We start from the raw sequence: 51,601 nt of genomic DNA, 5'->3' as shown, positions 1-51,601 counted from the left end.
ATGAAGTAAAATTATGAATAGTATTTCTGAAGAACAACAAGATAAATTACTTGATCAAGTTAATATGATTTATAAGAGTGCAACGACACCTTATTTGCAAAGTTTAATGCAAAAAAGCAATGCTATCCGTGAACAATTCGAACCAAGTTATTTAGAGGCATTAGGCGGGGGACGAGATGAACCCTTTGAAGAAGGGAAAAAACAAAAAGGTATACAAGGTGTTGAACGCATCTATAAGGATAGAATAGTTCTTACGCCGCATTTTAACTGTGCCAGTTACTGTCGTTATTGTTTTAAGAAAAAAAGAACGCTACAAGGAATAGGAACTCACATGACTGACTCAGATATAGAGTCCGCCATTGATCTTATTAAATCAGATAACGACTTAACAACAGCCCTTATTACTGGTGGTGATCCAATGGCCTCACCTAGAAGGCTATTTAAACTGTTAAATAAATTGGTAGATATTCCCCATGTTACAAAAATAAGAGTTGGTACCAGACATATACTATTTAACCCTAGTAAAGTAACCGATTCTCTCGTCAGTCAAATTTCCGAATATAACTATACAGATCCGTTTAATCTAGCCAACTCAAAAAGTGTTAGCCTAGGTGTGAGCCTTAACCATGCCGACGAGTTAGCGCCAGAGGTTGTTCAGGCAATTCAGAAATTTGTTCGAAAGGGGGTTCAGGTTAGAGGTCAAACTGTACTTTTAAAAAATATTAATGATACACCCCAAAGTTTATTAAGTCTTATTGATAAGATGATGTTATCTGGTGTTTCTCCATATTACTTATTTCACAATATGGATGTTTCCGGTAACAGTCATATGAGAACAAGTGTGAAAAAAGGGCTTGATATTCTTCAGGATCTAGCTGAGTATTCTGGTACATATAACATGACATATGTTTATGTCACACCTGTTGGGAAACATAGAATCAGCCCTGGAAGTAATCTTGATTATGTAACAGTTGATGGTAAGCGCTACATAAAGGCTATATCTCCTTATAAGGCTAAAGATTTCTTGTGTTATTCAGGGAAGAATGAGTTACCTGATATGCATTATGAAGATAATAACGGTTATATCGTTTCTCATTATCTAGACTCAGAGGATTGATTTTCATATGGAAAAGTGTTTTGTTCTAATTGAAAACAATTCACCTATGACATCGCTGTCATTAGCTGAATATATTACCATTTTTGATTATCAGTGCGTTTTGGTGCTAGATGAAAGATTTGATATTCCAGATAAATCTTATCCATTTGTCATAAAAAGGATTTCAAATTTCAATGAAAAAAAATTGAAAAATATAGCTTGTGAGATAAAAGAAAAATATAGGATTGTAGGAATAACTTCTGCGTTTGGATTCTTCTATGAAGGAGGGTTGTTACCTGCAACAGTATCAGACATTGCAAAAGACTTAGGGTTGAAACATACTCCGTCAAGTGCTCTGATTCAAAGTAGTAATAAGTTTTTAATGCGTAGCTGCCTAAAAAAAAATAATGTATATACTACTCGGTTTTCTCTGGCAGATTCACTTGATTCTCTGATTTCATCCTGCAAGCATGTAAAATTTCCAGTCTTACTAAAGCCTGTTGTTGGTTTGGGTTCTAGTTTTATCTATAAGTGTAATAATTTACTTGAAGCAAAAACGGCTTTCGAGCATTATTTAAATAATGTCGAAAATGGTTATTATTCAGATTTGTTTAAAGCACACTCTTTTCAAGGCGTGAACTTCAATCCAAAAAAACAACTGCTCGTAGAAGAATTTCTTGATGGCCCAGAGTTATCAGTAGAGCTTCTATGCACAGACTCAGAAATAATACCTCTTCTTGTGCATGATAAGCTTGATGTTGAAGAAGGAGCGTATTGTAGTTTTGAAAACCTCCTAATTACCCCGCCAGTAAGATTGAATGAGGAACTTGTTAAAGAAACAGAACAATATGCTATTGATATAGCCAAAGTGCTAGGGTTAAAAAATTGCTTTTGCCATGTAGAACTCCGTATTCACAACGGTAAACCCGCTGTGATGGAGATTAACCATCGTATTGGAGGGATGAGAGTTGAAGATACACTGAAAAGTCGTCTTGGAATTGAGCACAATGATATTTTGATAAAATTACTTTCTGGGCAATCCATTGCTCCCCTTGAGAAAAAGGATGAATGTAGAGATTATTTAGGGATGTGTGCAGTATATACCAGAAAAAGCGGTACTCTTAAAAATGTTAAAGGGTTAAAAGACGCAAAGAATATAAAAGGTATAAAAAATATTTCTCAACATGTACCTACTGGTTATAAAGTGGGAGGCGACTTTGAAGAAACATTTGTTGTTACAGCTTGGTTTAAAGCTGACTCAGAGGAAAAAATAAGGGAAATAGATCAAAGAATAAAAGAACTAATCACATTCGAGGTTGAATCGGCATGACTACTTTTCCAAGAAATGCCCTGCTAGCTATTGCGGCAAGAGGGGCAAGTGACTTTGGTGGTTTTGTAGCCATGGTTGCTTTCAGCAGCTATATCTATATTTCTACAAATAATCCTGTTAATGTCGGTATTTTTCTTACTTGTCGTGTTCTAGGCGGTATATTAGGAAGTTTTTTTGCCAATTTGATTTTTACTTGGATAAAAAGCTCTTCTGCCTTATTTTTTTTGAATTTACTACGCTTTATTGCTGTTAGTGGCTTAATATGGTTACCACCCTCTACTCACGTTTATACTTTGCCCATTATAGGGCTTTTGACAGGTGTTTGTAATACTGTTTTTACCGCTGGCGTGAATAGCCAGCTACCAGAGTGGGTGGATGAAACTATATTGGTTCATGTCAATGGATACATGAGTGTTATTTCAGGTATAGCTATTGTTACTGGCAGTCTTATTGCGGGTCTTATTATCAGTTTTTTAGGCTTTCATGCTGTCTTTGGAACGGCCTGTATGAGTTATCTATTATCTGGAATGTTAATTGTAGGTATAAAGTCTAATAATGAAAATATTGTTCTGAAAAAATCGTCACCCGGAAGCATTAGGAAAGACATCACGAAACTAATGCGGGTTTTAAAGATTACCCCTGTCCTGAGCTTAATGTTAATTACGACCCTGGTTGATACTTTAGGAAGTGCCAGCCACAATGTTGGATTCCCTATACTTTCCAAAATTATTGAGCCAGAAAATGCGGCCGCCACTATGGGTTATATTCTTGCCGTATGGGCGTTAGGGCAAATTACTGGTGCCAGGATTATTGTATCTATCTTAAAGAAAAAAACAGAAGATTATATGGAGAAAGCATACTTTTTCGGTGTGATATGTATGTCATTTGGCTTTATTTTTGCTTTTTGGCAGTCATCACTGGTATTTTCTCTAATTTTTTTCATCATAGCGGGCCTTGGAGATGGTATTGCAGAGGTATCCTTTGTGACACGAGCGCAACGTACGGAAAAATCTGTACGTTTATTACTATTCAGCACCATAAGCTTTATGCAGCAAAGTGGGTTTGGTATAGGAATGCTGATTAGCTCGTTTGTATTCTCTTTACTACCACCAGGTTATGTTGTATCTATTTTTCATGGTGTTCCTTTAATTATGATTGGGTATTTCATTTTAAGGAAAGTACTGTTAATCAAAACTAAACCCAAATTCATTTGAAAGTTTTGGTTTCAAGTGAGTTCGCTGCGTCGTATATGGTTCGCCCTCTTTTTGCAAGAGCTTGTTATGTGCAACTGGAGCACTATCGACCAGCCAAGGCTTTATTGAGGCTTGGCTTGGATATGCTCCGCAGGGTTCTGAAAAATAGATGCTCAAATAATGACCCTATTGATTTTTAGCGACTGTTTAATGTTTTGTCTTGAACATAGGACAGCTTCCCGGATTAGCAACTCAACAAATAACTTGAAAAAGTTTGTAATACACGACTAATGTATTTAGATTTATGGCGAATCAAATAAAAATTTCGTTTCAGCGACAAATCATCAACCTTTATTGTTGCCAGGCTCCCACTTTCAATTTCCCGACAAACACTCAACCGTGAAATACAAGCCAAACCATACCCGTCTGCCGTTGCCTGCTTAATTGCTTCTGTACGGTTTAGTTCCATCTTTATCTTTGGTGCCCCTATTTTAGCGACAATCATTTCTTTAAAAACTTCCCGGGTACCAGAACCCGACTCTCGTAAAAGCCAGGGTTCATCAGCAAGCTCAGCAAGCGCTATACAGGATTTATTGGCCAGACGATGTAACGGGCTGCATATAATGACCAACTCATCATCACACCAGGTTGTCACGTCAATATCAGGATGAAGGCAGATGCCTTCCACCAGCGCCATATCAATATCAAAATCCAGAATACGCTGCACGATATGGCGACTATTCCCCACCATCAAGTCAATCCTGATGCCCGGATATTCTTCGGTAAAATTACCAATAATGCGGGGCATGATATTGTTGCCAATGGTAGAGCTTGAGTCAATTTTCAACACGCCTTTCTGATAAAAGTTATCCCGGTTAAACTGCTGTTCAATTTCTACCGCTCTGTCTAGCAGCTCACAGGCCTTTGGCAACAAGGCCCTACCCGCATCATTCAAACTAAGGCTCGCCCCTTGATGCCTGTCGAATAGCGGCCCGAGGTGTTTTTCCAGCTCACCCAACGCCATACTGGCTGCTGGCTGTGAAATAAACAATACTTCCGCAGCTGCTGTCACTCGTCCGCACTGAGCAACTGCTTTAAAGATTTCCAGCTGACGCAAGGTAATATGCATACTAATCTCCGTTTAGCAAAATAGCTGGAAGTACTGCTATTTTGTGGGCGTTCATTAACACTACTTCGGACAGTTTTCAGGCAGATTAACCATGAGGGAAAGCAGCGAAAATAGAGATATGTAAGGTCTCTGCTCTGCAGATACCTCCATTAAACTTGAAGATGCCAGTTTATTATCAATAACAACTCTTGAAAATACAGAGCTGTAGCTGATCTGTACTTAACATCTTTTGTGTCGTTTAATTATACTTTTTTTTTATAGATATCATAGTAAAAACGGCTATGGACGTCATTTCCAATGTCAAGCTATCAGACATCTGGTGAATGTGAGTGAAAGAATGAAATTGACCTAAAAAATAAGACGATAGTATAAGCGCTGATCAATAATAAATTGGATAGAGCCATTAAGAGCCAAAAACGCAAGCAATACAGTTCAAACCTCAACTCGAAGGTAGCTCTTACAGCTATCAAAGCTGATCAAACAACCCTGAGGTTACCGCACATTTTGACATCCATCTGGCCAGGAGCCTGTCAGACTTATGCTTTCGAGCATATGTCCGACAGGCTTCCAGGGTTGTTTGATTATGGGGGCCCACTTCAGACCCTTTAGCTGGTTAATTTGTGGTCTTTTTTCGCCATTTTGACAGTAAGCCTTTACACTATTAGCTCGTACTATCCCCAACAGGCATCATGATGGAAACAGCATTTTGGTTAGATAGATGGGAAAACCAGCAAATTGGTTTTCATCAAAACACGGTAAATGAACACTTAAAACAACATTGGCAATCGATATCCCCTGGCACAGACAATGTGCTTATCCCTTTATGTGGTAAGTCATTGGATATACTGTGGCTGGCAGAACAATCACTTGCTGTTACTGGCATCGAATTGTCAGCCTTAGCCGTCGATGATTTTTTTGCCCAATCCCAATGTGAGTATACCGTTCAAACACTGCCAGAATACAGGTTGTATCAGAGCCAGCGCATTCGCATTATTCAAGGGGATTACTTTACGCTGCCCCCAGAGCTAACAGGTAAGATTAGCAGCTTTTACGACCGGGCCGCACTGATCGCCATGCCAGAGAGCATGCGGGTTTCTTATGTGGAAAAACTGGCAAGCCTGTTACCTTCTTACGCGCAAGGCTTACTGATTACGATAGAATACCCACAGCATGAATTTTCTAACCCTCCTCCTTTTTCTATCAACACTCATCAGGTCGAATCCCTGCTTTCGCCTTATTTTTCGGTAGAGCGCCTGAGTCGTGAAGATACACTCAAAAATAACAAAAAGTTCGCAGGTAAGGTTTCCTGGCTTTATGAGAGTGTTTATAAGTTAATAAGAAAATAAATTCACAGTTCTGTTTTAGCGCAATATCGGGGGCAGTTTTTATATCCTGGAAGCGCAAAACCCTCTCTTAGTCGCCAACTCATAGGTAGATTAATAGGGTTCTCAAGATAATCGCTGGTAACCACCTGGTACTGACTCAACCAGCCCATGCAATTCAAGATCTGTTAATAATACGGAAAGATCGCTACTGGAAAGGGAACATAGTGCACCGAGCTGATCCACCGTTATAACATCATAGCCCATTGCAGCCAGTATCCTCTGTTGGACAGGGTCATTACATTGGTCGGGGACTACTGATTGTTTTTCTCCCCCCAAAAGCAGCTGCTGAATCTCAGGTCTAAGCTCAACCAATATATCATCAGCACTTTCTACCAACACGGCTCCCTCACGGATTAACCGATGACAACCCTTTGCCATCGGGTTCAATACCGAGCCTGGCATGGCAAAAACCTCACGCCCCTGTTCAGCCGCCAACCGGGCGGATATGAGCGAGCCACTTTCAAGGGCTGCTTCAACCACCAGCACTCCTAACGACAAGCCTGAAATAATGCGGTTACGTCGCGGAAAATTAGACGCCTGTGGACTAGTACCTAACGGGTACTCACTGACAACAGCACCTTGGGGCAAAATAGATTCATAAAGTTTCTGGTGGGAGCGAGGGTAAACTTTATCTACGCCTGTCCCAAGTACCGCAATAGTATTCCCGTAACATGACAATGCGCCCTGATGGGCAGCACCATCTATTCCCATGGCCATACCGCTGGTAATCACAAAGCCGCTGCGAGCCAGCTTTTCTGCTATCTCCATTGCCATGCGCCGACCCTGGGGCGTGGGACGTCGACTGCCCACCATAGCGACCTGAGGCTCTGACAGATGTAGTGGGTTGCCAATGACATAGAGGACAGCTGGCGGGTCTGGCAACTCCTTCAACCGTACTGGATAAGCGTCAGATGTCGGACACAAGACATGATGCGCGTCACTGGCATCCAACCAACCTCTGATAATCGCCAACCGCTTATTAATCGCCTGATTTTTTTGCTGTGAGGCTATAGCCCGAGCAACTTTTTCAGGCACGCCTTGTGCCAGTGCTTTCACCGATGCAGACAGCACTTGTTCAGGTAACTCAAAATGAGACAATAACCGTTGTAAGCGAATAGATCCCAAACCGGGGATCATGGATAAACGAATCCACGGCTCAAGTCTTTCCCACGAACAGGTTAGCTCAAACGGTTTATTTACTGTTGATTGCATACAAAGTCTTTCTATTGTTATTGATCAGGGATTAGTGAGGAAGTCTCCTATCTGCACGTCTTCCATGGCGGACATAACAATACCATAGCTGACTTTTTCAAAAGGGCGATAAATCATCACCATGCCTAACTCCCTGCTTGGTATTCGGTGCTTTTCCCGTGTTGCTGTGTCCTCCACAACCTTTGATTCATAAATACTGAGCACATCCCCGGGCCGCATCTTGTCCCTTTCACCAAGGCTGATGATGACCGTGTCATATTTTCCGGCTTTTTTACCGCCAGATACCACCGCCAGCACCTTTCCATCCACCGATGTATAAGGAGACTTTGGGAAAAACGTGGTAACAGGTGTGAAGGTGTCTTTATCCATCACCCGATCCCCTTTCTTTACAGCCATTTGGGCACCAGTGATCTTGAGCACGCCTACGCCACGCTCCATTTTCTTTATGTCTGCCTCAGCAACCTTATACCCCATCACCCCTAATAACTCTTTGGTAAACGGCTCTCGAATCTCTTGTCCTGGTCGCACAATTTCATACCGCCCCCTGGTGACGTCAAGCCCTTTACTGTATGCCAGATCTCCCGTACTACCGGCAATGCGGTCATTAGGAAAAGCAAAAATATAAGGCGCCCTGCTTAACTCTTCCTCTAACAAAAAAACCCGGTCTGTGCGCAAGAACTTATTGATCAGGCTGATGGAAATGGCAGGAATTGCTTTTTCAATGGGCGTTGTTCGGATCTTTGGACTCAATTTAAAGGTTCTGCCTACATCCCCCCGTCTGGATACCGTTAGCTTTGGCTGACCATCAATATACACCAGGCTGATAATGTCGCCCGGAAAAATCAGGTGTGGGTTACGAATATGGGGATTGGACATCCATAGTTCTTGCCAACGCCAGGGGCTGCGAAGAAAGTATTCAGCCACCTTCCACAGTGTATCGCCTTTTTTTACGGTATAGCTGCCATCAACCCCCCCGCGAAGGGGGCTTTCATTAGCGCTAACAAAAAAAGTTAATAATAACAATGAAGTGGCGATAACAGTGCGGCGCATGAGTGTTCACGTCCCCTTGAAAGTCTTCCACTAATTTCTCGACCATCATGGCTGTTTCTGTACAATACGGCCTATAATATTTAGGTAAAATTAAGAGTTTAATACCACCGATGGCTATCCTGGACATCCTTGAATACCCCGACCCTCGTTTGCGCACCGTTGCTAAACCCGTCAAAACCGTTGATGACGACATTCGCCAGATTGTCGATAATATGCTCGAAACCATGTACACAGCCAAAGGTGTTGGCTTGGCAGCGACGCAGGTGGATATCCACTTACGAATTGTAGTGATGGATATGTCTGAAAACGGCGATAACCCAGTTGTACTAATTAACCCCGGTTTTGAAGGACTGTCTGACGAGAAGTCAGAGTTACAGGAAGGCTGCCTGTCCGTACCCGGTTTTTATGAAAAACTCCACCGACTCGATAAAATCCGCCTGACGGCACTGAACCGTGATGGTGAACAATACAGCATGGATCTTGATGGCCTGGCTGCTGTTTGTGTTCAGCATGAACTGGATCACCTCGAAGGCAAGCTGTTCGTGGATTATCTGTCTCGTCTGAAGCAAGAGCGGATTAAAAAGAAACTGGAAAAAAACCGTCGCCACCATCAATAAGTGCATTCAACTTTAATATGCTCGAAAGCATAAGTCCGACAGGCTCCTGGTAGTTGAATGCCTTATTCCCCATGGAGAATAAGACTCCTGGCAAATTAAAGACGATCAACTGCTGCATTCAGGTTCAATCAGCCTGATAATCATCAGACTGATTTTACTCTTTCTGCCACTTTACTTATTATCCTCTTCCACTTCGTTTTTTTATTGCCTAAATAGCACCTGATGAAACGTCTTAGAATTATTTTTGCCGGTACGCCGGAGTTTGCCAGTGAGCACCTGCAAGCTGTGTTAGAGAGCAAGCATGACCTTATTGCCGTGTACACACAACCCGACCGCCCTGCCGGCAGAGGGCAAAAACTTACCCCCAGCCCGGTAAAGGCGCTGGCACTTGCCCATGATATTCCCGTATTTCAACCGCCCACGTTAAAAAAAGAGGCGTATCAGGCACAGATGTCTGAATTAAAGGCTGACCTGATGGTTGTCGTCGCTTACGGTCTGATATTGCCCCAAGCTGTTCTGGATATACCGAAATACGGCTGTATTAATGTCCATGGCTCTATCCTTCCACGTTGGCGGGGGGCAGCACCCATTCAGCGTGCCATTGGCGCCAATGACAAAGTGTCAGGCATTACCATTATGCAGATGGATGCCGGTTTGGATACAGGCGATATGTTGATTAAATCCCGCTGCCCTGTCCATAAAGATGACACAGCCTCAACCCTCCATGACAGGCTAATCAGTTTAGGTAAACCTGCCTTGCAGGAAGCTTTGGACCGTATTGCTGAAGGTACCCTGAAGCCTGAGCAGCAAAATGATGCACAGGCCTGCTATGCCCACAAACTCAGCAAAGAAGAAGCACGGTTGGACTGGAAGAAAACAACCAAAGAACTAGAGTGCCATATCAGAGCGTTTAATCCCTGGCCTGTAGCAACCACACGACTGGATAATCGGGTGATCAAGCTCTGGCAAGGACACGCCCTGCCAGAATCAACAGACGCCTTACCTGGCACACTGCTAAAGGCAAGTAAAGAAGGGCTGGATGTTGCCTGTAAAGATGGCATATTACGGTTGACACATCTGCAACTGCCCTCCTCGCGCGCTATGGCAGTTCAGGATATTCTTAACAGCCGGAAAGCCTTGTTCGCGCCGGGAAAACAGTTCAGCTAACAATGGCAATAGCACATGGCTAAACAATCATCTGTTCGACTGGCTGCAGCCAGGGTTGTGACTCGCGTGGTTAATGGCGACTCCCTCAATAAAACGCTTACCAAACAGCAGGAAACCATAGGCAACAAAGATCAGGCGTTACTGGCAGAACTGTGTTACGGTACCGTCCGTCATTACGTCAAACTGGATGCCTGGCTACAATTTCTAATGGATAAGCCACTCAAGGCTAAGGAAAAAAACCTTCACAGCTTGATCCTTGTTGGACTCTATCAGCTATTTCATACCCGTATTCCTCACCATGCAGCCATTGGTGAAACCGTTCAGGCCACCCGGACGCTTGGCAAAGCCTGGGCTCGCGGGCTGGTAAACGGTGTTTTGCGCAGTGCTCAGCGCCGGTGTGACCAGTTACAACTACTGACTGAAAGCAACCAACGATGTGCCACAGCACACCCAGACTGGCTGGTTGACACCATAAAAACCTCCTGGCCGGAACACTGGCAGCAGATCATCGCTGAAAACAACCATCTTCCTCCCATGACCTTACGGGTGAATAGTCAACGAATAAGCCGTGATCGCTATCTGAAAAAGCTGCTGGACGCCTGCATCCAGGCCAAACAATCTCAAACCGCCCCTCAAGGCATCACATTAAACAAAGCCATTCCAGTTACACAGCTGCCAATGTTCTCAGAAGGGGTACTGAGTGTTCAGGATGAATCTGCACAGCTGGCCGGTATGCTGGTCAATCCCAGCCCTGGTGAGCGTATTCTGGATGCCTGCTGCGCCCCGGGTGGGAAAACCTGTCACATGCTTGAGCAACACGAAGGAATTGAGGTACACGCTTTGGATTGTTCTGAAACCCGTCTGCTTCGGGTAAAAGAAAACCTTGAGCGACTGAACCTTAGTGCAACCGTCATTTGTGGTGACGCCAGGCAACCTGAGCAATGGTGGGATGGCAAAACCTATGACCACATCCTGCTTGATGCTCCCTGCTCTGCCACGGGCGTCATTCGTCGGCACCCGGACATCAAGCTGCTTCGCACCCCTGAAGATATTGAAGCCCTTGCTATACTCCAGAAACAAATACTAACCAGGTTATGGTCATTACTTAAGCGCGGTGGCACACTGCTATATGTAACTTGCTCGATCATGCCTCAGGAAAACCAACGGCAGATAGAACGGTTTCTGGCCACGCATAACGATGCGCTCCTGCAGCCCCTGCCTGAAAACTGGGGGTATGATACCGGCTTTGGTCGCCAGATTTTCCCCGGCAGTGGCGATGGTTTCTTCTACAGTTTGCTGAGCAAATCAGCCTATTTATAGTAACGATGAAAATAATCATTCTCGGTGCCGGCCAAGTGGGCGGTACGCTGGCAGAAAACCTTGCAAGTGAAGAAAACGACATTACTGTTGTAGATACCAACGGTGATCGATTACGTGAGCTTCAGGACAGGATCGACATTCGCACCATTCAGGGTATGGCCTCCTTTCCCTCAGTACTGAAACAGGCAGGGGCTGACGAGGCAAGTATGTTGGTTGCCGTCACCAACAGCGACGAAGTTAACATGATTGCCTGTCAAATTGCTTATACCATGTTCCACACCCCCTCAAAAATTGCCCGTATCCGTCAGGCTGCTTACCTGAGCAAAAGTAATCTGTTTGGTGATGATGCGTTACCTGTGGATGTACTCATCAGCCCTGAGCAAGTGGTGACGAATTACATTATACGTCTGCTGGAACGTCCTGGTGCTCTTCAGGTACTCGATTTTGCCGATGGCAGAGTCCAGCTGGTTGCTATGAAAGCCTATTATGGCGGTCCGTTGGTTGGGCAAGAGCTGCGCTATATTCGGGAGCACATGCCTAACATTGATACGCGTGTAGCCGCTATTTTTCGTCGAGGCAGAGCCATTATGCCTAAAGGCAACACCGTTATTGAAGCAGACGACGAAGTCTTCTTTATTGCCGATCGCCGCCATATTCGTGCGGTTATGAGTGAGTTGCGACGGCTGGATGATGACTATAAACGCATTATTATTGCTGGTGGCGGCAATATCGGTCTGCGCCTGGCTCAAGCCTGTGAGGAAAAATACAAAGTCAAGATCATTGAACGCAATATGAAACGATGCCAGCTTCTCTCAGAGTCCCTGAATAAAGCCATGGTATTTAATGGCAACGCCTCTGACAAAGAGTTGTTGGTTGCTGAAAATATTGAAGAAACAGACATATTCTGTGCCCTGACCAATGACGATGAAGCCAATGTTATGGCGGCAATGTTAGCCAAACGGTTAGGTGCTCGCAAAGTCATGGCGCTTATCAATAACCCTGCTTATGTTGACCTTGTGCAAGGTGGCGAAATCGATATTGCTATTTCCCCCCAGCAAGCCACTACCGGCAGCTTGCTCAAGCATGTCCGAAAAGGTGATGTTGTCAATGTTCACTCTCTTCGCAGGGGTGCCGCTGAGGCTATAGAGGCCATAGCTCACGGTGATGAAAATTCTTCCTGTGTCGTAGGAAAAACCATAGAGAAGATTGATTTGCCACCCGGAACAACGATTGGTGCTGTAGTTCGTAATGATGAAGTTCTTATTGCACACGACACAACACGTATAGAAACAGGCGACCATATAATTCTTTTCCTGACCAACAAAAAACGGATACATGAAGTTGAACAGCTATTTCAGGTTGGGCTTGGATTTTTTTAGCCCGGCATACATAGAGTGAAAAAGACTTATATAATGCTAATCCGCTTTTCTAGGAGCCTGACCGAGAATAGACTGCGCTACTGCTGTTGCGATAAATTGATCTAAAAACTCCTGCTTTTTCATCAAATAGCCCCGCTATTCTCCTCAGAAACAGAAATTTTTATCCTCAATTTCTCGCAATCCTCGCTACGGGCGCTGCTCTTGGACAGGCTCCTAGCTACGGTATAAATTTCGGCTAAGCATTATAATGCCATTGTCAAAGTTAGAAGATACTTGATATAAGTCACTTATAAAAAAGAGACAATGGTTCAATAGCTGTCAGGAGACTGTCCGACTCAAACCAGCCGAAGTAAAAAAAGCTGGTCAATCTTGAGTTTCTCGCAGCAGGATGCCCCTATGAGCCTGTCGGACTTAAGGGAGCATCTCCATTGATTGTGAAAAAGGACTTTTAATAAACAGCCCAGCGTGTCTTTTACACGCCTTGGGCATACAAAAAGAGAAACAGGGATCTATGCAGTTAACAGTTATTTTCCCCGTGCTAGGGATACTTCTGATGCTGTTCAGCACATCCAGCCTGCCCCCCTTTGTGGTTGCTCTGATTTACTCAGAACCTGAAGTTAATCTGTTTATCTACACCTTTACTCTCACCATGGCAGCCGGTTTTTCCCTATGGTTCCCCCTTAGAAATTTACGCATCCAGATGCGAAACCGGGATGGCTTTGTAGTAACAGTGCTCTTATGGATCGTACTGAGTGCTGTTGGTGCGCTGCCTTTACTCATGATGGAGTCCCCATCTTTGAGCATTACCGATGCCTTTTTTGAATCACTCTCAGGGCTGACCACTACGGGTGCGACTATTCTCACAGGGATTGATGAGCTCCCAAAATCCATTTTATTTTACCGCCAGCAACTCCAGTGGCTTGGTGGAATGGGTATTATTGTTCTAGCCGTTGCTATCCTTCCCATGTTGGGCATTGGTGGCATGCAGTTATATCGGACGGAAACACCAGGCCCGGTTAAAGATCGCAAGTTAACCCCCCGTATTAAAGAAACAGCAAAGGTTCTCTGGTCTATTTATGTTGGCCTGACCATTATTTGTGCTCTTGCCTACTGGCTTGCGGGCATGTCTGTTTTTGATGCCATTAGTCATAGTTTTAGCACCGTGGCCATCGGTGGATTCTCAACCCATGATGCCAGTATTGAGTATTTCGATTCCAATACGATTCAATCCGTCGCTATTGTTTTTATGCTGATTTCAGGGGTTAACTTTGCCCTGCATTTTGTCGTATGGCGTGAAAAATCACTGTTGCAATATTTTCAAGATCCTGAGTTTAAATTTTACCTGCTAATACTTAGCCTTGTTATTGCGGTTACCGTCCCCGTCTTGTATTTTTCTGAAACACTTGGGCTTGTTGACTCTTTCAGTAATGGTATTTTTGAAGTGGTATCTGTGGCAACCACCACAGGTTATTCATCAACCGGTTTTTCCACCTGGCCAACTTTTTTACCGTTATTACTCTTTCTGACCAGTTTCATTGGTGGCTGCTCTGGATCAACAGCTGGTGGTATGAAAGTTATTCGTATTCTGCTCATCTTTAAGCAGGGAATGAGAGAGCTTCGTCGTTTAGTTCACCCGAATGCTATCTTTGCAATCAAATTTGGTGATAAGTCGGTAAACCATAGAGTAAGTGAAGCCGTTTGGGGGTTTTTTTCGGCATATATTATTCTTTTTGTGATTATGTTTCTTGCTTTACTGGCAACAGGTCTTGATTTAGAAACAGCTTTTTCCACCTTGGCATCCTGTATGAACAACCTGGGACCCGCACTGGGCGAAGCAACCAAAAACTACCAGTCACTTCCTGATACAGCCAAGTGGATTCTTGGTTTTGCCATGCTATTGGGTCGATTGGAAATATTCACATTAATCGTTCTATTCACCCCTACATTTTGGCGCTATTAGCCCCTCACCTGATCATTGAACAGGAAGCGCTCCAAGCCATGTAAGCTTGGAACGCCTTTATCTAAATAAACGTCTAAATAAACGTCTAAGGTTTTGTACCAGTGACCAGCTTACTCTGAATATCATTTAAAACAGCTGGTAAATGTTCAATAGTATCAACCACATAATGAGCACCTGCTGACAGTAATTTATCAGCCGCTAACTGTCTTCTTTCCTCCTTGAGAGATTCTGAAGCCTGCTGGTATTCATCAAGCGTAAAGCCCGCTTCATTGCCTGATAAAGTCAGACCTACCGTCCACATACCCGCATTAAGGCCTTCAGTGATACCCGGTGATGAATCATCCACTTTGACGCACCGGCTAACGGAAGTCACACCAAGGTTTATTACATTTTGCAGTGCCATCCATGGACCAGGGCGAGCACCGGCTTTCAGGTCATCGCACGCCACAATACTATCTGGCTTGTAGCCTTTTCTTGCGGCTTCGGGGATCAGAATATCCATGACTTCACGGGGGTAGCCTGTACAGGAGCCTATTTTAATACCCTCTTCACGCAATTTATTTATAGTTTCAAGGGCACCCGGAATCAGATCGGCGTATTGTGAGACTTTTTGTTTTTGCAATGGCATAAATGTGTTGTAGATAGTGTCAACATCACTGTCAACCATGGCCTGGTTGAACTGTTTCTGCCAGCGTTTATCTACACTCTCGAGCTGTCCCAGCGTTTTTATGTGATCCCACTTACCCAACCCCATAGGTACACGAGCTTCCGCCAGTGACACGTCAAAATCGTAAGCTTTTTTAAACGCTTCAACAAACACTGAAGTAGGTGCCCATGAACCAAAGTCAACGACAGTACCCGCCCAATCAAAAATAACTGCTTCAATGGTATTTTTCTGAATCATCACTTTATTCCTTCTCTAGGAGTCTGTCGGACTTAAGACAATTTCGGCCTCAAATCCAGAAAGGGCGAGAAAGCGCGGCCAGAATTTCCGATCAATTTGCTTAAATAGGTCAACTATTCGCACAAATTGATCGAAAATTCTGGCTCGCCCTACTGAATTTTATGCTTGAAAGCATAAGTCCGACAGGCTCCTGGCTGCTTTAATCGCATTTCCGACAATATCAAGAGTGCTGCAAAGCTTCTCCCAACTCATGGTAAGGAGTGGGCCAAGCTGTCTAACTCTCCCTTGAGAAATCTTAAACCCAACTGTTTATCCAGATATTTACAAGGTACCTACTCTTTGATGCTGACTCCGTTTTTATGGTTACTACAGGAGCCTGTCGGACTTAAGACAGTTTCGGCCTAAAATCCAGAAAGGGTGAGAAAGCGCGGCCAGAATTTCCGATCAATTTGCTTAAATAGGTCAACTATTCGCACAAATTGATCGAAAATTCTGACTCACCCTACTGAATTTTATGCTCGAAAGCATAAGTCTGACAGGCTCCTACAGACAACCCACTCACCCTCGATGGAGTAGTGAACAAAATGGCGTGCGTCTTCACCAGTAGCATGCTGTGTATGAACCGCATTCATGCATTTTACTTCCAGTACATGCTTTCAGAAACAGCGTGGACAAGGGCCATAATATCCTGCTCGTAAACCTCGCCAATATTACCTACCCGGAAGCAATCAGCATCAGAAACCTTGCCAGGATAAATGACAAAGCCTTTTTCTTTAAGGGCATTATAAAAACAATGAAAATCGTAATTTTTTTGTTCAGGAGAATAAAAAGAAGTGATAAAAGGAGAGTGTAATTTATACGACAATAGACAATTAAATCCTAATTCAGACATTCCTTTTACAAGATACCTCTGATTGTTTTTATAGCGCTGATAACGTGCTTCTATACCACCTTCTTTCTCTAGTTCATCAAGGGCTTGATAGAATGCCCTCACGGTATGAGTTGGTGAAGTAAAGCGCCATTTTCCGTGATTATCCTCCATGCAACGCCATTGCGCGTACAAATCCAATGATAAGGAACGGGCAATACCCTTGCACTGAACCAGTTGCTCCTCCCTGGCAATCACAAAACCAAACCCAGGCACACCCTGAATACATTTGTTAGCAGAGCTAATAAGGTAATCAATCCCCAACTTATCAACATCAATAGGTATACCACCAAAACTACTCATGGCATCAGCAATCATAATTTTGCCGTGTTGTTTTACAACACCTGCCACAGCTTCCAGTGGGTTAATCATGCCCGTTGTCGTCTCACAATGCACCATGGCCACATGGGTAATAGCTTGATCGCGCTGTAAGCGCTCATTGACTACCTCCGGGGATGGCGCTTCTGTTTCCTTCAGGGCAAGTACGGTGTGCGGTATGTTCAAATAGCGCGCTATCTCAGCGATACGTGCACCATAAGCGCCATTGTTGATAACCAGCAGCTTTCCTGTATCAGGGATAACGCTGCCGATGGTTGCTTCCACAGCAGCGGTCCCACTCCCCTGCATAAGAACACTGGTATAACCGGAAGATGTTGTTGCCAGCCGCACCAATCGAGAGCGAATTACTTGAACGACGCCAAGGTTATAATCATCATCCCAAGTACACCAATCCCTTAACATGGCTTCACGGACTGTATGGGAAGTCGATAATGGCCCCGGAGTTAGCAACAAATATGGGTTATTATTGCTGGACATCGATAAATCCTCGTAACATTAAATCTGGTATATACCAAAATAGCGCTTATCATGAATTTTGACTGAAATTTTGTAAACAGCTGCGATAAAGCTTCATAAAAAATTCACAATAAAACCCACCCCAAGAAGCCTCTTACAGCCTGCTTTTAACAGAATCTTGAACTTTTAAATATCAAACGACACAATTAGCACCGTATTTACCAAACCACAAAGACCTATGGTAAACAGATGATGATCACAGGCAGCGCAACTTCTCAACGCATTCGACAATCGCTTTGTGAACAAATAAAAAAAGGCCTTCTGCTATCCGGTAAAAGGCTTCCCTCTGAACGTCAGTTGAGCGAAGCCTTTGGTACAACACGTATTACACTCCGTGAGGCATTATCTGCTCTGGAGGCTGACGGACTGCTCTACCGAGAAGACCGTCGAGGCTGGTTTGTCTCACCCGAACGCATCGTATACAACCCCACCACTAACTCAAACTTTCATCAAATGGTAAGCGAACAAGGTCGTATAGCTAAAACACAATTACTCAATGCCTCTCTGATAATGGCGCCAGCCAAAGTACAACATTTATTGGGGGTACAGCCAAAGACGCCGATTTACAGACTCCAACGCCTTCGCTCTGTGGATAAGCGTTCTGTTTTGTACGTTGAAAACTACATACAACCCGATTATTTCCCAGGGTTGCTTGATAAAAACCTTGAGCAATCATTATCTGTCATTTACCAACAGTACTATGACATCACTTACACAAACACAGCCTTTCAGCTATATCCCATAGGCTTGCACGACCAGGCGGCATCCTATTTAAAGGTCACTCAGGGAAGCTCGGGGCTGTTAGTGACTCGCAAAAACCATGACCAGCATCGCCGACTAATTGATTGTGATTTTGAGTACTGGCGTCAGGATGCTATTGTTATTACAGCAGAAACTCGATAGCTGAATAATTACCGCAAAAACACAATATGTCATAAATTTGCAAAAAACTATTCACATAGTAGTCACCTGAATTTCTTAATATGCCTGCTCTCTTTTCAAATTGGTCTTGACCAATGACTTGTTTCACCGGTCTGAGGATATACCGCCATGAAAAAATCAATGAAGGTAGTAGCACTGATATTATCATCCCTAATGGCGTTCCCTGCAGTAGCAGCAGACCAACAGGAGCTGACCGTCTATACCGCCTTTGAGCCAGAACTGCTTCAACGCTACCAAGATGCGTTTGAAGCAGAACATCCTGATATCACCATCAAATGGGTACGAGAATCAACGGGTGTCATCACAGCAAGACTGCTGGCTGAAAAAGAAAACAATAAAGCTGATGTCGTTTGGGGTCTGGCTGGCTCAAGTATGGCGTTGCTAAAAAAAGAGGGTGTTTTATCGCCTTATACACCTGCCGACCTGGATAAAATAAAACCTGAACTGGTTGACCCTGACGCACAAAAAGCCTGGTTTGGTAACCAGGCTTTCTTTAATGTGATTTGTTATAACACAGTCGTTGGAAAGAAAAAAAACATTCCCAAGCCAGAGACATGGCAGGATTTACTAAAACCTGTATATAAAGGACAAATCGCCATGCCTGACCCCTCATCATCTGGCACTGGCTATATGCAGGTGGCCGCCTGGTTGCAAACGATGGGGAAAGAGAAAGGCTGGAACTACATGACCAAGCTTGATAATAACATCGCCCACTATAGCCATTCCGGCTCTAAAACCTGTGTACAGGCGGCCATGGGTGAGGTGGCTGTAGGTATATCCCAGGCAATACGCGGTGCACAGCTTAAAAGCGAGGGGGCACCCATTGATCTGATACTCCCTGAAGGTGGCATCGGTTGGGATGTTGAGTCTGTCGGTCTGGTAAGCAACACCAAACACCCGGAAGCTGCAAAAACCCTGATAAACTGGACACTCACCCGAAAAGCCAATGAACAGTACGCGCAAAATTACGCTGTAGTTGGCCATAAAGATGTTAACAAGCCCGTCAGTAACTATCCTGATGTAAAAAGCGCTATGGTTAAAATGGACTTCAATAAAATGGCCGAAGAAAGAGACGCTGTATTGAAGGAATGGTCTCAGCGGTTTGAACAAAAAATCAATTCATAACCACTGTTTCTCCGCTCATTAGCAGAGCCTTATAAGGCTCTGCATGTCTATTTATAGGAGCTTGATCATGAATGCCTTTCTTTCGGTGGATGGTATTAGCAAGCAATTTGGAGAGTTTACTGCGTTAAACGATATTTCTTTATCGATTAACAAAGGTGAGTTTATTTGCTTTTTAGGACCTTCTGGCTGTGGAAAAACCACATTATTGAGAATTATTGCGGGACTTGAGAGCAGCAACAGCGGCGAAATCTGGCAAAATGGCGAAAATTACACACACCTGCCACCGGATAAACGAGACTTTGGTATTGTTTTTCAGTCCTATGCTTTATTTCCCAATCTAACCGTTGCTGAAAATATTGGTTTTGGCCTGCGAAATCAGGGAAAGACCCGCCAGGAAACCAAGAGCGCTGTTTCTCAGTGGCTGGAAATTATAGGGTTACCAAAAGCCGGTGATAAATACCCTTCTCAGTTATCAGGGGGGCAGCAACAACGTGTGGCTTTGGCGCGGGCTCTCGCACTCTCTCCCGGGCTATTGCTTCTTGATGAACCCCTGTCTGCACTGGATGCCAAGGTAAGGGTCAAGCTTCGTGAAACCATTAGAAACCTCCAGAAAAAGCTGGGGATTACCACTATTATGGTCACCCATGATCAGGAAGAAGCTATGGCAATGGCTGACCGCATTGTGGTAATGAACCATGGTCATATAGAACAGATTGGTACACCCCAAACCATTTATCAACAGCCCAGATCTCGTTTTGTCGCTGAGTTTGTTGGGGCAATGAACTTCATTGATAGCCGTTCTCTGCCCTTGTTTAACAATAAAGCTGCCCCAAAAGACAATATCCTGGGCATTCGACCAGAAGATATCAGCTTTGAAAACAGCACTGAAAAATTGCCTGTTTGTGTCGTTAATATTGAATTTCAGGGCACATTCGTTCGGACACAATGCAACCCTGTCGGCTGGCATACCGCTACCCCCATCACTGTGGATGTTCCCATTCACCAACTGGCACAACTGGCATTAAGCCCGGGTTGCCACAAAGGTCTGACTATCAAAGAACAATGTATCCATCAATTCACCGGACAGGACTGACGAGCACTTTATGAATATGATCCGCTCGGAACCGGCAACGCCTTCTTTATCGATGCAAAAAAAACGGGTTGTCAGTAAGGACAAACTAGTACTTGGTACCGTAATTACGGCGATCACTCTTTACCTTGTAACCACTGTATTACTTCCTTTGCTGGCAATGTTAGCAAGAAGTGTTCAAGACAGTGACGGGCATTTTGTTGGTCTGGCTAACTTTTATGAGTACCTGAATAACCCTGCATTAACAGTCTCTGTCAGTAACACTCTGACGGTGGGCGCAACAATAACGACAATTGTCGTTTTATTGGCATTCCTGTATGCTTACGCTTTAACGCGCACTTGTATGCCTTTTAAATCAGCATTCAAAGTATTGGGTATGCTACCGATTTTAGCGCCCTCCCTACTGCCTGCTATCAGTATGATTTACCTTTTTGGCAACCAGGGCGTCGCTACCGATCTTTTAATGGGGCATTCTATTTATGGGTTACCCGGTATAGTTATTGGCCTGGTATTCTGGACATTTCCCCATGCCTTACTCATTTTAAATACGGCGCTTACCACGGCAGACGCAAGGCTTTACGAGTCAGCTCGTGTGATGCGATCCTCCCCGTTTCGCACATTTATAACCGTTACTCTACCAGCGGCAAAGTTTGGTTTAATCAGCACTGTCACTGTGATCTTCACATTAGTGGTTACTGATTTTGGTGTCGCCAAGGTGGTTGGTGGACAATATAACGTCCTGGCAACAGATATTTACAAGCAGGTTATTGGGCAACAAAACTTTGCGATGGGCGCTGTAACCAGCGTTTTTCTCCTATTGCCCGCTGTTTTAGCATTTATTGTTAATAGAAAAGTTCAGAAAAAGCAGAAAGAATTATTTAGCTCGAAATCAATCGCCTTTAAGCCCACTCCCAACTCCCTCAAAGACAGTCTGTTTTTTATTATCTGTAGTCTGATTTTATTAGGGATTGTCGCAGTGATTGGCATGGCTATCTATGGCTCCCTGGTAACCTTCTGGCCATGGAATATGCAACTTTCTCTACATAACTACCAATTCGATGCTTTTAGCGCAGGTGGCTGGACTCCCTTTTTCACCTCGCTGAAGCTGGCCTTTGGCACCGCTATTGTGGGCACAACCATTATATTTATTACTGCGTATAATGTAGAGAAGAGTACGATGCCAAAGGCTATTCGGGGAATTATCCAGGCAATGGCTATGTTGCCTGTGGCGGTGCCGGGTATGGTGCTGGGCCTTGGCTATATCTTTTTCTTTAATATGCCCGAAAACCCGTTAAATCTACTTTATGGCACCCTTACTCTACTGATTATCAATACCGTGGCACACTACTTTACTGTGGGCCACTTAACCTCGCTTGCAGCTTTAAAAAAACTTCCTGCTGAGATTGAACAAGTGGCTGCATCGCTGAAAATCCCCCAATACAAAGCCTTCATGAAAGTATCTATGCCATTTTGTCTCCCAGCCTTGCTGGACATTAGCATCTATCTCTTTGTGAATGCTATGACTACAACCTCTGCCGTCGTCTTTCTTTACTCAGCAGATTTTATGCCTGCCTCTGTGGCGGTGTTGAGCATGGAGGATGCCGGACAAATAGGGCCTGCTTCCGCTATGGCTGTTCTTATCCTGTTGACAGCTACCAGCGTAAAGCTGCTTCACCTACTGTTTGGGAAAGTCATAATAAAATACACGGAAGCTTATCATTAATTCAATCCTCACAATAACAAACCCACTACACAACATCTGACTGTTAGTGGGTCAGTCCCCCGACCTCCCAAGTGGGTAAAATCTAAACTCACCAAGTGGACCCGCGCACCCAAAAACTTAAAGACCAGAAACGGTTATTGATAAAGTGCCACGATGCTCTCCAGCCAGGACGCCAGAGATGGTTCCTGTGGTTCTAGTCAAACTGAGATTATGAACACTGTTATGCGTACTGTTCGAAGCTGTGGTAAATTGGGCACTTCCTTGTGTATTAGTGTTCACTGCCGTCCCGCCATCAACTGAATAGAAAAAATTTGAGTACCCTGTATCCGCTTCAGGCAAAGAAGCATGATTCATTGTACTGCCAACCACAGAAACCACTACCTGACCATTGGACTCAAGGTTAAAATCTTCAGAAGCGGTGTAGTGAATGCTGCCATTTCCCTCAACACCATTAGTGGTAGTCATTACGATATCATCAAGCCCTGTTATTGATGCATACAGAGCGACATCCATAGATACATTTGCCGACTCATTATTGATATTGGCAGCGAAGACACTTGAGGCACTTGTCATCGCAAAAGCTAGACTTATCAGTGATTTTTTCATGGCTACTTCCTTAATACCATTTTATTATTGATTTTTGCCGGTTTTTGTTATTTCACAATATTTAAAGTCGCTGTAATTACTATAGCAGCTTATCGCTGATTCCAAGTAAATATACAGCGATAAAAATTACTAATACACCAAAACAACCTATAAAAATATTATAATATAATTATTTTGACTCAATCCCCTGAACGCCGTACTGTGTTACTATTATCAGTTTATCCTTTAGGCAGCTGTCTCTAATCACAAAAAATAGCTCGGCCCCGTTAAGCCAATTCCATAAGGCACACCCCTAACCCGTCTGAAATTAATATTTTTTGGGATATTTCTAAAGGTTGGCACACATTAAAATTAAAAATACTGCGAATGAATAGCCTGTAAAAACCGGGTAAGATCCAGGTTTTACTCCTCCAGATGATCTTCAGTTTGTTTTTTCAGGAAAATAAACTGGATTACCGTTGTTTAATTTTCGGCTTAAGAAGTTCCCAGTTTGCCTCAAGCGCCTTGGAGACAGCCTTATCTTCACTGGCCTGCAATGCGTTATTTTTGGGCGAAGAAGGTGATGTTATATCCGTTTTTTTCATCACACCAACATCTTTGCTTTTATTTTTTTCAATAAATTTTTTGGTTTTTTTCTTTGTTTGAGGGGAAACTGACTTTGCAGGTTCTTCTTGATCAAGCTTGTTTTTTTGCGACAAATGTCTTTTATTTACCGCATTACTCTGACCATGAGCGCCAGTATTTACTGCTTTTTTAGAAGCAAATGTACCTGAATTTTTGATTGCTTCCTTAACAGGGGGCAATGACTTTTCAGGCTGTTTTTTTACCTGATCAGTTAAAAATTGGCAACTGCCGATTCCACTCCAGGTGAGAGCGTTACACACTTCAGTTTTCTTATTCCCGGCATCAGACGCGGCTGGTTTGATATATTTATACGCACCATACGTTTTTTTATCACCGATATAGGAACGCACAACAAAACCAAAGTCGCCAGCGTTTACCGGCAGACTGCTTGTCACCCGAACTTTAGCCTCTTTTTCATCTTGCTCGATAATTGTAAATCGTAAACTGGATGACAGTGAAGAAGGTTCTATTTTATTACGATAAAAGTCTACCAGAGAACCAAGCTGGAGCTTTATAGGGTGTCCCTGAATACTTGCATCATGGCGAAGAATAATCGTCGCATCAAGCGACTCATTCATTAATGAATGTAATGTCAGTGCCCCAAATTCACTTTCTGCATATACATAACCAGACAGCGTATAAACCAAGGTCACTCTTGCCACTGTTTTGTTCAGCATGAGCATAACCGTGTCTTGAGATGAAAGAAAATGCCTATTACCCGCTTTTTCTGTATCGGCAAGTGAATTTTCGTCTGAAAAAAAACGGGCCATTGGGCCCGTTTTGTATATTTATTGACACATGAGGTCAGGCTTTTTTCGGCTGCGCCTCGCCTTCAATCTTACGGGTAATCAGATACTGCTGAATGATTGAAAGCACATTGTTGGTTACCCAGTACAATACCAGCCCTGAAGGGAACCACAGGAAGAAGAAAGTAAAGATAACAGGCATCAACTTCATTACCTTGGCTTGCGTGGGATCAGGCGGTGTTGGATTCAACTGCTGTTGCAGAAACATCGATGCCCCCATAATCAGCGGCAGGATAAAATAGGGGTCCATTTGGGACAAGTCATGAATCCAGCCTAACCAGGGCGCTTGTCGAAGCTCAACGGACTCCAGAAGAACCCAGTAGAGGGAAATAAACACCGGCATTTGTACAAGAATGGGGAGACAGCCTCCCATCGGGTTCACCTTCTCTTTCTTGTATAACTCCATCATCGATTGAGAGAGCTTCTGACGGTCGTCACTGTGTTGTTCCTTCAACGCCTGCATCTTGGGCCCAAGCTTACGCATTTTCGCCATAGAGCGGAAACTTGTCGCGTTCAGAGGATAAAATACTGCCTTCACCAGCACTGTCAGCAAGATAATGGACCAACCCCAGTTACCCACGATACCGTGAATCCAGTTCAACAAAATAAACAGCGGCTGGGCAAGGAACCAGAGAATGCCGTAATCAACGGTTAGCTCTAATCCTTCTGCCAATGACTTCAGGTTATCCTGCAGTTTTGGGCCTGCATACAAAGTGGCACCGGTTTTAACAGTCTGACCAGGATTGGCAACTAATTCATTATCGTAGAAGCCAACAAAGTAATACTTCCCGTCTTTACTTTGATTAGTGTAATAGTTATGAGCAACATTTTTATCTGGCACCCAGGCACTGACAAAGTAATGTTGAAGTATTGCTGCGTAACCACCAACAACACGCTCGTCAAACTTTTCTTTGGAAAAATCATCAAAGGGCAATTTCTGATACGTTTTTTCCTTGGAATGAACGGCTGCCCCCAAGTAGGTATTCATAGGTGCATTTGACATAGCCCTGCTCGGATCTTCCGACCCATCGCGTTTTAGCTGTGCATAAAAACGATCTTTCCAGACGGTTGAACCGTTGTTTACCACAATATATTCAACACGGAACTGGTAGCTACCACGCTCAAAAGTGAAGCGCTTGGTGATATCCACACCCCCTTCGGTACGCTTCAAATCAACAACCAACTGTTTCTGGCCGTTTGACAGGGTATAGCTGGTTTTGCTGGTGTTATACACAGCACGCTGATTATTACCATTGGGCCCATCAGACTCTACCAAGGCACTCTGCGCGGTATAAACACAGGTTTGCTCTCCGGTGCAGCCGGGGTTATCCACCAGTAGGTGAAACGGGTCTGCTTTCTCACCTTCTTTAGGTAACCATGCAGGGTACTTAGGGAGCTTGAGTCCAACAATATCACCGCCAGCGGTGTCAATGCTCACAATCAACGTGTCGGTCTTTACGCTAACATGTTGACCGGATGATGACTGCGTTGTGCCAGTGCTGTTAATGAGCGGCTCTTTGTTCAGAGTCGGCAGGTCAGACCCGCTTTGTGAAGCGGTTACCGTCGGAACCTGTATATCAGTTGTCGGTTTGACCTGATTATAATCCTCATTCCATTGCCTCAGGGTTAAAACCCCAACAATAGCGAGGGCACCTATCAGGAGTGTTCTTTGCAAATCCATGATTTACGGGCCACAGATACGGGTTGATGAGTATGATTGTCATAGAAGTCTTGTTAACACTTATCAGTGTTCTCAGGGACCGGATCAAAACCTCCCGGCTGCCAGGGATGACAACGAAGTAACCGCTTGGCAGTTAACACAGACCCCTTCAATGAGCCATGACGATCGAGAGCTTCAAGAGCATAGGCTGAGCAGGTGGGATAAAATCGGCAGCGTCCAGCCATCAGTGGGCTGATACAATAACGGTAGCATTTGACCAGCCCGGTAAGAGCGTGTCTTGGTAGCTTTAACATTCTGTTATTCATGACAATGCCTGGTATTATCAACAGCAGACGTAGACGGTTCGAAAACAACAGTTTTGCTCTTCTGTTACCCATTAACGACCACGAAAATATCAATCAAGTGATTGGCGCAGAAGGGATCACCTTCTGCAATAATTGGGTTGACCACCTGGTGTTGCGTGTTTATCTGTGGAAATCCTGACGAGAAGCCTTCCACAGAGTCAGGCGCTGACTCAACTTCAACCACTGTTTTTTCAGTAATTGATTCATTTCTTTATCTGCAAGTTCACTAAAGCCCCGGCGAACCAATACAACTATATCCAAGTTACTCAGCGCCACAGTGTGGTGTCTGAACGATTCTCGAATATGTCGTTTCGTACGATTGCGGCTAACGGCAAGACGTACGTTTTTTTTGGCTACGACAAGACCGAGTCTTGAAGTGTCTTGTCCATTAACCCTTGCCAGGATCAATAAATGCCGACTGGATACTTTAATATCCGTTTTGTCAAAGACCTTTTTGAACTCAGCTGCTGTGCAAAGCCGCTTGTCACGGCCAAAATAAAAACCCACGTTTCAGCCAGAAAATCAGGCTGTTAAGCGCTTACGACCTTTAGCTCGACGACGTTTGATGATTTGTTGTCCATTTTTTGTTGACATACGGGCTCTAAAACCGTGGTCACGTTTACGCTTAAGGTTACTGGGCTGAAAAGTTCTTTTCATGGTCGTTTCCGTCTGTTTTGTTGATACAAAAGACGAGTATTTTAAGAAATTGCGGGATTACCGTCAATTTAGTTAAGCCTGCAAACCCCATAATTTTTATGTTCCTCTATCGAGTATTTATCCACATATAAGGCCTTTCAGGTATGTTCTGTTGATAATACTTATTCATTAGCACTTGAGAGTAGATGTTTTACTGGGTTTGCACAGATTTTTTTTGTTCACAGGCTATCAACGATTCAGTCTTGTTGTCTGTTATCTAAAAAAAATAAATATATCACTTAGTTAGTATTTTTTATTATTTAAAGTAATTATTAGTCAGTCCCTTTTTTGTGGATAAGGTGCTTTATCCCTTTATTCTCTAAGCATTGAGCCTGTGTACTTACTTGTAGAAAAAAGGTCATTAACATGTTGTTTTCTTGAGGATTTGTTGTGTATAAAAGCGCTTGTTATCCACAGAAACTCTGCCCACAGGTTTATACACAAGAATTCAGGGGGGGTTTTCCCGTAGATGTTAACAGGGTTGCGCACAGGTCTTTTTTTATTGTTTTTTTCTGGAACTTATCCACAGATTGCGTGTAATCTATTGAAATATATAAGAAAATAATAATCTTATGATGGAGGGTGGAGGGTGTGGATAACTTTCTTAAGAAAAGATACAATGTTTAGTTTCTCTGCCTATCAAAAAAGTCGTGCCACAGGCAGTCTGAGAGACTTCCGCATTATCTGTATTCAGGAGATGAGCCTGTGCCCCTAAAGCTATGGCAAAAATGTTTAGACCTTCTTCAGGATGAGTTGTCATCTCAGCAATTCAACACCTGGATTCGTCCCCTAAAAGTGATGGGGGATGAGCACGATCTTTGTCTTTTGGCACCTAACCGCTTTGTGGCAGACTGGGTAAGGGAAAAATTTCTTCCTAGAATCGAAGAAATTTTGGAGGAAATGTCTGATCTTGATGACGGCCAGGCACCAGCTGTTGCGTTAGCTGTATCCAATAGACGGCCAAGATCTCTCAGTAAGCGTGCGGCTCCCGCTGGCCACCCATTGCGGCCTCAAGTTTCAGAAGAATCGAGGGAGAGCCTCCCTGAAAAAAATGCGATGGTTCAACGAAGGGTTGATGCCTTGTCCGCAAAAAAAGAACCTGAGGTTATTGAAGAGCCTGTGGTCGTTGCACGCAAGGTTAACCCTCTGAAAAAAGAGAGAATGGAGCAAGCATCTATTGAGATAACGCTACCTTCTGAAGAACCTCAGGAAAGCAGGGAAGTGGAAGTTGAGGGGGCAATTAAACACCATAGTTCCCTAAACACCCGGTTTACATTTGAAACCTTTGTTGAGGGTAAATCGAACCAGCTGGCTTTAGCTGCTGCGCGCCAAGTTGCAGAAAATCCTGGTTCAGCTTACAACCCGCTGTTTTTATACGGGGGGGTTGGTTTAGGTAAAACCCATTTAATGCATGCTGTGGGTAACTCGCTGGCGAAACAAAATAGAAATTCCAGAGTCGTTTATTTGCACTCAGAACGCTTTGTTGCCGACATGGTTAAAGCCCTGCAACTCAATGCGATTAATGATTTTAAACGATACTATCGTTCTGTTGATGCGTTGTTGATTGATGATATTCAGTTTTTTGCCGGTAAAGAGCGCTCTCAGGAAGAATTTTTTCACACCTTTAATGCTCTCTTGGAAGGCGGACAGCAAATGATACTGACCTGTGACCGTTACCCAAAGGAAATTCATGGCGTAGAAGAGCGGTTGAAGTCGCGTTTTGGTTGGGGGTTAACGGTTGCCGTAGAACCGCCTGAGCTGGAAACGCGCGTAGCAATACTGATGAAAAAAGCCAGCCAGCAAAAAGTTGAACTACCCCATGAGGCGGCTTTTTTTATTGCTCAGCGTATCCGATCCAATGTCAGAGAGTTGGAAGGTGCTCTGAAGCGCGTTATTGCCAGTGCTCATTTTATGGGTAGAAAGATTGATGTTGATCTAATTAGAGAGTCATTGAAAGACTTGTTGGCTTTGCAGGATAAGCAGGTGAGTATTGATAATATTCAAAGAACAGTCGCTGAGTATTATAAAATAAAAATCTCTGATATCTTATCTAAGCGCCGGAGTCGCTCTGTTGCCAGACCTAGGCAAATAGCCATGGCGCTGTCTAAAGAATTAACCAGCCATAGTCTGCCAGAAATAGGTGATGCCTATGGGGGGCGTGATCATACGACGGTGCTACATGCCTGCCGAAAAGTGAAAGAACTGGTTGGGGAAGATACAGAAATACGTAGTGATTACAAAAACTTGTTAAGGTCACTGACCAGTTAATAATGGTGTTATCAGGTAACATTATTGGAGGAGGCGTTGTCTACTCCTTATTCTGATCTAGCTATTAAAAAGGAAAACGATGAAATTTACCATTAATCGGGAAGCGTTGCTTAAGCCCCTGCAGCTGGTTGCTGGTGTCGTTGAGCGCAGACAGACATTACCAGTATTGTCCAACGTCCTGATGGTGGTGGACGGCAATCAGTTATCCCTGACAGGCACTGATCTTGAGGTTGAGTTGGTTGGGCGCGTTACGCTTGAAAATGTGTGGGATAATGGAGAAATTACGGTTCCTGCCAGGAAGTTGATGGATATTTGCAAGTCTTTGCCTGAAAGTGCTGTGATTGAGTTTTTTATGGAAGATAACCGAGTGAAGCTGAAATCTGGCCGCTCCCGTTTCACCTTGTCGTCACTGCCAGCAAAAGAATTTCCAAGTGTTGATGAGGAGTCGGGTTCTTTGGTGTTTTCTATTGGTCAGAACCGTTTGAGACGCCTGATTGATAGAACAGGCTTTGCCATGGCTCAGCAGGATGTTCGCTATTATCTCAATGGAATGTTGTTAGAGGTCAATCAGAATAGCTTAAGAGCGGTTGCTACAGATGGACACCGAATGGCGATGTGTTCAGTTGAGGCAGATATTAGCCAGCAAACCAGGCACCAGGTTATTGTGCCGAGAAAAGGTATTCTGGAAATGGCTCGTTTGCTGACTGATGGTGATGAAGTTGTGCATATTGCTTTGGGGGCTAATCATATTCGCGCTAAAACCGGGGACTTTATGTTTACCTCAAAACTGGTGGACGGCAAGTTTCCTGATTATGATCGTGTGTTGCCTCGAGGCGGTGATAAAGTGGTTATTGCCGAGCGTCAGGAGTTGCGCCAGGCTTTTCAGCGAGCCTCAATTCTTTCCAATGAAAAGTACCGTGGTATTCGCTTGATTTTGTCAGATGGACAATTGAACGTTATGGCAAACAATCCTGAGCAAGAGGAAGCTGAGGAAGAGGTTATTCTTTCTTACCATGGAGAGAGAATAGAGATTGGCTTTAATGTTAGTTATTTGCTCGATGTGCTTTCGGTGCTTTCTGGTGACTCAATCAAAATTACATTGTCTGACCCTATCAGTAGTGCGCTGCTTGAAGAAGACGCTGATGATAGCGACTCTTCCTATGTTGTCATGCCGATGAGACTGTAATTTTTGGATTAACAGTATCAGTAACGTGTTAGCTGTCAGGCTTTTGCCGGGCAGTTTCTTTGCCAGAAGAGACTGTATGACTATCCGAAAACTCACTATAACGGATGTTCGCAATGTCCTGTCAGCAACGTTTGAGCCATCTGCTGACGTGAATGTTTTTTTTGGTGAAAATGGCAGTGGAAAAACCAGTTTGCTGGAGGCCATACATATTTTAGGTGTTGCTCGCTCTTTTCGAACACCAAAGGTGAAGCCCGTTGTCCGTGCGGGGGCTGAAAGATTAACGGTTTTCGGGTTTGTTGATCATGCTGATAGAAAACAACCTTTGCCCGTTGGTGTTTCAAAAGGTTTGCTCGATGAGAATACGTTAATACGTGTTGCGGGGGAAACGCTGTATTCATCCTCTGAGCTGGCATATCTACTCCCGCTTTTGGTGATAAATCCTGATACTTTCAAGTTGCTTGAGGGTTCGCCTGGGTCAAGGCGTAACTTTATTGATTGGGGTGTGTTTCACGTGAAACATGATGTTTTTTTACCTGCCTGGAAAAGTATGCAAAAAGCCCTAAAGCAGAGAAACGCATTGTTGCGGCAAGGCCGGGTATCTGAAAGCGAGTTATCGGCATGGAATCATGAGTTTGTTGCTGCGGCTGAGCAGGTTGATGTTTTAAGGAAAGCGCATATTGAGCAACTGCTTCCTTATTTTTACACCCTTTTAGAGAAATTGAGTACGCTGCGTGATATAACGGTAAGCTATTACCGAGGCTGGGATAAAGAAATGGCTTTGTCAGACGTTTTGGCAAAAGGTGTCAGCCGAGATCTTCATGCTGGTTTTACGCACTCTGGGCCTCAACGTGCCGATTTGAAGGTTCGATCAGGTAAGAGCAGTGCAATAGACAGATTGTCACGGGGGCAGCTAAAAATGGTGGTTTGTGCATTGAAGCTGGCTCAAGGCGCGCTTCTTGCGGAAACGACAGCAAACAAATGTGTTTTTCTTGTGGATGATCTTTCCTCCGAGTTAGATGTCTCTCACAGAAAAGCGCTGTGTCATATACTACAGCAAATGAATATACAGGTATTTATCACTTGTGTGGATCAGGATTCATTGACTGACTGTTGGTTGCCCGAGGTTCAGTGCAAGATGTTTCACGTGAAACAGGGGCAAGTTGAATGGATAGAAAACCCTGTGCGGGCAATGCGCCAGGCTGAATCTTTGGAGATAGAACATGACTGAACAGAACTATGATGCATCGAACATTAAGGTGCTAAAAGGCCTTGATGCAGTGCGCAAACGCCCGGGTATGTACATAGGCGATACGGATGATGGCACTGGTCTGCATCATATGGTGTTTGAGGTGGTGGATAACTCCATAGATGAGGCACTGGCTAATTTCTGCGACAAAATAGAAATCATCATTCATTCCGATGAATCTATTACCGTCAAGGATAATGGCCGTGGGATTCCGGTGGATATCCATGAAGAAGAAGGGGTGTCTGCCGCAGAAGTCATTATGACGGTATTGCACGCGGGCGGGAAATTTGATGACAACACCTATAAAGTGTCTGGTGGCCTCCACGGCGTGGGGGTCTCAGTGGTTAATGCCCTGTCTAAAAAGTTAAAATTAACCATTCGCAGAGCTGGCAAAGTGCACCAGCAGGTGTATACCGACGGTGTACCTCAGGAACCCATGAAAGTGATTGGTGAGACAGGGGTAACAGGAACGGAGTTACATTTTTGGCCTTCTGAGGAAACCTTTTCGAATATCCAGTTTAGTTATGATGTATTGGCTAAGCGACTGCGGGAGCTGTCTTTCCTGAATTCTGGTGTTTATATAAAGCTTATTGATGAGCGCAGCGGAAAAGTCGATGATTTTCGTTATGAGGGTGGGCTTAGTGCCTTTGTTGAGTATTTGAATCAAAACAAAAACACCATCAATAAGGTGTTTCACTTTACCATGACACGCCCCGACGGCGTTGGCGTGGAAGTGGCGCTTCAGTGGAATGACGGCTTTCAGGAAAATATCTTTTGTTTTACTAACAATATCCCCCAGCGAGATGGTGGTACACACTTGGCTGGTTTTCGTGCGGGTCTGACCCGAAATCTGAACAGTTACATTGAAAAAGAGGGGTTGTTAAAAAAGCAGAAAGTCACAACATCGGGCGATGATGCCAGAGAAGGCTTGATAGCCATTATTTCTGTAAAAGTACCTGACCCCAAGTTTTCCTCCCAAACGAAAGACAAACTGGTTTCTTCAGAGGTTAAGTCCGCTGTTGAGCATGAAATGGGTAAACATTTCTCTGATTACTTGTTGGAGAATCCTCAGGAAGCCAAGTCTATTGTGAATAAAATGCTCGATGCTGCCCGAGCCAGAGAAGCTGCCCGTAAAGCACGGGAAATGACTCGCAGAAAAGGTGCGTTGGATATTGCGGGTTTACCAGGGAAGTTGGCAGATTGTCAGGAAAAAGACCCGGCTTTATCTGAGCTGTATATTGTTGAGGGTGATTCTGCCGGTGGTTCAGCTAAGCAGGGGCGCAACAGGAAAACGCAAGCAATTTTGCCCCTGAAGGGTAAAATTCTAAATGTGGAAAAAGCCCGCTTTGATAAAATGTTATCATCTGCTGAAGTGGGTACACTGATCACTGCCCTGGGTTGTGGTATTGGGCGGCAAGAGTTCAATATTGAAAAACTGCGTTACCATAATATTATTATCATGACAGATGCGGATGTGGATGGTTCACACATCCGTACACTGCTATTAACATTCTTCTTCCGCCAGATGCCTGAGCTTATTGAGAATGGCTATATCTACATTGCTCAGCCACCTTTGTTTAAAGTAAAGCGTGGTAAGCAGGAGCAGTACCTGAAAGATGAAAGTGCTTTAGAGGATTATTTAACGCAGTCGGCCCTCGATAACGCCAGTCTGCACGTGAACGAAACAGCGCCAGGGATTGCTGGCGCGGCCTTTGAAGCCATGGTTAAAAACTATCGTCAGGTGACATCAGCCATTGACGAGCGGTTATCACGTTTATACCCCGGTGGTTTGTTAAAAGAAATGGTCTACATGCCAGCAATTTCTGAAGATGTTCTCAGCAATGAAGCGTTAATGAAACAGTGGCTTGATCAGTTGGCTGGCAGAGCGGAAGGGTTGAAACTATCAGGTTCAACCCTTGCGTTTGAGTTGGTCAGCGACAAAGAACTTAATATCTTTTTACCAAAAGTAACCATTACGGCCCATGGACTTCCCACAGAATATACCTGGAACAGTGATTTCTTTGCGTCGACGGACTACCGGGCCATCGTAACGCTTGGAGAGCGGCTACAAGGGCTTTTGGAAGAGGGGGCGTACATTCAAAAGGGTGAGCGTAAAAAGTCAGTCAGCAGCTTTGAAGAGGGCTTAGCGTGGCTGATGAAGGAGTCCACAAAGCGCCACTACATTCAGCGATACAAAGGGTTGGGCGAGATGAATCCTGATCAGCTCTGGGAAACCACTATGGACCCTGACACACGGCGTATGTTGAAGGTGACCATTGAAGATGCCATTGCCGCGGATCAAATCTTTAACACCTTGATGGGGGACCATGTTGAACCTCGCCGGGACTTTATTGAAAGTAACGCCCTGAAAGTAGCCAATCTGGATATTTAGTCGTCCAGCTCCCTGAGCCGATAGATAACTGTCGGCTTTTTGACACTTGTTTCAAACGATATAAGAAGGATGATTCATGTCTTCTGAATACAAAGCGGTTATCAGGCAGGAGCTTGAAGAAGCGGTGAGGGTTTTACATCGCTTTTTGGATAACGAAAAAAACCTTGAAGCAATTGATGAGGCTGCTCAATTGATTTCAGCGGCTTTTAAGGCCGGTGGCAAGGTGATTTCCTGCGGGAATGGTGGATCTCACTGTGATGCCATGCACTTCGCGGAGGAGCTTACAGGGCGTTACAGAGACAACCGGCCAGCCTATCCGGCCATAGCGGTTTCTGATCCTAGTCACCTCACCTGTGTTTCTAACGATTTTGGTTATGACCATGTCTTCTCCCGATATTTGGAGGGCTTGGGCAGCGCTGGTGATGTGTTGGTGGGAATCAGCACCAGTGGTCATTCTGTCAGTATCATCAACGCTGTGGAAACAGCGAAAAATCAGGGTATGAAGGTGGTGCTTCTGACCGGGAATGACGGTGGCAAGCTGGCTGGACAGGCTGACGTGGAAATCCGGGTACCTCATTTTGGTTATGCTGACAGAATTCAGGAGATCCACATCAAAGCAATTCATATCATGATTCAGTTGATCGAAAAGTATATGGTGTCATCAAAGTAGGCTGATTCGTGGTGACTTTGGCGTTGTGCCAATCGTAACCCGTCGAACCTGAAAAATCAGGCCACACGTGGAAGGAAGTGAAAGTCTGGCAAGACAAGCGCAACGGTATTAAAACGACGATGGATTGATGATTTACCACTGAAGACGCAGGGAGAAAACGTAAGAGGCTGTCCGCTAAAATACCCGAATTGAGCGATACCGGGCAGGCTTAAAAAGGTACGTACTTATCACGAAGTTTTTCGGCCAGGTTAGTATGTACCAAATCTGTTGAGGCCCTCAAATTCGCCCTTGCTGTAAAGGGGTGAAACCATTTAAAAAAATACTCTTTTTGAGAATGGGGTACTTTATAGTCGGCAAGCTCTGGTAACTGGAGTTCTCTCTCTCTAAGCTGAGCAAAGCCCAATCGAGAGGCGTTTGTTGAGTCGGTCATCCACATATAACGCATCTTTTCAAAATGAGGGTTTTTACCAAAGTGTGAAATATTTTCAGACAACTCTTCGTTTCTAGAATCAGTGTTATCAGGATTTGGTATAAAACACGTCTTTTGGAAAAAACCTCGATTAGACCTGCTGCTCTGAACGTAGATGTGGTGACCGCCATTTAAACGAACTTCTATGTTAGCGATATAAACCAGCAGGGTACCCAGGTAAAGAGATTGATAATTTTCTTCTAACATTAAATTGTCTATACGACAGAATTCTGGCCTTTTGATACGAGGCATTGGAGGATGGTATTCGATTTCTATTACCCCGGCATAGGTTGAGCCTTCATAAATCTGGAACACTAGGTCACAATCATTCGATGGGTAAGGCAAAATAAACCTGGCAAGAGTATAAATGCGCCCTTCTTGCCCTTCTTGGAGACACTTAAAACGGCACCCATCCCTAAATCCAACACGGGTAAAATATATATACATACTGTTTTTTACCTCATGGTTTTATTTTTACGTTGCGGCCATCATAGAACTTCGACCTGAATCAATCAAATACACAGTCCTTATATTTTCACTCAATATTGTGAATAATTAACTGTTTGTCCAACTAAAACCGCGATGGCGCTATCACTGTGGACACTCGAAACAGATGTCTTTCTGCGTTAACTGCTTCAGGCGAGTGGAAGGTGTCGGGTTACTCCTCTTGATACGTTGTATGAGCTTCTTTCTGACGCGCTTCAATAATACTTGGCAAGCGTATTTTCTACCCAATCTCTTGCTTGATTATTAGCGGCCGCGGGTCCTTTATCCTCAGTGGTGATAACCGGTCCAATGTGAACATGAATCGTGCCCGGGGTTTTTGTCCATCGATCTTTAGGCCAGTGGTGTCCTGCATTGTGGGCAATAGGCAGAATATCAACGCCGGCAGAACAGGCAAGTCCTGCGCCTCCCCGGGAAAATTTGCCCACCTTCCCTGGATGGCTACGGGTGCCTTCCGGGAAAATTAACACAGAAACTCCTTTTTTCAACGAGGATAACCCTTGCCTTTTTATTCGTTGCAGAGCACCGAGTGGGTCCTTGCGGTCAATGGCGATGGGTTTGATGCTGCGCAAGGCCCAACCAAAGAACGGTATGGACAATAGCTCTTTTTTTAGCACCTGCGTTTGCGGTGTCAGTAGGGTCTGAAGAAAAAAAGTTTCCCATGTACTTTGGTGATTACTGATAATAACGCAACCCTTGTCAGGGATATTTTCTTTGCCGTGGACTTCCCAGCGGACGCCACAAATAACCCGACAAAGGTAAATAGATACCAGGCTCCAGTTTTTAGCCAGCAGTTTATGCCTTTTTTTATAAGGGAAAAAGCCAATAACCAAGAAACATAATGTTGGAAAAAAGATTGTCCATAATGACAAAAGTCCATAAAAGAGAGCTGTTCTGATGGTAGATACGACAAAAGACATTAAATACCTGATGTAACTATTTTTTTGTAAAAAGCAAAAAGATCATCAAACACCAGCGTACTCCCCAGAGTTTGTTGTTGCGTCAGCGTTTTTTGTCCTTTGCCGGTCTTAACCAGAGCGGTTTTGCAGCCTGCCTGCATTCCCGCCTGTATGTCCCTCAAGGAATCACCTACCAGCCAGGTATCAGCAGGACTCACCGCTAGTGAGTGTAAAATGCTATTCACCATGCCAGGCTTTGGCTTCCGGCATTGGCAGCCATCATCAGGATGGTGAGGGCAGTACTCAATAAGGGCAATATACCCCCCCGCCTGTTCAACCAGGCTTACCATTTTTTCGTGCATTCTATCGAGCTGTGCCCCGGTAAAATAGCCTCTGGCCAGTCCTGACTGGTTGGTGGCAATGGCAATAAGATAACCGGCCTGGTGGAGCCCGGCAACTGCTTCAATGCTGCCAGTGATAGGTACCCATTCGTCAGCAGACTTTATGTAATGATCGGAGTCTTCGTTAATGACACCATCCCGATCAAGAATAATCAGTTTTTTCATAGTATTAAAAAAAGAAAGGACACCCCAGTGTAATGGAAGCCCTCTCATTATCACAGTCAGTAATTTGCTTATACTGTTTTTAGCAAGGAGATATCAGCTACATGGAGGAATAGCTCGCGCAGCTGCTTCAGTAAAGCATAGCGGTTAAGTTTCACCGCCTCATTGTCAGCGTTAACCAGCACTTTGTCGAAGAAAGCATCCACAGGTTCTTTAAGTGTAGCCAGTGCTTCCATTACCTTGGCATACAGCCCTTGCTTGACCAGGGGAGCTGTTTCCTTGCGTTTGATAAACAATGCTTTGGCCAGGTCGATTTCTGCCTGTTCAATAAGCAGTGATTCATCAATCACATCCGGTATGATAATGTCTTTTGCTTTTGTCAGTATGTTAGAGACCCGTTTGTTGGCGGAGGCTAAAGCGGCTGCTTCAGGCATAGCATAAAAGCGGATAATGGCCTGAATGCGCAGGTCATAATCCAGCGGTTGAGTTGGACGAAGCGCCTTTACCGCATTAATGACTTCAGCCGCTACGCCTTTATCCTGATAACTTGCGTTAAAACGTTCCAGCATATAATCAACGACTGTCTGAAAGGTGTCTTGCTCAGGGAGGTTTACGCCTGTGCTCTGGTAACCTTTCGCTGCCTGCTCAGTGAGCTGGTTAATGTCAAGGTTAAGTTTTTTCTCAATAATTATACGGAGAATACCAATACTTGCTCTTCTGAGGGCAAAAGGATCTTTACTGCCAGTGGGTGGCTGACCAATCCCGAAGATACCGGTAATTGTGTCTATTTTATCGGCAATGGACAATGCGCAACCGGTAAGAGAGGATGGCAGCAGGTCACCGGCAAAGCGAGGCATGTATTGTTCATTCAGTGCTGTGCAGACATCCTTCGGTTCACCATCGTGGGCAGCATAATACTGGCCCATAATTCCCTGGAGATCGGGGAATTCACTCACCATCTCGGACACCAGGTCAGATTTACTCAGAAGCCCTGCCCGGGCCGCATGCTCAGCGTTTTTACCTTCCTGCTTTACGATTGAGGCAGCGAGCCTTGAGATACGCTCTGTCTTGTCATAAACAGAGCCAAGCTGTGTCTGAAATACAATAGATTTCAGCTGTTCACGGCGAGCTTCCTGTGTGGTTTTCTTGTCAGTTTCAAAGAAAAATTTGGCGTCAGACAACCGGGGACGAATCACGCACTCGTTACCGGCAATTACCTGCTGGGGGTCACAGCTTTCAATATTAGCAACGGTAATGAAGTGAGGCTGTATAGCACCAGATTCATCAACGACATGGAAATATTTTTGGTGTTCTTTCATAGAAGAAACCAGAGATTCAGCGGGTATTGATAAAAACTCGTTATCAAAGCGTCCAGCCATTGCCACCGGCCACTCAACCAACGCTGTTACCTCATCCAGCAGATCATTATCAATAACGGCAATTCCGCCAGTTTGTTGCGCAGCCATTTTAACCTGGTCGCGAATCACATCACGGCGTGTAATAAAATCTGCCAGCACTTTACCTTCTTCTTTTAATTTGCGCGCATAATCAGCAGGTTTGTTGATGGTAATAGGGCGATTGGCATGAAAGCGGTGTCCAAAGGTTTTATTATCCGCCTTTAGCCCGAGCACTGAGCAGTCAACAACGCTATTTCCCATTAACATCAGTAACCACTTCACAGGGCGGACAAACTCATCTCTGCGAGCACCCCAGCGCATGCGTTTTGGGATGGGCAATCCAGACAGGGATTGAGAGACCACCTCAGGCAACAGAGCTTTAGCGTGAGCCCCCTCTTTTACAAAACGGAACACTAGCCAGGCGCCCTTATGGGTACTCAATGATTCCAGTTGATCGACACTGACGCCATTGGAGCGGGCAAACCCTTCAGCAGCTTTAGTGGGGTTGCCATCCGCATCAAAGGCCGCTTGCATTGCCGGACCACGGCGCTCTAAATTCTGGTTGGGCTGAGCTGTATCAAGGTTTTTGATATAGACTGCCAGGCGGCGAGGTGTCGCAAAACTAAGACACTCAGAAAAATGCAATTGCGCATTTTTCAAACCCTCAGCAATATTAGCTGTAAACGCGTCAGATAGCTTTTTCAGGGCTTTTGGGGGCAGCTCTTCCGTACCCAGCTCAATGAGAAAATCTTGCGTCTGCATTATTTTACCCCCTTTTCAAGGTGTGCCAGCACGTAGTTTCGATTTGACTCCTCCGCCATGGGGAAGCTCAGATTGCGACGGGCTTCAAAGTAAGCTTTAGCAACAGATCGTGCCAGAGTTCTCACCTTGAGAATGTAACGCTGTCTTTCGGTCACTGAAATAGCGTGTCTGGCATCAAGAAGGTTGAAGGTGTGAGAGGCTTTTAAGACAAATTCATAAGCAGGCAGTGGCAAGTCGAGTTCGACCAGGCGCTGGGCTTGTGTTTCAAAGAAACTGAATTGTTGAAAGAGTTCGCTTGTGTCAGCCTGTTCGAAGTTAAATATGGACATCTCCACTTCATTTTGATGAAACACATCACCATAAGTGACTTTGCTTCGCAGACCTTTTGCCCAGACAAGATCATAAACATTGTCAACACCTTGAATGTACATGGCTAAACGTTCCAGGCCGTAGGTAATTTCACCAGTAATAGGGAAGCATTCTAGGCCACCGACTTGTTGAAAGTAGGTAAACTGCGTGATTTCCATACCGTTCATCCAGACCTCCCAACCTAGTCCCCAGGCACCCAGTGTGGGGGATTCCCAGTTATCCTCAACAAAGCGGATATCGTGAACAAGGGGGTCAATACCCAGCGATTTAAGAGAATCAAGATATAATGCCTGAATATTATCAGGTGAAGGTTTCATGACGACTTGAAACTGGTAGAAATGCTGCAGACGATTAGGGTTTTCACCATAACGGCCATCATTGGGACGTCTGCTGGGCTGAACGTAAGCTGAATTCCAGTTCTCGGGGCCTATGGCACGCAGGAAGGTCGCTGGATGGAATGTACCTGCACCCACCTCCATATCCAGTGGTTGTATGATAACGCAGCCCTGCTGTGACCAGAACTGTTGCAGGGCAAAAATCAATCCCTGAAATGTATTGATATCGGGTGTACTTTGAGACGTCACTGCTGTTCTACCTCTTAGAGGCTTCGGTAAGGATAAATAAAGCGAACCATGCCAAATTATACTGGTTTGCTAGGGAGAATATACGGTTGTGGATATTTTGTGAATTGCTGTGGGTAAATAATATTGCACCTTATTGCCTTTTTAGATTAGGTCGATAAATCAACAGGTTGTTTCGAAAATCTATCTGCATTGCAATAATCTGTCTCAAATTTGACATAAAATGAGACACTTGTTCGGAATGAAAAATGACAAGGAAAGATAAGCTGCTATAGTGAACATAGCGGCGGTAACAATCGTGAGCTGATAATAAAAAATTAATAATTAAATGGTATAAGGAGAGTAACCATGAAAAAATCACTAATCGCTTTAGCTTTTGCCCTGACGGCTTCGTCGAACACGTTCGCATCTGGTCTTGATAACGCTTCTGCTAACGTTTCTATGAACGTTGCTCTGTATGCTTCTATCACTGGTTTGGATGACTTTGCTCTGTCTACTTCTGGTACAGATGGTTCAGCTGACGCTGTTTATTCTGGTAGTGATACGTATAACCTTGAGTCTAACGGCCAGGTACGTGTAACTTTGTCTGGTGGTGATCTGACTAACGGTACTGACAGTGTAGCTACTTCATACTCTTTAGACGGAAGCGCTATGACTTTTGACACTGTTGCTGACTCTACACATAACCAAGCACACACTGTTGCTGCTTCTGCCCAGTTAGGTGCGATCTCTGACCAGAAGGCTGGTGCGTACGCTGGAGCTATCACTCTGACTGTTAGTGGTATCTAATCTGACATCAGTTTAGAGTGAGATAATAAACCTGCGGGTGCTTCATCCGCGGGTTTTTTATGTAAGCAGCCTTAAGATGCTGTTCGTGAAATACAACCTCTGCCATTGGTATGATCTTCACAGCGTGGGCCTCTGGTAGCGTAGGCATAATGGTGAGGATGCCAGTTCAGTAGCCTGCCTTGAAAAGCAAATAAACGCCAAAAACTTTTCCTGCAAATTAGCATAAACAAAGTCCCTGTTGTAGTCTGTGGTTTTTTATTAACCGACACAGTTTTAACGTTCATGACAGATCTGAGTGCCATTTATCAGGATACGATTGTTGCACAGGCAACACCCCCTGGAAGGGGAGGTGTCGGGATTATCCGAGTGTCGGGCGGTGATGCCAAACGTATTGCCAATAAGGTACTAAAAAAGGATCTTAAGCCACGTTATGCCCATTATGGGCCTTTTTATTCACACGAAGGCGGTGTTCTCGATGAGGGTATTGCCCTGTTTTTTCCCGGACCGAATTCTTTTACCGGCGAAGATGTGCTTGAACTACAAGGGCATGGTGGACCTGTGGTAATGGATTTGTTGATAAAAGAGTTGTTGTCCTTAGGTGCCCGTCAGGCTGGCGCGGGGGAGTTTTCAGAAAGGGCATTTTTGAATGATCGAATGGATCTTGCTCAGGCTGAAGCCATAGCAGATCTGATTGATAGCACCTCTGAGCAGGCCGCGCGTTCAGCTTTGCGGTCATTACAGGGGGGGTTCTCAAAGCAGGTGAACGCATTGGTTGAAGGGTTAATACAGCTGCGTATTTATGTGGAAGCCGCTATTGATTTCCCCGAAGAAGAAATTGATTTTTTAGCCGATGGCAAAGTGGGGACTGACCTGGCGATGATTCTGGAAAACCTTGATAAGGTGATTCGGCAAGCTGGGCAGGGTGCTATTTTGAGAGAGGGAATGTCTGTGGTTATAGCAGGGCGCCCAAATGCCGGTAAATCCAGTCTGTTAAACGCCCTCTCTGGCAGGGAAACAGCCATTGTTACAGATGTTGAAGGAACGACACGTGACGTATTAAAGGAACATATCCATATTGATGGTATGCCACTTCATGTGATTGATACCGCTGGTTTGAGGGATACTAAAGATAAAGTAGAGCAAATTGGTGTGGAGCGGGCTTTTAAAGAAATAGCAAAAGCAGATCGTGTTTTATTGATGGTCGATGGTTCTTCGACACCAGCCGTAGATCCAAAAGAGATTTGGCCTGAATTTGTCGAGCGTTTTCCTTGTAGCAGCAAATTAACGATAATCCGCAATAAAATCGATTTAACGGGCGAAAAGCAGGGACTGCTCCTTAAAAACCGGATTCCAGTAGTCAGAATCAGTGCTATGGAAGAAGTTGGTCTGAGTGTGCTTAGGGAGCATTTGAAGCAGTGTATGGGTTATGAGGGACTGGTGGAAGGAGGCTTCTCTGCTCGCAGGCGACATCTCGATGCGCTGAATAAAGCACAGGCGTTGTTAAATAATGGTAAAGCGCAGCTGGAGCATAGGGGGGCAGGTGAATTGTTAGCTGAAGACCTGCGTCATGCACAAAAAGCGCTCGGTGAAATTACCGGCGAATTTTCATCGGATGATCTTTTGGGGCGTATTTTTTCATCGTTTTGCATTGGGAAATAATAAGATGCTGTTTGTGGTCTTTTATGAAAAGCGAAACCGATGATAAAATCAGCCTGTTTTTCGAGTTTTTGAGAGCCTGGTGGTGCTGTGTAACGAAGAAAAGTCCAAAACAGGCGGTTTATATCAGCGGTTTCAGCTCATAAAAGATTGTGAACAGCTTCAAAGAGCTAGCTCACATGACGGTGTCCGGGATCATATTGGGGTATAGCCTGACAGGGGGATAAGCCCTTAGTTCCATTGAGGTAGAATACCATCACTATAACGGGTCTGTTTTTCTGAATTTAGTAGGGGGGAGTCACCTGTTTTATAGACTTTTTCGATGAACCTGACCCACGTATAAACTCTTCAGCCGTTTCCATTTTTCCATAAAATATTTGACACATACCGTATGATCCAAGCATGGGCCAATGGTATTCGCGTGAGAGACTCACTGCTTGAGTACGATCTTCCAAAGCCTGAAAATCTTCTTTAAAAAATTAAGGCCGAGCGCTATTTACAATAATTTTGTCGTATAAATTTAAACGTTGCCATTTTGGGTAAGTATTCCAAGACTTTTCTTACAAAACTATAACTCTAAAGGGAGTTATACTGGACAGCCTTTCTCTAAGGCTACATGCAATATTAAGCGCCTTGGCTCGGAACAGATAGCAAAAAGGAGTGAACGCCATACTCTGACCATTATTCCGAACCCTCAGGTTATCGAACGTTTATTAAAAAAGACTTTTGTCGTTTACAAAGAGGTAAATTTTAAACTAAACAAAAGTCACAAATCTATGCATTTAGCCTTCTTTTGACTGCTGTTGAGAAGATTATGAACAAGTTCTTAAACCGGTATCAGCCAGTGCCATCTCAGACACCACAGCATTTCTTATACTTTTTACCACTGTTGCAAATACACGGATCATTACGGGAAGGGGTGTTTTCCTTTACCTGTGTAGCTGTCTTTTGCAGCAGGGTATCGAGCTCAACGGTATTCTCTAGCTTCTCTTCATCAATCACGACCTTAATGATGATATCATTTGCTTTGGCAAGAGCGAGTAACTCCGCGCTGCGCTCTTCTGTTTGAACAGTTACCCTGGCAGGGTTTGTTTCCGTGCCCGGGCGCAGAACTTTTTTGGTCTTATAGCCAACACTTCGGGTATCTGGCATATTTGTACGGCCACCTTTATAGAAGAATTTGGACATAAATTAGAGTTTCCTTAGAAGTAATAATCAACACAGTATAAATGAAATTTTGCTGGAGTGCTTATGGGGCTGATAGCTTGATAAGAGACAGTGCTACTATCGGTTTCCGAAAGAGTACTCCCGCCTGAGCTAGGCGGGAGGTGAATTTCGTCTAACATTCTGCTACTATCCTTTCTGTCGTTGAAGACCTACCCTCGGGCAGAGGGGAAGTAAAGTCTGTGGAGTTAATGTAAGTCCCTCGTGGCTGTAATGTGGAAGCAGAAACCTGCGTAAACTCGCAAGAAAGTAACGCCCCAGTAATGGGAATCCTCCAGCGACCTGGCTGGGGGAGGATGTCAAAATAATAAGTATTTATACTTGCTTAGGCTGATTTTTGAAATGATAGTCACTGCAAACAATGATTTTTAAGTAAAAAACAACAAAAAAACAACAATGGACAGCCTGTTCATCACCTGCCTTGAAATGACCAGTCTTGAAGGGGGAAGTTATCAGTAACCTAAATTCAATAGTTGAAGGCTCTTTGTCCTCCAGGAGCCAGGCTTTCAGCAAGTTAAAAGCGGTCAACTGCTGAATGTAAGTTTAGCCATTGAACACTTTAAATACGTTGAAACAGCCTGCTCAGAGCAGGGTTTTTTTCGGTGTTTTATCCACAAAATATGAAAAGAAGTCCTCAGGGAAAGCATTTATCACCAGTATTAAGCAGTTTATCCACAGAAGGATGATATCTGTAGTGTTTATGAATTTCGTCGTTTATTATTTTGGCTACCTATCAGCAAATATGGTTATATAAAGGTTTTTACTAGGTTTTCAGTGTATATTTTATAGAATTCATCGTCGTTTAAATTGACATTTTTTATTATTATTTGAAAAGTGTTTGTTTTTTGTTCAGTTTATTGCTGGGCAGCATAAATAATAACCATATTGCTTTGTCGACAGGTTATCAAAAGCGTAAATTATTATTTTTTGACGTCTATTTAATAGGGAAAAGAAGACCGGTAAAAATCCATAGGCGGACGCCTAAGTATAGGAAATACCCTCTATAGGCCAGAATTTACAGTGTGCTAAGGTATGAACTGATGTCTATAACAAGCTCGAGTTTAGAGTGAGCAGACTTCGATAATTGCCAGAAAAAGGCACAAGATGGCGGTTCCGAACCCGCTAAAGCTGGAACCACCAGGCTACTCAAAGACAGAAAGCTATCCTTGGCAAACCGGCCTATTACATCTCTTTTCCAGGAGCCTGTCGGACTTAAGACAATTTCGGCCTAAAATCCAGGAAGCGCGAGAAAGTGCGGCCAGAATTTCCGATCAATTTGCTTAAATAGGTCAACTATTCGCACAAGTTGATCGAAAATTCTGACTCGCTCTAGTGAATTTTATGCTCGAAAGCATAAGTCCGACAGGCTCCCAGGTGGTGTTACCCCCCAAGGGATGAGGTGCTCAACTCAACTCCCTGGCTGGCTCGAATGCCTTCTGAAACAAGCAACACCAACAAACACTTTTCCGTTGGCTAAATATACGACTAATGACTTACTAATGATTGCAGTTGCTTAGGGTTCGGGCAGGTAAACTCGCAAGAACTCTGGTGAACCAACCTTGGCGCTCAGAGGATGTCATGATTACTGGAATGATGAGAACAGGTCTGTAAGAAGCTATTCCTCAATTTGCCTATTGAGTTCATCAGATAATGCCAATAAAATTTCGGCAACCATTTCCCCGTATTGGGTTGGATCACCTTCAAAGAATTCCGGGAAACCTTGAATTATGTTTCAAAGCGTTGGTCATTGTTATCGCGTTTCCCTTTGAGAGCAGATGGAACAAAGCATCACATAATGATTGTCATGCAGGGGCATCGACCATTTCAAAACCCTGAACAAGCGCTGGTTTTGCCAGGGGATAAAGTTCCCACTCTGTGCACTTATGCAATACCATGGCTTCCCCAAAATAGTCTCGGGCAAATTTGGCAAAATCACTTCTGCGCTCAAACCACACCTCACCCGATGAAGGCTCAAAAAAGACCACATCAGATTGTGCATCGCCCAACCAGGCACATAGAAAGTGTCCCATTCCGGGATTATCCAAGCTCAAATTGGTAACATCAAAATTATGTACAGCAATTAGCACATAACATGACGTATAGTTTAATAACGCATTAACCATCAAGTGAGATTGGGTGAAACTGTCTTTAGCCGTCAACTCATCCATGTATTCTTTACAGTTAAAAAGGACTCTGTGTGTTACGGGGTGGAAAAGGAGACGTAAACCAAAAATCTCCAACCAATTCTGCAGATCCATCGCCTGAGAGATAATACCCGTTACGTCTTCCCTTTTGCCCAATCTGGAAAGCTGTAAATTCACGATACGACGAACCTCGGCTTTATTAAAACGGCTTTTATTAAATAATCCCCTTTCTTTCCTGGTCAGCTCAGTGGCGAGATGACGGTCATCGCTGTGGTATCTAATCCAGTGGGCGCAAATAGAAGCACACACGCCGTAATCACTAATATCATCTTGATCAAAAAGCCAGGTTATTACGCCGTTGTTGTTGGCCGCATATCTCTCAAAGTAGTTTGGAAAAACAGGCATCAGTTTCTCTTTAAGATCTGAGTTCTGCATAACAGCTACGCCATAACCTCGACCAAGCTGGTGTGTTGTATATGCAACGATGGTTTTTTATCCTGATGAGTGTATACAACCAGCCTAGACAATAAATTCACCAGGAAATTGGTTTTGGAACGGTGCCTCTGTGCTCTATCTAAAAGATATTTTTTAGCGCAGGAAACTAACCCCTTAACTATACGACTACGGTTGTTAATTTAATACCGTAACTGCTCAGAATGTTTTCTGTTATTTCTCTATGAGAAATCATAGCTTTTTTTTCCACAAGTACCGCATGGGTAACATGCGCAGGGTTTTCAGGGGTGGCCAAATCGGCTAACCGCCAGTTCACCATGGCAGACTCAATGGCTGTCATGCTCGGGTTAAAAGCCGCGTTCTCGGCGTATTGACCCGTGATGATTTGTCCATTTGATAATTGAAGCGCAACACCCGAGTAGCACTGTGTGTAGGGAGCGTAACTGTTAGCGGCTGCATCAGCGGCTGCTACGGCGAGGGCATCTTTGGTGTAAGGCTCGGCCAGTTGAATCTCGGTAGACGCTGAAGACATCAAGCGGTCAGTCTGGTTAAGGTTGGCAGGGCCAAAGGAGTCAGAAAGCAGGTCTGCCATTTGATAACGAGCTATTTTTTTGCTGTTGAGACGCTTGATGGTCACAATGATATCGTCAATATGGTTCAACTCGTTAAGGAACTGTCGGCAATGGCCGCAAGGCGCATTATTGACGATTAGTTGGCGTAGTCGGGTTTCTCTCTGATGCCAGGCATTGCAGACAGCAGCCTGCTCGGCATGGACGGTCAGCTTCAGGGGAATTTCGGGCATTTCCAGATTTGCCCCAAAATATAAGGGGCCATGCCCACTTTCCCGGTAGCCTTCAACAATAGCGCCCACAGGAAACCGTGAAATAGGGTTCACTGTCAGCGCTGTGGCCAGAGGAAGTAAGGTTTCCAAAAGCTCATCCCAAGGGATGTTCAGGCAGCGCATTAAGCTTTGGGACTGCTTTGGATCAAGCCGGCCCTTCTGGTGCTTCAGGTTGTCTAAAATGGCAGCAGCAACGCTGGGAAACCGGGTGAGTTGTTTGTGAAAGGTGGGTGCTATCATCAGGGCTTACTGGCTCACAGGGCGACTGATTTGTGGTGGATAAAAATTGCCACAAATCAGGACTATTGTCCAGCAGGAGTTCATCTGTGTGTATACTATAGGGTGCTTACAACTGTGTTACACAGGCAGTAGTAGCCCTGAAAACACAGAACTGTCAGGCATTAAAGAGATTTTCACGTGTTTTGGATCTTGGTGAGCGATCCTGTGAAGGTTGGGATTTTTGTCTTTGCGGGAATGATGGTAAGGGTGCCTTAAGTCTGACAGGCCAAGGGGCTGTTTGATGATACCAAAGAACTCTCATAAGTTAAGGTGAGTGCCAAATGACATCGCCCTGAAGTCCGGGGGTGTGATTATCGCCCTGAAGTCGACAATTCACCTGCCTTTGGTAGAAGTAACCCATGGTAGAGATATAATGCAAAAGGCCCGGCCCATTCTTATTTTTGACTCCGGTGTTGGTGGTCTGAGTATCTACCAGGCTGTAAAGCAGCGTTTGCCTGGTTTGGAGGTAGTATACTGCTCTGACAGTAAGGGTTTTCCCTATGGCCCAAGACAAGAAGACGACGTTGTACAGAGAACCTGCTATTTTCTCCAGGCACTGACAGAGCGGTATCACCCATCACTCGCTATTATTGCCTGCAATACAGCAAGCACGGTTGCATTGCCTTTTGTACGACAACTGTTGAATATTACTGTCGTTGGGGTTGTGCCAGCCATTAAAACAGCTGCTGAGCTATCTGTCAGTCGACGTATTGGTTTATTGGCAACACCGGGCACTGTTTGCAGGGCATATACGGATCGCCTGATAGCTAATTTTGCCAGCGACTGTGAAGTGATTCGGGTAGGTAGCAGTGACCTGGTGCATATGGCAGAAGATGTGCTTCGTGGTAAAACCATTAATCAACAAGCCCTCCGCTCAATCGTTGCGCCTTTTTTTCAGGGGAGTCGTACGGTGGATGCTATTGTGCTTGGTTGCACTCACTTTCCGTTATTGAAAAAAAAGTTGCAGCATGTTGCACCGTCTGCTGTAACCTGGGTGGACTCTGGTCATGCCATTGCCCGCAGGGTTGAGACTTTGCTTGGCAGCGGTAGCGCCTATGTTACAGGGAGTTTTACAGGCGGTAATGATACGTACATTGATACCCTTCATAGTACGACGCTATCTGGAACGCCTTTCACAAGGCTCAGTGAACTGGGCTTTTTTGTGTAGAACACCCCGGAATAGTCAAAAGACCGGGCCAAACGAATATCTTACTTTTCTGAAGGGGTAATTCTTAGAAGCAATCTTAAAAGTCTGCCCGTAGCGAGGACTTCGAGAAATGGAGGATAAAAAGTCGCTTTTGTGAGGAGAATAGCGGGACTATTTGACGAACAAAAGTGACTTTTTAGACTCATTTATCTTAGCCGCAGTAGGAGCATGACTTTTAAGACTGCTTCTCAGACAACATTATCTTTAATGGAAAATGAGCTGCCTTCAATTATTATTCAAGGGACTTCATGGTGGGCTAAAATCAAGGAGAATAAAGCGTATCTATACGAAGTTTTTCCACAACCCAACGATTTGTCCTGACAGGTTTGGGGAAACTGGCGCATCTATGGGGTTCCCGGCGTGTTATACTCCGCGTTTTTCAAGACTGAGGCAAGGTGAGCGATTTTGGCAGTGGATTTTCCGACCCGATTTGACGTAATTATTATTGGCGGTGGTCATGCCGGGACTGAAGCGGCATTGGCATCTGCCCGTATAGGGGTGAAAACCCTGTTACTCACCCACAACATCGAAACGTTGGGGATGATGTCCTGCAACCCTGCCATCGGTGGTATTGGCAAAAGCCATCTGGTAAAAGAGGTGGACGCTCTCGGTGGTGCCATGGCCAGGGTGACAGATTTTGCTGGTATCCAGTTTCGGGTACTCAATGCCAGAAAAGGCCCGGCCGTGCGTGCAACGCGTGCTCAGGCGGACCGAGCCCTTTACCGTCAAGGGATTCGCTCAATCCTTGAGAACCAGCCTAACCTGTCTATTTTTCAGCAGTCAGCCGATGATCTGATTTTTGGTGAAGGCGCTGAGCACGATCAGGTACGTGGTGTTATCACCAATATGGGTGTGCGTTTTTATGCGCCTAATGTGGTGCTGACGGCAGGCACCTTTCTGGGCGGTCGCATCCATGTGGGGCTGGATTCTCACCGGGGAGGGCGTGCCGGCGATCCGCCATCCATAGCGCTGGCCGATAAATTACGCTCTCTGGAGTTACCTGTCGAACGGCTGAAAACCGGCACACCGCCACGCATTGACGCGCGCTCTGTGGATTTCTCCGTTATGGAGCAGCAGTTTGGGGATAACCCGTTGCCAGTGATGTCTTACATGGGCTCACGGGCCGATCACCCGCAGCAGGTGTGCTGCTATATCACCCATACCAATGAAGTGACACATGAGGTCATTCGTAGCGGACTTGACCGCTCACCCCTGTTTGCTGGCGTGATTGAAGGGGTTGGCCCTCGTTATTGCCCGTCCATTGAAGACAAAATTACCCGTTTTACCGACAAGAACTCCCATCAGGTGTTTATTGAACCAGAGGGGCTCAACACCCACGAACTGTACCCTAACGGGATTTCAACCAGTCTACCTTTCGATGTACAGATGGATCTTGTCCGTTCCATCAAGGGGCTGGAAAGCGCTCACATTACCCGTCCGGGTTATGCCATTGAGTATGACTACTTTGACCCACGGAGCCTGAAATATTCCCTTGAAACCAGAGCCATTGGCGGGTTGTTTTTTGCCGGGCAGATCAATGGCACCACAGGTTATGAAGAAGCCGCCGCTCAGGGGCTGCTGGCTGGCCTGAATGCTGCCCTCAGGGCTCAGGACAAGGAAAGCTGGTGCCCTCGCCGTGATGAAGCCTATATTGGCGTGTTGGTGGATGATCTGATCACCAACGGCACCAGCGAGCCTTACCGGATGTTTACCAGCCGGGCAGAGTATCGTCTGATTTTGCGCGAAGACAATGCTGATTTGCGTCTGACGGAAAAAGGCCGTGAACTGGGCTTGGTGGATGATGCCCGCTGGGCTGCGTTTTCTGAGAAGAAAGCGCGCGTCGAGAAAGAAACCGAGCGCCTGAAGCGCAGCTTCGTACAACCTCACAGCGAAGCCGTAAAGAAAATAGCTGACAAGTTGACCAATCCTGTTAATCGTGAATACAGCCTCCAGGAGTTGCTGCGTCGACCAGAGTTAAGTTATGACGATGTTGCGGGTTTGGTGGGTGAAGCTGAAACCAGTGAACAGGTCCGGGATCAGGTTGAAATCCAGACCAAGTATCAGGGGTATATCGACCGTCAAACCCAAGAAATAGACAAACTGCGCCGTTACGAGAATACCCGCATTCCTGAAACGATGGATTTTGAGAATATTGACGGGTTATCCAATGAGATCCGCCAGAAGCTGAAAGAACAGCGGCCAGATACGCTAGGCAGAGCATCACGTATTCAGGGAATGACTCCGGCGGCGGTATCATTACTGTTGATACATCTTAAAAAGAAGTCGATGGTCGCTTAAAATAAAAGGGTAAAAAAAGCCGGGTTTTCCCGGCTTTTTTATTAGGCAGTCAAGCTGATATCAATCTCCAAGTTTATGGAGAGGGTGTAAAATTCCTTAATTTTTGCGACTGTCAATGGGAGCCCTGGCTATTTAATCTTTATAAAAAATGAACTTTTTTACCAAAAAATAGCCCAATTACCCTAGGAGCCTGACCGAGAATAGCGCCCGTAGCGAGGATTGCGAGAAATTGAGGATAAAAA

The 51,601-nt window shown here is 44.6% G+C and carries 41 protein-coding genes; 22 read left to right on the top strand and 19 right to left on the bottom strand.

Annotation, left to right across the window (positions count from 1 at the left end; genetic code table 11):
* The first annotated feature begins 13 nt into the window (after positions 1–13).
* From V4C51_RS05385 to V4C51_RS05375, 3 genes are read left to right on the top strand one after another with little or no spacing between them, the layout of a single operon-like run.
* The gene (locus tag V4C51_RS05385) at positions 14–1,117 is read left to right on the top strand and encodes a 4Fe-4S cluster-binding domain-containing protein (RefSeq protein ID WP_330925110.1); all 1,104 of its coding nucleotides are present in this window, start codon (positions 14–16) and stop codon (positions 1,115–1,117) included.
* Positions 1,118–1,124: 7 nt separating this feature from the next.
* Complete coding sequence (locus V4C51_RS05380; protein WP_330925109.1) at positions 1,125–2,426, top strand: ATP-grasp domain-containing protein; 1,302 nt, start codon at positions 1,125–1,127, stop codon at positions 2,424–2,426.
* A complete protein-coding gene (locus V4C51_RS05375; protein WP_330925108.1) occupies positions 2,423–3,640 on the top strand; it encodes an MFS transporter in 1,218 nt (405 codons plus the stop codon). The genes V4C51_RS05380 and V4C51_RS05375 overlap by 4 nt, the downstream gene beginning before the upstream one ends.
* A gap of 223 nt (positions 3,641–3,863) precedes the next feature.
* On the opposite strand, the gene V4C51_RS05370 is transcribed toward V4C51_RS05375, so the two are convergent.
* Positions 3,864–4,748: a LysR family transcriptional regulator gene (locus tag V4C51_RS05370; RefSeq protein ID WP_330925107.1), complete on the bottom strand. Its 885-nt coding sequence runs from the start codon at positions 4,746–4,748 to the stop codon at positions 3,864–3,866.
* 689 nt (positions 4,749–5,437) lie between these two features.
* Between V4C51_RS05370 and V4C51_RS05365 the strand changes: the two genes are divergently transcribed.
* On the top strand, positions 5,438–6,094 hold the full coding sequence (locus V4C51_RS05365; protein WP_330925106.1) for a thiopurine S-methyltransferase: 657 nt from the start codon (positions 5,438–5,440) through the stop codon (positions 6,092–6,094).
* A gap of 102 nt (positions 6,095–6,196) precedes the next feature.
* Here V4C51_RS05365 and dprA read toward each other — a convergent pair whose 3' ends face one another.
* A complete protein-coding gene (gene dprA, locus V4C51_RS05360; RefSeq protein ID WP_330925105.1) occupies positions 6,197–7,345 on the bottom strand; it encodes a DNA-processing protein DprA in 1,149 nt (382 codons plus the stop codon).
* 24 nt (positions 7,346–7,369) lie between these two features.
* The gene (locus V4C51_RS05355; protein WP_330925104.1) at positions 7,370–8,395 is read right to left on the bottom strand and encodes a LysM peptidoglycan-binding domain-containing protein; all 1,026 of its coding nucleotides are present in this window, start codon (positions 8,393–8,395) and stop codon (positions 7,370–7,372) included.
* A gap of 110 nt (positions 8,396–8,505) precedes the next feature.
* Between V4C51_RS05355 and def the strand changes: the two genes are divergently transcribed.
* The 5 genes from def (at position 8,506) to V4C51_RS05330 (ending at position 14,838) form a co-directional block, all read left to right on the top strand.
* Positions 8,506–9,012: a peptide deformylase gene (def, locus tag V4C51_RS05350; RefSeq protein WP_330925103.1), complete on the top strand. Its 507-nt coding sequence runs from the start codon at positions 8,506–8,508 to the stop codon at positions 9,010–9,012.
* Between the two features lie 222 nt (positions 9,013–9,234).
* Complete coding sequence (gene fmt, locus V4C51_RS05345) at positions 9,235–10,179, top strand: methionyl-tRNA formyltransferase (RefSeq protein ID WP_330925102.1); 945 nt, start codon at positions 9,235–9,237, stop codon at positions 10,177–10,179.
* A gap of 15 nt (positions 10,180–10,194) precedes the next feature.
* Positions 10,195–11,499 carry a 16S rRNA (cytosine(967)-C(5))-methyltransferase RsmB gene (gene rsmB, locus V4C51_RS05340; protein WP_330925101.1) on the top strand — a complete coding sequence of 435 codons (1,305 nt, stop codon included), beginning with the start codon at positions 10,195–10,197 and terminating at the stop codon, positions 11,497–11,499.
* Between the two features lie 5 nt (positions 11,500–11,504).
* Positions 11,505–12,878: a Trk system potassium transporter TrkA gene (trkA, locus tag V4C51_RS05335; protein ID WP_330925100.1), complete on the top strand. Its 1,374-nt coding sequence runs from the start codon at positions 11,505–11,507 to the stop codon at positions 12,876–12,878.
* A 511-nt stretch (positions 12,879–13,389) separates the two neighbouring features.
* Positions 13,390–14,838, top strand: a complete 1,449-nt coding sequence (locus V4C51_RS05330) for a TrkH family potassium uptake protein (RefSeq protein WP_330925099.1) — start codon at positions 13,390–13,392, stop codon at positions 14,836–14,838.
* An 85-nt stretch (positions 14,839–14,923) separates the two neighbouring features.
* Here the strand turns inward: V4C51_RS05330 and phnX are convergent, their stop codons facing one another.
* Positions 14,924–15,742, bottom strand: coding sequence for a phosphonoacetaldehyde hydrolase (gene phnX, locus V4C51_RS05325; RefSeq protein WP_330925098.1), 819 nt, complete (start codon positions 15,740–15,742; stop codon positions 14,924–14,926).
* A 637-nt stretch (positions 15,743–16,379) separates the two neighbouring features.
* Entirely contained in the window at positions 16,380–17,486 is a 1,107-nt protein-coding gene (phnW, locus tag V4C51_RS05320; RefSeq protein WP_330925097.1) for a 2-aminoethylphosphonate--pyruvate transaminase, read from the bottom strand.
* A 228-nt stretch (positions 17,487–17,714) separates the two neighbouring features.
* Here phnW and V4C51_RS05315 point away from each other — a divergent pair, with 228 nt between their 5' ends.
* The 4 genes from V4C51_RS05315 (at position 17,715) to V4C51_RS05300 (ending at position 22,405) form a co-directional block, all read left to right on the top strand.
* Positions 17,715–18,428, top strand: coding sequence for a UTRA domain-containing protein (locus tag V4C51_RS05315; protein WP_330925096.1), 714 nt, complete (start codon positions 17,715–17,717; stop codon positions 18,426–18,428).
* A 147-nt stretch (positions 18,429–18,575) separates the two neighbouring features.
* Positions 18,576–19,592 (top strand): putative 2-aminoethylphosphonate ABC transporter substrate-binding protein, encoded by a 1,017-nt coding sequence (locus tag V4C51_RS05310; RefSeq protein ID WP_330925095.1) that lies wholly within the window; start codon positions 18,576–18,578, stop codon positions 19,590–19,592.
* Between the two features lie 67 nt (positions 19,593–19,659).
* Positions 19,660–20,685, top strand: a complete 1,026-nt coding sequence (locus V4C51_RS05305) for a putative 2-aminoethylphosphonate ABC transporter ATP-binding protein (protein ID WP_330925094.1) — start codon at positions 19,660–19,662, stop codon at positions 20,683–20,685.
* A gap of 10 nt (positions 20,686–20,695) precedes the next feature.
* Positions 20,696–22,405, top strand: coding sequence for a putative 2-aminoethylphosphonate ABC transporter permease subunit (locus tag V4C51_RS05300; RefSeq protein ID WP_330925093.1), 1,710 nt, complete (start codon positions 20,696–20,698; stop codon positions 22,403–22,405).
* A 117-nt stretch (positions 22,406–22,522) separates the two neighbouring features.
* Here V4C51_RS05300 and V4C51_RS05295 read toward each other — a convergent pair whose 3' ends face one another.
* The 6 genes from V4C51_RS05295 to rpmH all read right to left on the bottom strand — a co-directional run bounded on the left by V4C51_RS05295 (position 22,523) and on the right by rpmH (position 27,123).
* Positions 22,523–23,011 (bottom strand): hypothetical protein, encoded by a 489-nt coding sequence (locus tag V4C51_RS05295; protein ID WP_330925092.1) that lies wholly within the window; start codon positions 23,009–23,011, stop codon positions 22,523–22,525.
* Positions 23,012–23,463: 452 nt separating this feature from the next.
* Positions 23,464–24,405 carry a FimV/HubP-related protein gene (locus V4C51_RS05290; RefSeq protein WP_330925091.1) on the bottom strand — a complete coding sequence of 314 codons (942 nt, stop codon included), beginning with the start codon at positions 24,403–24,405 and terminating at the stop codon, positions 23,464–23,466.
* Positions 24,406–24,439: 34 nt separating this feature from the next.
* Positions 24,440–26,122, bottom strand: coding sequence for a membrane protein insertase YidC (yidC, locus tag V4C51_RS05285; RefSeq protein ID WP_330925090.1), 1,683 nt, complete (start codon positions 26,120–26,122; stop codon positions 24,440–24,442).
* A 53-nt stretch (positions 26,123–26,175) separates the two neighbouring features.
* Positions 26,176–26,427 (bottom strand): membrane protein insertion efficiency factor YidD, encoded by a 252-nt coding sequence (yidD, locus tag V4C51_RS05280; RefSeq protein ID WP_330925089.1) that lies wholly within the window; start codon positions 26,425–26,427, stop codon positions 26,176–26,178.
* Positions 26,428–26,586: 159 nt separating this feature from the next.
* Positions 26,587–26,973: a ribonuclease P protein component gene (gene rnpA / locus V4C51_RS05275; RefSeq protein ID WP_330925088.1), complete on the bottom strand. Its 387-nt coding sequence runs from the start codon at positions 26,971–26,973 to the stop codon at positions 26,587–26,589.
* Positions 26,974–26,988: 15 nt separating this feature from the next.
* Positions 26,989–27,123, bottom strand: a complete 135-nt coding sequence (rpmH, locus tag V4C51_RS05270) for a 50S ribosomal protein L34 (protein WP_330925087.1) — start codon at positions 27,121–27,123, stop codon at positions 26,989–26,991.
* Positions 27,124–27,867: 744 nt separating this feature from the next.
* Between rpmH and dnaA the strand changes: the two genes are divergently transcribed.
* From dnaA to lpcA, 5 genes are all read left to right on the top strand, one after another.
* Positions 27,868–29,430: a chromosomal replication initiator protein DnaA gene (dnaA, locus tag V4C51_RS05265; protein ID WP_330925086.1), complete on the top strand. Its 1,563-nt coding sequence runs from the start codon at positions 27,868–27,870 to the stop codon at positions 29,428–29,430.
* Between the two features lie 79 nt (positions 29,431–29,509).
* A complete protein-coding gene (dnaN, locus tag V4C51_RS05260) occupies positions 29,510–30,616 on the top strand; it encodes a DNA polymerase III subunit beta (RefSeq protein ID WP_330925085.1) in 1,107 nt (368 codons plus the stop codon).
* Positions 30,617–30,692: 76 nt separating this feature from the next.
* Positions 30,693–31,844 (top strand): DNA replication/repair protein RecF, encoded by a 1,152-nt coding sequence (gene recF, locus V4C51_RS05255; protein WP_330925084.1) that lies wholly within the window; start codon positions 30,693–30,695, stop codon positions 31,842–31,844.
* Positions 31,837–34,254: a DNA topoisomerase (ATP-hydrolyzing) subunit B gene (gyrB, locus tag V4C51_RS05250; RefSeq protein WP_330925083.1), complete on the top strand. Its 2,418-nt coding sequence runs from the start codon at positions 31,837–31,839 to the stop codon at positions 34,252–34,254. Before recF ends, gyrB begins: the two co-directional genes overlap by 8 nt.
* A gap of 76 nt (positions 34,255–34,330) precedes the next feature.
* Entirely contained in the window at positions 34,331–34,924 is a 594-nt protein-coding gene (gene lpcA / locus V4C51_RS05245) for a D-sedoheptulose 7-phosphate isomerase (RefSeq protein ID WP_330925082.1), read from the top strand.
* Positions 34,925–35,132: 208 nt separating this feature from the next.
* On the opposite strand, the gene V4C51_RS05240 is transcribed toward lpcA, so the two are convergent.
* The 5 genes from V4C51_RS05240 to glyQ all read right to left on the bottom strand — a co-directional run bounded on the left by V4C51_RS05240 (position 35,133) and on the right by glyQ (position 40,471).
* Entirely contained in the window at positions 35,133–35,840 is a 708-nt protein-coding gene (locus V4C51_RS05240; protein WP_330925081.1) for a hypothetical protein, read from the bottom strand.
* Between the two features lie 254 nt (positions 35,841–36,094).
* Positions 36,095–36,817 carry a lysophospholipid acyltransferase family protein gene (locus V4C51_RS05235; RefSeq protein ID WP_330925080.1) on the bottom strand — a complete coding sequence of 241 codons (723 nt, stop codon included), beginning with the start codon at positions 36,815–36,817 and terminating at the stop codon, positions 36,095–36,097.
* Positions 36,817–37,362, bottom strand: a complete 546-nt coding sequence (gmhB, locus tag V4C51_RS05230) for a D-glycero-beta-D-manno-heptose 1,7-bisphosphate 7-phosphatase (RefSeq protein ID WP_330925079.1) — start codon at positions 37,360–37,362, stop codon at positions 36,817–36,819. Before gmhB ends, V4C51_RS05235 begins: the two co-directional genes overlap by 1 nt.
* Positions 37,363–37,430: 68 nt before the next feature.
* The gene (glyS, locus tag V4C51_RS05225) at positions 37,431–39,518 is read right to left on the bottom strand and encodes a glycine--tRNA ligase subunit beta (protein WP_330925078.1); all 2,088 of its coding nucleotides are present in this window, start codon (positions 39,516–39,518) and stop codon (positions 37,431–37,433) included.
* Positions 39,518–40,471, bottom strand: a complete 954-nt coding sequence (gene glyQ / locus V4C51_RS05220; RefSeq protein WP_330925077.1) for a glycine--tRNA ligase subunit alpha — start codon at positions 40,469–40,471, stop codon at positions 39,518–39,520. Before glyQ ends, glyS begins: the two co-directional genes overlap by 1 nt.
* A 345-nt stretch (positions 40,472–40,816) precedes the next feature.
* On the opposite strand from glyQ, the gene V4C51_RS05215 reads away from it, so the two are divergent.
* Both V4C51_RS05215 and mnmE read left to right on the top strand, forming a co-directional pair.
* Positions 40,817–41,257 carry a hypothetical protein gene (locus V4C51_RS05215; protein WP_330925076.1) on the top strand — a complete coding sequence of 147 codons (441 nt, stop codon included), beginning with the start codon at positions 40,817–40,819 and terminating at the stop codon, positions 41,255–41,257.
* A 282-nt stretch (positions 41,258–41,539) separates the two neighbouring features.
* Positions 41,540–42,916, top strand: a complete 1,377-nt coding sequence (gene mnmE / locus V4C51_RS05210) for a tRNA uridine-5-carboxymethylaminomethyl(34) synthesis GTPase MnmE (RefSeq protein ID WP_330925075.1) — start codon at positions 41,540–41,542, stop codon at positions 42,914–42,916.
* 849 nt (positions 42,917–43,765) lie between these two features.
* Here mnmE and V4C51_RS05205 read toward each other — a convergent pair.
* From V4C51_RS05205 to cdd, 3 genes are all read right to left on the bottom strand, one after another.
* Positions 43,766–44,101, bottom strand: coding sequence for a PBPRA1643 family SWIM/SEC-C metal-binding motif protein (locus V4C51_RS05205; RefSeq protein ID WP_330925074.1), 336 nt, complete (start codon positions 44,099–44,101; stop codon positions 43,766–43,768).
* A gap of 1,838 nt (positions 44,102–45,939) precedes the next feature.
* Positions 45,940–46,716, bottom strand: a complete 777-nt coding sequence (locus V4C51_RS05200) for a YopT-type cysteine protease domain-containing protein (RefSeq protein WP_330925073.1) — start codon at positions 46,714–46,716, stop codon at positions 45,940–45,942.
* A gap of 178 nt (positions 46,717–46,894) precedes the next feature.
* Entirely contained in the window at positions 46,895–47,815 is a 921-nt protein-coding gene (cdd, locus tag V4C51_RS05195) for a cytidine deaminase (protein WP_330925072.1), read from the bottom strand.
* A 313-nt stretch (positions 47,816–48,128) separates the two neighbouring features.
* Between cdd and murI the strand changes: the two genes are divergently transcribed.
* Positions 48,129–49,022 (top strand): glutamate racemase, encoded by an 894-nt coding sequence (murI, locus tag V4C51_RS05190; protein ID WP_330925071.1) that lies wholly within the window; start codon positions 48,129–48,131, stop codon positions 49,020–49,022.
* Between the two features lie 450 nt (positions 49,023–49,472).
* Positions 49,473–51,359, top strand: coding sequence for a tRNA uridine-5-carboxymethylaminomethyl(34) synthesis enzyme MnmG (gene mnmG / locus V4C51_RS05185; protein WP_330925111.1), 1,887 nt, complete (start codon positions 49,473–49,475; stop codon positions 51,357–51,359).
* Positions 51,360–51,601: the final 242 nt, after the last annotated feature.

It is taken from the genome of Candidatus Sororendozoicomonas aggregata, from assembly GCF_031528575.1.
Classification (GTDB): Bacteria; Pseudomonadota; Gammaproteobacteria; order Pseudomonadales; family Endozoicomonadaceae; genus Endonucleibacter; species Endonucleibacter aggregata.
This window is presented reverse-complemented; position numbering and strand designations above follow the sequence as displayed.

Excerpts from the sequence above, each read along its gene's own strand:
- gyrB (WP_330925083.1), top strand. The coding sequence starts at position 31,837 with ATGACTGAACAGAACTATGATGCATCGAACATTAAGGTGCTAAAAGGC.
- V4C51_RS05235 (WP_330925080.1), bottom strand. The coding sequence starts at position 36,817 with ATGTCTTTTGTCGTATCTACCATCAGAACAGCTCTCTTTTATGGACTT.
- V4C51_RS05355 (WP_330925104.1), bottom strand. The coding sequence starts at position 8,395 with ATGCGCCGCACTGTTATCGCCACTTCATTGTTATTATTAACTTTTTTT.
- V4C51_RS05370 (WP_330925107.1), bottom strand. The coding sequence starts at position 4,748 with ATGCATATTACCTTGCGTCAGCTGGAAATCTTTAAAGCAGTTGCTCAG.
- V4C51_RS05305 (WP_330925094.1), top strand. The coding sequence starts at position 19,660 with ATGAATGCCTTTCTTTCGGTGGATGGTATTAGCAAGCAATTTGGAGAG.
- yidC (WP_330925090.1), bottom strand. The coding sequence starts at position 26,122 with ATGGATTTGCAAAGAACACTCCTGATAGGTGCCCTCGCTATTGTTGGG.
- cdd (WP_330925072.1), bottom strand. The coding sequence starts at position 47,815 with ATGATAGCACCCACCTTTCACAAACAACTCACCCGGTTTCCCAGCGTT.
- V4C51_RS05365 (WP_330925106.1), top strand. The coding sequence starts at position 5,438 with ATGATGGAAACAGCATTTTGGTTAGATAGATGGGAAAACCAGCAAATT.
- phnX (WP_330925098.1), bottom strand. The coding sequence starts at position 15,742 with ATGATTCAGAAAAATACCATTGAAGCAGTTATTTTTGATTGGGCGGGT.
- V4C51_RS05215 (WP_330925076.1), top strand. The coding sequence starts at position 40,817 with ATGAAAAAATCACTAATCGCTTTAGCTTTTGCCCTGACGGCTTCGTCG.
- recF (WP_330925084.1), top strand. The coding sequence starts at position 30,693 with ATGACTATCCGAAAACTCACTATAACGGATGTTCGCAATGTCCTGTCA.
- dnaN (WP_330925085.1), top strand. The coding sequence starts at position 29,510 with ATGAAATTTACCATTAATCGGGAAGCGTTGCTTAAGCCCCTGCAGCTG.
- mnmE (WP_330925075.1), top strand. The coding sequence starts at position 41,540 with ATGACAGATCTGAGTGCCATTTATCAGGATACGATTGTTGCACAGGCA.
- lpcA (WP_330925082.1), top strand. The coding sequence starts at position 34,331 with ATGTCTTCTGAATACAAAGCGGTTATCAGGCAGGAGCTTGAAGAAGCG.
- V4C51_RS05300 (WP_330925093.1), top strand. The coding sequence starts at position 20,696 with ATGAATATGATCCGCTCGGAACCGGCAACGCCTTCTTTATCGATGCAA.
- V4C51_RS05310 (WP_330925095.1), top strand. The coding sequence starts at position 18,576 with ATGAAAAAATCAATGAAGGTAGTAGCACTGATATTATCATCCCTAATG.
- fmt (WP_330925102.1), top strand. The coding sequence starts at position 9,235 with ATGAAACGTCTTAGAATTATTTTTGCCGGTACGCCGGAGTTTGCCAGT.
- dprA (WP_330925105.1), bottom strand. The coding sequence starts at position 7,345 with ATGCAATCAACAGTAAATAAACCGTTTGAGCTAACCTGTTCGTGGGAA.
- V4C51_RS05290 (WP_330925091.1), bottom strand. The coding sequence starts at position 24,405 with ATGGCCCGTTTTTTTTCAGACGAAAATTCACTTGCCGATACAGAAAAA.
- V4C51_RS05385 (WP_330925110.1), top strand. The coding sequence starts at position 14 with ATGAATAGTATTTCTGAAGAACAACAAGATAAATTACTTGATCAAGTT.
- phnW (WP_330925097.1), bottom strand. The coding sequence starts at position 17,486 with ATGTCCAGCAATAATAACCCATATTTGTTGCTAACTCCGGGGCCATTA.
- V4C51_RS05200 (WP_330925073.1), bottom strand. The coding sequence starts at position 46,716 with ATGCAGAACTCAGATCTTAAAGAGAAACTGATGCCTGTTTTTCCAAAC.
- glyS (WP_330925078.1), bottom strand. The coding sequence starts at position 39,518 with ATGCAGACGCAAGATTTTCTCATTGAGCTGGGTACGGAAGAGCTGCCC.
- V4C51_RS05380 (WP_330925109.1), top strand. The coding sequence starts at position 1,125 with ATGGAAAAGTGTTTTGTTCTAATTGAAAACAATTCACCTATGACATCG.
- yidD (WP_330925089.1), bottom strand. The coding sequence starts at position 26,427 with ATGAATAACAGAATGTTAAAGCTACCAAGACACGCTCTTACCGGGCTG.
- def (WP_330925103.1), top strand. The coding sequence starts at position 8,506 with ATGGCTATCCTGGACATCCTTGAATACCCCGACCCTCGTTTGCGCACC.
- V4C51_RS05240 (WP_330925081.1), bottom strand. The coding sequence starts at position 35,840 with ATGTATATATATTTTACCCGTGTTGGATTTAGGGATGGGTGCCGTTTT.
- rpmH (WP_330925087.1), bottom strand. The coding sequence starts at position 27,123 with ATGAAAAGAACTTTTCAGCCCAGTAACCTTAAGCGTAAACGTGACCAC.
- V4C51_RS05295 (WP_330925092.1), bottom strand. The coding sequence starts at position 23,011 with ATGAAAAAATCACTGATAAGTCTAGCTTTTGCGATGACAAGTGCCTCA.
- V4C51_RS05375 (WP_330925108.1), top strand. The coding sequence starts at position 2,423 with ATGACTACTTTTCCAAGAAATGCCCTGCTAGCTATTGCGGCAAGAGGG.
- rsmB (WP_330925101.1), top strand. The coding sequence starts at position 10,195 with ATGGCTAAACAATCATCTGTTCGACTGGCTGCAGCCAGGGTTGTGACT.
- V4C51_RS05315 (WP_330925096.1), top strand. The coding sequence starts at position 17,715 with ATGATGATCACAGGCAGCGCAACTTCTCAACGCATTCGACAATCGCTT.
- trkA (WP_330925100.1), top strand. The coding sequence starts at position 11,505 with ATGAAAATAATCATTCTCGGTGCCGGCCAAGTGGGCGGTACGCTGGCA.
- V4C51_RS05330 (WP_330925099.1), top strand. The coding sequence starts at position 13,390 with ATGCAGTTAACAGTTATTTTCCCCGTGCTAGGGATACTTCTGATGCTG.
- gmhB (WP_330925079.1), bottom strand. The coding sequence starts at position 37,362 with ATGAAAAAACTGATTATTCTTGATCGGGATGGTGTCATTAACGAAGAC.
- V4C51_RS05205 (WP_330925074.1), bottom strand. The coding sequence starts at position 44,101 with ATGTCCAAATTCTTCTATAAAGGTGGCCGTACAAATATGCCAGATACC.